The sequence below is a fragment of the Mesorhizobium sp. M1A.T.Ca.IN.004.03.1.1 genome (assembly GCF_003997555.1).
In the GTDB taxonomy this organism is placed as follows: Bacteria; Pseudomonadota; Alphaproteobacteria; order Rhizobiales; family Rhizobiaceae; genus Mesorhizobium.
On the sequence record NZ_RZTV01000004.1, the window covers coordinates 112122 to 168711 of the forward strand.

A 56590-nucleotide genomic window follows, 5' to 3' on the forward strand; every position below is an offset into this window, starting at 1 on the left:
ACCGCCGTGGTGGAGGGGGAACCACGGCGGTCTTTACTCGAAACGTTGCGGCAGCCCGGAGAGGGGGGATAGGCTGCCGCAGTTGCCCGGGATAGGCGGGGGACGGGCCTTACTCCGGACTTCGGCGAAAATTGCCGATGACAGCTATTTGGGTCTGTGAAAATGGCGATTCAAGGGCACGAAGATTACACTTTTGTAACATGCCCGTGAGCGGCTGAATTTTGTCAGAGACCTGTCTGTCAGGGGTGTTGCCGGAACCGGCCGTTTGCGCAGCCTTTGGCATGGACCGCGAAGCTTGGCCGCGCTATCCCTGCCGGCATGAAAAAAGGCGATCATCTCTTTCTTGTCGACGGCTCCGGCTACATTTTCCGCGCCTACCACGCGCTGCCGCCGCTCAACCGCAAATCCGACGGCCTGCCCACCAGCGCCGTGCTCGGCTTCTGCAACATGGTATGGAAGCTGATGCAGGACGCCCGCAACACGAACGTGGGCATCGTGCCGACCCATTTTGCCGTCATCTTCGACTATTCGGCGAAGACCTTTCGCAGCGATCTTTATCCCGAATACAAGGCCAACCGCTCGGCGCCGCCGGAAGACCTGATCCCGCAATTCGGCCTGATCCGCCAGGCGACCGTGGCCTTCAACCTGCCCTGCATCGAGATGGAAGGCTTCGAGGCTGACGACATCATCGCCACCTATTGCCGCCTAGCCTGCGAGGTCGGCGCCGACACCACCATCATCTCCTCCGACAAGGACCTGATGCAATTGGTCGGCCCGACGGTCGGCATGTACGACCCGATGAAGGATCGCCAGATCGGCATTCCCGAGGTGATCGAGAAATGGGGCGTGCCACCGGAAAAGATGATCGACCTGCAGGCGCTGACCGGCGACTCCGTCGACAACGTGCCCGGCGTGCCCGGCATCGGCCCGAAGACCGCGGCGCAACTTCTGGAGCAGTTCGGAGACCTTGACGGCCTGCTGGCGCGCGCCGGCGAGATCAAGCAGGAAAAGCGGCGCGAATCGATCATCGCCAATGCCGACAAGGCGCGCATCTCGCGCGAGCTGGTGACGTTGAAGAACGACGTGCCGCTCAAGGAGGGGCTGGACGACCTTGTGCTGCATGCCCCGGACGGGCCGAAGCTGATCGGCTTCCTGAAGACGATGGAGTTCACCACGCTGACACGCCGCGTCGCGGAAGCGACTGCAACCGAGATCGGCGACGTCCAGGCTTCCAGTGTCACCATCGAGCGCGCCGACACCGCACATGGTCCCGATGTCGGCGCCGGCACGCCGACAGCCTCAAGACCGGCGGCGACGCCGAACGGCGCCGCGAAGCCTGCAGCACCGGTCAGGCCCCAGGATGCCCCACCGCAGGGCGATACGCCTTCCCTGCTCTCCGCGCTGCGGCTGGAGCAGGCGACGGCGCGCAAGATCGATCCCGCGGCCTATGTCGCCATTCGCGATACGGCCGCGCTGAAGGCCTGGATCACCGAAGCGAGGGAAGCCGGCATCCTTGCCTTCGACGCCGAGACCTCTTCGTCCGATCCGATGCAGGCCGACTTGATCGGCCTGTCCATGGCGATCGCGCCGGGCCGCGCCGCCTACGTGCCGCTCGCCCACACGAGCGGCAATGGCGACCTGCTTGGCGGCGGCATGCTGGCGGACCAGGTCCCGGTCCGCGACGCGCTGGCTCTGCTCAAGCCCCTGCTCGAGGACGGGTCGGTCCTCAAGATCGTCCAGGACATGAAATACGACATTGTCGTGATGAGCCGGCATGGTATCGAGGTCGGCCCGTTCGACGACACGATGCTGATCTCCTACGTGCTCGACGCCGGCACATCCGGCGGGCATGACCTCGCCTCGCTGTCGGAGAAGTGGCTCGGCCATGCGCCAGGCACGAAGAAGGAGCTTGCCGGCTCGGGCAAGGGCGCGGTCGGCTTCGACCAGGTCGACATCGAGCGGGCGACCGCCTATGCCGGCGAGCAGGCCGATCTGGCGCTGCGGCTGTGGCAATTGCTGAAGCCGCGGCTCGCCGCCAAGGGTCTCGTCTCCGTCTATGAAAGGCTGGAGCGGCCGCTTGTGCCCGTGCTCGCCCGCATGGAGCAGCGCGGCATTTCGGTCGATCGCCAGATTCTCTCCAGACTGTCGGGTGAGCTGGCGCAAGGCGCCGCCCGCGCCGAGGAAGAGATCTATGGCATCGTCGGCGAGCGCATCAACATCGGCTCGCCGAAGCAGCTCGGCGACATATTGTTCGGCAAGATGGGGCTGCCGGGCGGCTCCAAGACCAAGACCGGCCAGTGGTCGACCTCGGCGCAGCTGCTGGAAGACCTCGCCGCCGAAGGCCACGAGCTGCCGCGCAAGATCGTCGACTGGCGCCAGCTCACCAAGCTGAAATCGACCTATACCGACGCCTTGCCCGGCTTCATCAATGCCGGCACCAACCGCGTCCACACTTCCTATGCGCTGGCCGCGACGACGACCGGTCGTCTGTCATCCTCCGATCCCAACCTGCAGAACATCCCGGTGCGCACCGCCGAAGGCCGCAAGATCAGGACCGCCTTCATCGCCGAAAAGGGCCACAAGCTGGTCTCGGCCGACTACAGCCAGATTGAATTGCGCGTGCTGGCCCATGTCGCCGAAATCCCGCAGCTCAAGCGGGCTTTTGCGGACGGCGCCGATATCCACGCCATCACCGCGTCCGAAATGTTCAACGTGCCGGTCGCAGGCATGCCTTCGGAAGTGCGGCGGCGTGCCAAGGCGATCAATTTCGGCATCATCTACGGCATCTCGGCCTTCGGTCTGGCGAACCAGCTGTCGATCCCGCGCGAGGAGGCGAGCGCCTACATCAAGCGCTATTTCGAGCGCTTCCCGGGCATCCGCGACTATATCGAGGAAACCAAGGCCTATGCGCGCGAATACGGCTTCGTCGAAACGATCTTCGGCCGCCGCATCCACTATCCGGAGATAAGGTCCTCCAACCCGTCGGTTCGCGCCTTCAACGAACGCGCTTCGATCAATGCGAGGCTCCAGGGCACTGCGGCCGACATCATCCGCCGCGCCATGGTGCACATGGAAGAGGCGCTGGAGAAGGCGAAGCTGTCGGCCCGCATGCTCTTGCAGGTGCATGACGAGCTGATCTTCGAGACGGTGGAAGCGGAAGTCGAAGCGACAATTCCGGTGGTGCGCCGCGTGATGGAGAACGCGCCGATGCCGGCGGTCTCGATGTCGGTGCCGCTGCATGTCGATGCGCGGGCCGCCGACAACTGGGACGAGGCGCACTGATACCTTCGTCATCCTCGGGCTTGACCGGAGGATGAGGACTCGAGGGGCTAAGCCGCCTCAGCTCTACACTTCGCGCAAACCCCGCGAAACTCGATCACCGCCTTCTTGGCGGCGAAGCCGGTCGAGCGCACCCATTCGTCCAGCCGGTGGTCGACATCATGGTCGGACATCTCGGTTACCTGGCCGCAGCTGTCGCAGATGGCGAATGCGGTCATCGAATGACTGTGGTCGTGCGGCTCGGCGCAGGCGACGAAGGAGTTCAAGCTTTCGAGCCGGTGCACGAAGCCCGACTTCACCAGCGTGTCCAGCGCGCGGTAGACCTGCAGCGGCGCCCGGAACCCGCGCTCGCGCAGTTGGTCGAGCAGCATATAAGCGCTCAGCGGCCCGCTGGCGGCTTCGAGCTTCTCAAGCACGCACAGCTGGTTCTTGGTCAGCGCATCCCTTGCCGTCATCTTGTCTCCGGTCGTCGCGTCGTTCGCGTGCCGACTGCGCACGCGAACGGCCTTTGGTCCATGAGATAGCGACGAACGCGCATCTTTGCCACTGTTTCCGCAGCTGGCGGCCCGGCGCGGGCTACTTGCGCGGCGGTCCCTTGCGCTCGGCGGATGCCGCCCAAAGATTGATGTCGGCCTCGCGCGCATAGGTGTCGATCTCGGCAAGCTCGGCGTCGCTGAAGTCGAGCGCCTTGAGAGCGCCGACGCAATCCTCGACCTGTTCCGGCCGGCTGGCGCCGATCAGCGCCGTCGTCACGCGTCCCTTGCGCAGCACCCAGGCCAGCGCCATCTGCGCCAGCGTCTGGCCGCGCCGGCCGGCGATGGCATTCAATGCCTTGATGTTGGTGACCGACTTATCGTTGATGAAGGCCGGACGCAGCGACTTGCCCTGGGATGCGCGGCTGCCTTCCGGGATGCCGCCGAGATATTTATCGGTCAGCATGCCCTGCGCCAGCGGCGAGAACACGATCGAGCCGATGCCGAGCCCTTCCAGCGTATCGAGCAGCCCGTCTTCCTCGACCCAGCGGTTGAGCATGGAATAGCTCGGCTGGTGGATCAGGCAGGGCGTGCCGAGCCGCCGCAGGATGTCGGCCGCCTCGCGGGTGCGCTGCGAATTGTAGGAGGAGATGCCGGCATAGAGCGCCTTGCCCGAGCGCACCGCTTGGTCGAGCGCGCTCATCGTTTCTTCCAGCGGCGTCTCGGGATCGAAACGGTGGGAATAGAAGATATCGACGTAATCGAGCCCCATCCGCGTGAGGCTCTGGTCGAGGCTCGCCAGCACATATTTGCGGCTGCCCCATTCGCCGTAGGGGCCGGCCCACATCTCGTAGCCGGCCTTGGTCGAGATGATCAGCTCGTCACGATAGGCGGCGAAATCGGTGCGCAGGATCTCGCCAAAGGCGGTCTCGGCCGAGCCGGGCGGCGGGCCGTAATTGTTAGCGAGATCGAAATGCGTGATGCCGAGGTCGAAGGCTCTGCGCACGATCGCCTGCTTGGTCTTGTGCGGCGTGTCATTGCCGAAATTGTGCCACAGCCCGAGCGAGATGGCCGGCAGCTTGAGGCCGGACCGACCGCACCGGTTGTAGATCATCTTCTCGTAGCGATTCTCGGCGGCGACATAGGGCATAGGGAATCCTTGGGAAGGCGGCCGGGATCGCCGCTAAGTGACTTGAATCGATGCTCGCCCCGCACCTTTACCCTCTCCCCGCCGAAACGGGGAGAGGGGTTGCCACCTACTTTTTCTTCGCCAGCAGCGCCTTCGCTTCCTTGATGCCGAGCGCCGCCGGCCGCTCGCAGGTCGTCTGCATGGCGACGAACTTGCCGCTTTCGCCGGAGCGCAGGACGCCGGTCATGACATCGACGGCATGCAGCGCCAGCTCCATCGAGCAGCGGTGCGGCCGCCCTTCGCCGATCGCGATCGCCATATCGGCAAGACCTGCCGTGCGGTAGTTGGCCATCATGCCTTGGCTGTGCATCTCATTGGGCACGCCGAACGGATGATCCCACTTGGGAAGCTTCTTCACCGGCTTGGTCGCATCGGTGAAGCGGACTTCGCCGCCGAAGAAATTCGGGTCCGGCACGAAGACGGTGCCCGCCTCGCCGTAGAGCTCCATCGGCGCATGGCCGTGGCTCCAGACGTCCCACGAGGTGTTGAGCGTCACCACCGCGCCATTCGCGAATTCCAGCAGCGCATGGATGGTGGTCGGCGTGTTGACCGGGATTTTTTCGCCCGCGCGCGGTTTGGAGCTGATGGTGCGCTCCTTGGCCGGCGTCGCCGCGAAAGCCGCGACCTGCTTCACCGGCCCGATCAGCTGGATCAGGTTGGTGACATAGTACGGGCCGATGTCGAGCACCGGACCGGCGCCCGGCTGGAAGAAGAAGTCGGGATTGGGGTGCCAGTGTTCCATGCCATGGCCCATCACATGGCAGGTGCCGCTGGTGATCTTGCCAAGCTTGCCGCTGTCGATCAGATCGCGCGCCAGCTGATGCGCGCCGCCGAAGAACGTGTCGGGCGCCGAGCCGATGCGCAGTCCCTTCTTCTCCGCACGCTTCTTCAGATCCAGCCCTTCCTTGACCGACAGCACGAAGGGCTTTTCCGAATAGACGTGCTTGCCGGCGTCGAGCACCGCCTTCGACACGTCATAGTGCACGGCCGGAATGGTGAGGTTGACGACGATGTCGACGTCGTCATCTTTGAGAAGGTCGTTGACCGTCTCGGCGCGGAGCTTGAACTCCTTCGCCCGCATCTTCGCCGCGTCCATGTTGATGTCCGCGCAGGCGCGCATCTCGATGCCGCGGAAGAGCGGCGCCAGCGAGAAATACGCCTTCGAGATGTTGCCGCAGCCGACGACGCCTACGCCAAGTTTGTTTGCCATGATGGTATGTCCTAGTAATTCTTGACGGATTCGATCGAGCGACGGGCGAAGCGCTCGATGTCGTTGGGGTTGTCCTGCTCCATGACGAAGTACTTCGTCGCGCTTTTCGCGCGCAGCGCCTTGATCAGGCCCGCCCAGTCGATGGTGCCGTGACCGACATCCGACCAGCCGTCCTCGTCCAGCCCCTCCCCCGGCTTCGCCATGTCTTTGACGTGGACGGCACTGATGCGCTTGCCGTGCCTTTCGATCCAGGGCAGCGGATCGGCGCCGCCGCGCACCACCCAGGCAACGTCCATCTCCCAGCCGATGTCGGGCGCAGCCGACAGGATGTGGTCCTGCGGCAGCGAGCCGTCGGCGAGCGGCTTGAACTCGAAATCATGGTTGTGCCAGGCAAAGCCGTAGCCGGCCTTCTTCGCGGTGTCGCCCACCTTGGCGAGTCGCTCGCCGAAGCCGCGCCAGCCGGCGGCATCGCCCGGCCGCGCATCGGGCATGAGGTAGGGGCAGATGAGCAGCGAGATGCCGAGCGCATCGGCAATTCTGCGCACGCCGTCGAAATCCTTCTCCAGCGCATCGATCGAGAAATGCCCGGTCGGCATGGCGAGCCCGTTCTTATCGAGCTCGGCACGGAAAGCCTTGGGATCGTCATAGACGCCGCCGAAACCTTCGACTTCTTTGTAGCCCAGTTCGCCGAGCATTTTCAGCACGCCGTCCCATGGCTGGAAGTTGCGGGCACTGTAAAGTTGGAATGACCAGTTCATCTGTCTGTCCGTTCTGTTGATGGTTCCGGGAGGTTGTGGTCTGGGAGGTTAGAGCCTGCTGTCGGTCTCGGCGTCGAACAGCGAGGCGCGCGCCGGATCGAAGCCGATGCGTATCGCATCGCCGTTGCGCAGCGTCTTGTCGGCTTCGACGCGGAAGGAGAGGATCTGGCCGCCGAGCTTCGTCCACACCAGCGTGTCGGAGCCCATCGGATCGACAATCTCGACAGTTGACTCGGCGGTGAACGGCATGGCCCTCGCCGCTTCGCCAAAAGCGATATGCTCCGGTCGGATGCCGAACACGCAGGGCTTGGCGGCGCGCCCGCCTTCGTTGTCGAACTGATAACGGCCGAGCGGCACCGAAACACCGTCGGCCTTGAACACCGGCGCGTCGCTTGCTTCCAGGTGCCCCTTGATAAAATTCATCGCCGGCGAGCCGAGGAAGCCGGCGACGAAGCGGTTGACCGGGCGATTGTAGATCGTCTGGGGCGTATCGAGCTGCTGGATGACGCCGCCCTTCATCACCGCGATACGGTCGGCCAGCGTCATCGCCTCGATCTGGTCGTGGGTGACGTAGATCATCGTGTTCTGCAGCCTGCGGTGCAAAAGCTTGATCTCGACGCGCAATTCCGACCGCAGCTTGGCGTCGAGGTTGGAGAGCGGCTCGTCGAACAGGAAGACGTCGACGTCGCGCACCAGTGCCCGCCCGATCGCCACGCGCTGCCGCTGGCCTCCGGAAAGCGCCGACGGCTTCCTCTGCAACAGCGGCTCGATCTGCAGGATCTCCGCCGCGCGCGCGATGCGTTTGGCGATCTCGTCCTTGGGCACGCCGGCGACGCGCAGGCCGAAGGAAAGGTTCTTCTCCACCGTCATCTGCGGGTAGAGGGCGTAGGACTGGAACACCATGCCGATGCCGCGATCCTTCGGCTCCTCCCAGGTAACATTCTTGCCCTTGATGAAGATGCGGCCCTCGGAGATGTCGAGCAGGCCGGCGATGCAGTTGAGCAAGGTCGACTTGCCGCAGCCGGATGGCCCGAGCAGCACGATGAACTCGCCCTCGGCGACGTCGAGATTGAGCGTCTTCAGCACCGACATGACGCCGAAATTCAGCGACAGGTCCTGGATCGAAACGCTGGGATTGGCGATCGCTGCTGCCATCATCATCCTTTCACCGCGCCGGCGGCGATGCCGCGCACGAAGAGCTTGCCGGAAACGAAGTAGACGATGAGCGGCACAAGGCCGGTCAGGATGGTCGCGGCCATGTTGACGTTGTACTCCTTCACGCCCTGTACCGAGTTGACGATGTTGTTGAGCTGCACCGTCATCGGATAGGTGTCGGGGCGGGTGTAGACGACGCCGAACAGGAAGTCGTTCCATATGCCGGTCACCTGCAGGATGATGGCGACGACGAAGATCGGCAGCGACATCGGCAGCATGATGCGCAGGTAGATGCCCCAGAAACCGGCGCCGTCGACGCGCGCCGCGCGGAACAGTTCCTCCGGCATGGACGTGAAATAGTTGCGGAACAGGAGCGTCAGGATCGGCATGCCGAAGATCGAATGCACGATCACGAGGCCGGTCAGCGTGCCGTAGATGCCGATCTCGCGCAGGATGATGACGATCGGGTAGATCATCACCTGATAGGGAATGAAGGCGCCGACGATCAGGATGATGAAGAAGGTGTCGGCGCCCTTGAAGCGCCAGTTGGCCAAGGCATAGCCGTTGACCGAAGCGATCGCGATCGACAGCAGCACCGACGGCACGGTGATGCGCACCGAGTTCCAGAAGCCGCGCGACAGCCCGTCGCAATTGAGCCCGGTGCAGGCCTGCGACCACGCCTTGACCCAAGGCTCGAAGGTGATCTCCAGCGGCGGCGAGAAGATGTTGCCGAGGCGGATTTCCGGCATGCCCTTCAGCGATGTGACGATCATCACGTAGAGGGGCAGCAGGTAATAGAGCGCCACGACGATCAGCGTGCCGTAGAGGAAGATGTTGCGGCGCGAGAGCACGTGCCGCGGCTTCGTTCCGCTCGGCCCCGATACATCGCGCGACGCGGCTTCGCGCCGAAGAGCGTCACCGGAGACGGAGGCAGCAGCTTCAGCCATGCTTCTTGCCTCCGAATTCGAGATAGGCCCATGGCACGATGACGATCACCACCGAGAGCAGCATCATGGTCGAGGCGGCAAAGCCCTGGCCGAGATTCTGGGCGAAGAACATGTAGTCGTAGACGTATTTCGCCGGCACTTCGGAAGCGATGCCCGGACCGCCGCTGGTCTGCGCCACCACAAGGTCGTAGACCTTGACGATGCCGGCGGCGATGATCACCAAGGTGGTGATAAAGACCGGCCGCATCATCGGAATGATGATGAAGACATAGGTCTTCCACATCGGTATGCCGTCAACCCGTGCGGCCTTCCAGATGTCCTCGTCGATGCCGCGCAGGCCGGCGAGCATCAGGCACATGATCAGTCCCGTGCCTTGCCAGAGCGCCGCGATCGAAATGCCGTAGATGACGATGCTGGAATTGTAGAGCGGATCGAAGCTGAAGCTCGTCCAGCCGAGGTCTCGCACGACGCGCTGGATGCCGAAATCGGGATTGAGCAGCCACTGCCAGACCAGCCCGGTGACGATGAAAGAAAGGGCGAAAGGGTAGAGGAAGATCGTGCGGAACGTGTCCTCGAAGCGGATCTTCTGATCGAGCAATGCCGCGAGGATGAAGCCGATCACCAGCGAGAACACCAGCGAGATCACGCCGTAGATCAAAAGGTTCTCGATCGACACCAGCCAGCGCGGCGTCGCCCATAGCCGGTAATATTGGTCGAGGCCGACGAAATTCAGCCGCGGCAAGAGCTTCGAATTGGTGAAGGAATAGAGCACCGTCCAGGCCGTGCCGCCGACGAAGACGACCAGCGCGGTCAGGATCATCGGGATCGATGCGACCTTGGCGTTGAGGTTGCGTAAAAGCTGGTTGGGGCGTTCGCTGTTGCTCATCTCGGCAGCCGGGCTGGGACAATGAGGGCATCACGCTCCCGACCCCGGATAGGCGGGGGCCGGGAGCTGGCGGGGGCGCCGTTGATCAGTCTGCCGACGCGATGATGTCGGCGAAGCGCTTCTGCGCCTCTTCGAGCGTCATGTCGGGCTTGGCGAAGAATTCGGAGAACAGATCCTCCTTCTGCTTCTGGCTGTCCTGCGACAAGAGCTGGTCGGTCCACGGGATCACCGCGCCTTTCGCGAGTATGGCGAGGCCCTTCTTCATGCAGTCGTTCGCCGTGTTGAGGTCGACGTCGCCGCGCACCGGAAGCGAGCCCTTCTTGAGATTGAAGGCGACCTGGGTCTTCGGGTCGAGCAGCGTCTCGGCCAGAACTTCCTGAGCCTTGGCCTTGTCGGCATCCTTGAGCAGCGGGAAGTAGAACGCGTCGCCGCCCGTGGCGATGACGTCGTTCAGGCCGAGACCGGGCAGGCAGGTGTAGTCTTTGCCGGCGGTCTTGCCGGCGACCTGGAACTCGCCCTGCGCCCAGTCGCCCATGATCTGGCCGCCGGCCTTGCCGGTGATAACCAGATTGGTCGCCTGGTTCCAGTCCTGCACATTGGTGTTCTTGGCCATCTTACGGGCGTCGTCGGCGGCCTTGAACACCTTGGCGATTTCGGGACCGCCTGCGAATTTGGCGTCCTTGTCCCTGTAGACCTTGAGGAAGGCGTCGGTGCCGCCGACGGCGGCAAGCAGCACGTCGAAGGCGCCGGACGCCTGCCAGGGCTGCCCGCCGACGGCGAGCGGGATGATGCCGGCTTTTTCCAGCGCCGGCGCAGCCGCCACGAATTCATTCCAGTCCTTCGGCATCGGCACGCCGGCCTTCTGGAAGGCTTCGTTCGACAGCCATAGCCACTGCCAGGAATGGATGTTGACCGGCACGCAATAGATCTTGCCGCCGATGGTGCACGAGTCGAGCAGGCTCTTCGGCCGCACGATTTCCGTCCACTTTTCCTTGGTTGCGAGATCGGTGAGGTCGCGCATCAGCCCGGCCTGGACGAGCTCCTCCGCCTGCCGGCCGTGGTTGAACTGGGTGGCGCCCATCGGATCGCCGCCGGTGATGCGGCTGATCATGATCGGCCGCGCTGTGCCGCCGGAACCGGCGATGGCGCCGTCGACCCAGTGATTGCCGGTCGCGTCGAACGCCTTGGCAAGTTCGGCCACTGCCGCCGCCTCGCCGCCCGAAGTCCACCAATGCGTGACTTCGAGATCGGTCGCGGCCGCCGGTCCGGCGAAGTTCAGCGCGGCCGTCGCGGCGAACGCGGCGGTCAGGAATTTGTATCGCATTTCGGTTCCTCCCAGAATCTGAAACGTTACAGATTTTCGATACGGCAAATGGCCCTTATAGGCAACCCCTCGAATGGAAACGGCATGAGATTTCTTCGGGGCACGAACAAAATCCTCTCCAAAGGGCCTGTCGGAGAGTCGCTGGTGCGGCCAATTGATGCAAAAAGCAGAGGTAAATCGAGATTTCCTTATGATTCCAGCAACTTTCAGCCCACCCCTGTGGCGCTGACCACAACGAGTGCGACCTGCCCGATGATCACGGGCGTTGGCAATCTGTAACGTTTCAGTATATTGCACCGTGTCATGGACTGAAAGCCGCGCAAATGGATGGGCGCGATTGCCGGCCGGCTTCGCGGCTGCTATGCGCCTGATGGGCGGGACGAATGGACAGACGAGCAACCGAGAAGGACGACGACACGTCGGCTAAGGGACGGCCGACGCTGAAGACGCTTGCCTTCATGACCGGGCTCGGCGTCACCACCGTCTCGCGCGCGCTGAAGGACGCCCCGGAGATCGGCGCCGAGACCAGGCGGCGCGTGCAGCTCGTCGCCAAGCAGATCGGCTATCGCCCGAACCGCGCCGGCGTGAGGCTGAGGACGGGCAAGACCAACGTCATCAGCCTGGTGCTCAACACTGAGCACGAGCTGATGAGCTTCGTCTCGGACATCATCTACGGCGTCACCGAGGTGATCGCCGACACGCCCTATCACCTGATCGTCACGCCCTATTCGCGCTCGCAGGACCCGCTGGATCCGGTGCGCTATCTGGTGGAGACGGGCTCCGCCGACGGCGTCATCATTTCACGCACGCAGCCCAACGACCCGCGCGCCCGCTATATGCTGGAACGCGGCATCCCATTTGCCACGCATGGCCGCACCGACATGGGGCTGGTGCATCCCTATCACGACTTCGACAACTATGCTTTCGCCGGCGAGGCGGTGCGCCATCTCGCCGGCATGGGCCGGCGCCGGCTGGCTCTGGTGACGCCGCCGGTCGGCCTCACCTATTACGACCACACGGTGAACGGTTTTGCCGATGCGCTGAGCGAAGTCGGCGCCAGCGAGGTGCCGTTCAACACCGTCTCCATCGACCACACGATCGAGCAGATCAGGATGCGAACTGCGCAGCTCATGCGCCGCGAGAGCCGTCCGGACGGCATCGTCAGCAGCGCCGCCGCCGCCACGCTCGCCGTTGTTGCAGGCATCGAGGACGCCGGCCTGAAACTCGGCCGCGATGTCGACGTGGTGTCGAAACAGTCCTCGGAAGTGCTGCATTTGTTCCGGCGCGAACTGCTGGTCGTGAACGAGAATTTCCGGCTCGCCGGCTCCGAGCTTGCCCGCGCTGTGCTCGGCTGGATCGGCGGCAAGGAACCTGGCTCACTGCAATCGCTGAGCAAACCGAGCGAGGTCCTGCCCTATCGGGGTTGACTGGCGCGAGTTGAGAGTCAGGTCAGGCCGAGTCGGCGGCTTCCGAGAACTGGAAGCGTCCTTGAGTAGGACCGGGAGCGCAGGAAGCCGCCCTTTGCACGCTGGCCTAACCTGACTCTAGGCGGCGCCGCTTCCCCACGGCCCATGGAACGCCCCCTGCTCGCCGATGCGCTCGAAGCCGTGCGCGCCGAAGAAATCGCGCTGCGCCTGGATCAGGTTCGAGGTGCCGCGGCCCTGGCGATAGCTGTCGAAATAGGCGAGCGCCGAGGACAGCGCCGGCACCGGCGAGCCGGCTTCGGAGGCCCGCGCGACGATGCGCCTGAGCGACGGATGCGCCTCCTTCATCATGGCGATGAAGGCCGGCGCCATCAGGAGATTGGTCGAGGCGCCGCCTGAGCCGAAGGCCTCCGCCATTGTGTCCAGCATCTGCGAGCGGATGATGCAGCCGGCACGCCATATGTTGGCGATGGTCGGCATCGGCAGGCTCCAGTTGAATTCCTTTGAGGCGCCGCTCATCACAGCAAAACCTTGCGCGTAAGCCGCGATCTTGCCGGCGAACAGCGCCAGCTCGAGATCCTTCAGCAGCGCCGCCTTGTCGCCGGAAATCTTCTCGACGCCGATATTGCCGTAGGCCTTTTCCGCCGCCTGCCGTTCGTCCTTGATCGACGACAGCACGCGCGCCGCGACGGCAGCCTCGATGGCCGTCGCCGGAATGCCGAGCTGCTGCGCTTCGATGATCGACCATTTGCCGGTGCCCTTCTGGCCGGCGCGATCGAGGATGATGTCGACCACCGGCCTGCCGGTCTTGGGATCGTCGGCTGCGAGAACCTTGGCGGTGATCTCGATCAGGTAGGAGTTGAGCCTGCCCTTGTTCCAGCCGTCGAAGACCCTGCCGATCTCCTTCGGCTCCATGCCGAGACCGTCGCGCAGTATGCCGTAGATCTCGGCGATCATCTGCATGTCGGCATATTCGATGCCGTTGTGGATGGTCTTGACGAAATGTCCGGCGCCGTCGGTGCCGAGCCAGGCGGCGCAAGGCTCGTCCTTGAACTTGGCGGAAATCGCCGTCAGCACCCTCTCGACGCGCTTCCAGGAGTCTTCCGTGCCCCCGACCATGATTGACGGCCCGTGGCGCGCGCCCTCCTCGCCGCCCGAGACGCCCATGCCGATGAAGGTCAGGCCGGAGCCCGACAGCTCGGAGAAGCGCCGCATCGTGTCGCGGAAATTGGCATTGCCGGCATCGATGACGATGTCGTTGTCGGAGAGCACGCCGCGCAGCGCCGCGATCTGCTCGTCGACCGGCTTGCCGGCCAGCACCATGATGATGATCGGCCGAGGCGGCCGGATCGCTGCGGCGAGTTCCTCCAGGCTGTAGCAGGGCACAACCATGTCCTTCAGCGGACCGGCGTTTTCGACGAAGGCGCCGGTGCGCGACGGCGTGCGGTTGAAGACGGCGATGCGGTGCCCGTGCTCGGCGATGTTGAGCGCCAGGTTGGAGCCCATCGTGCCAAGGCCGATCAGGCCGATTTCGGCTTTTTCCATCGTTTCTTCCCTGCTTTCGAACTTTTGTTGAAGCCGCGTTTTGGACGGATGATTGACGGGCCTTCGCGACGGCGTCAACCGCCTCGCCGAATTGTGTCGCGGCCCAGGTCAGTCGGCTCTGATATCAATTGGCGCTTCAATCTTCACCATCTCGAAATCGGAAACCAGGATGTCGAGCCGAGCGTTCCAGCGGCCGGGCAGCGGGATGACGAGATTCTCGACGCGCCAGGTGCCGTCGCCGCGTTTCGTCCCCGGCCGCTTGATCGGCTCGATGCCGGAATCCGGCTTCGACAGCACCAAGGTCACCTGCTTGGCATCCATCGGGCCGAAATCGCCGGTCATGATCACCATCGAGGCGGCAACCTGGCCGGCATGGCCGGGCGTGATGCTGAGATCGGCCATCCCCTGCAGGGTGTGGATGTGGATCGAGGCCGGCCGCGCTGCGGCGATCGCCAGCGCGCGTGGCGGCGGCGTGAAGCGCCAGCCGGCGGCGACGCCGAAGATGGCAAGCACGATCAGCGTCTCGATGCCGATCGAACGCGCCAGCCGCCGCTGCACTTCCGTGTCGCCCGTTTCGGCAGGCGCGGTCAGCGTCCATCGGTTGACGGAGGCAAGGGTGAACAGGAACAAAAGCAGGGCCAGTTTCAGCAGCAGCAGGCGGCCATAGGCGGTGTTGATCAGCGCTGCCGGTTCGCGCACTTGGATGATCGCCAGCACGATGCCGCTTATCGCAAGCACGGCAACCACGGGCAGGATCGCGCGCGAAAACCGGCGCAAGAAGATTTTGGCCTTCGCCGGCTGACAACGCAACGCAAGGCCGAGCGGTGCGAGCGCGCCGCTCCAGAAGGCGATGGCTGTGCCATGCAGGAAAACCAGCGGCCGCGTCAGCCATTGCGGCTCGGCGGCACTGGCGTGGCCGCTTGCCGCAAGCGCCGTGCCCACACCGACGAGCCCGGCGAGCGCAAGCAGCTTGCCAAGAGCGCGCGGTCCGGCGAGGGACAGCAAGGCAAGGCCGAGTGCAATCAGGGCGGCAAGCACCGTCCAGCCGAAGCTGGTGGCAAGCGCGGTCTCCCACACGATGGGCGCCGCAAACCGGGCGAGCGGCGCGCCGAGCGCGTCCAACCCCTGAAATCCGAGCGAGAACGGGGCGGCGGCCAGTCCGCACAGAAGAGCGCCGATAACGAAACCCTGGCCGCAGCGACAGTCTCCAGCGAGCCAGGCGAGCGCGAAGGCGCCGCCGGCGCCGAGGAACAGCCCGGCATAGAGAAGGAGCTTACCCATCCAGATTGCCGTGCGCAGCGACAAATCGACGGCTTCGCCCGCTACCGGCGCAGCACTTGGCGCGCCGACGGAAAACAGCGCCGAGCCGCCGACCGGATGGCCGTCCTCCGAAATCACCCGCCAGCTCAGCACATGCGTGCCGGATTCGAGCCTTTCCGGATTATCGATCTCGACGGTCTGATCGTTGAGCCGGAAGGAGGTCAGCGAAAGTTGCGTGCCGTCCGGCCGCACCAGAGTGAGCACCAGGGGCGAAACCGGCTCGCTGAAGGTCAGCGAGAACCGCGCGGGACTCTGCGACAGCACCGCACCATCGGGCGGATCGGTCGCGACCAAAGCCGCATGCGCGAGGGCGCGGCCGGGAAGCACCAGCAGCAGCACGAGTACGAAAGCCGCGAACAGGCCGCTGGCGACTGGCCCGATGCGCATGCCCGTCAGGCGGATTGGGAAAGTTGCTGCTGCGTTCATGCGGTCTTTCGAGAAGGGACGGCGCGCCCGAATGGGACGCGCCATCGAGAGATCATTTCTTCGGCAGCAATTTGATGCCGGGCGCCGGATTTTCCAGTGCATCCTCATCCTGTCCCGCCGCCGGAATCTCGATCCAGCGATCGGCGGCATCGCCGCATTCCTGGACCACCGGGAAATAGAGCATCTGGCCGGCCGGAAGATCGGCGGCGAGCGAAGCACGGAAAATGAACTCGTCATAGAATTCGTCCGGCAGGTTGCCGCCGCTCCAGTCGACTTCCTTGACGCCGGTGGTCAGCGTCTCGCCATAGAGCTGGTAGGATTTCTCGTATCGGCCTTTCTTGGTCTGCAGCGTCCAGCCGGGCTTTGGCATCGGCTTGACCGAAATGACGCCTTCCGGAATCTGCACGCGCACCGCGGTCGTCGCCTTGCCCTCACAGCCATGCGGCACGCGCAGGACGGCCTTATAGGTCGAGCCGACGGCCGCTTCCTGGGTTTCGAGCGTGATGTGCGCAAGCGTGGCGTTTGTCCCGAGCGCCAGAACCGCGCCCACCGCCAAAAGATACTTCTTCATGAATTGTCCCTCTAATTTCGAAATGATCACTCGGCGTGATCGTCCATGCCGCCCATCTCGCCCATGCCCTCGACGGCGAACTCAACTTTGACGCTGCCGGCCTTCTCGAAGGTCAGCGTGGCCGGAAATTTCTCGCCCTGCTTGGGCTGTCGCCTCAGGCCGATGAACATCAGGTGATAGCCACCCGGCTTCAGTGCGACCTTGCCGCCGGCCGGGATCACGAGCCCGCCGCTCACCGGCCGCATAGTCATGACGCCGTCCTTGACACTCATCTCATGCAATTCGGCCTTGTCGGAGATGTCGGAGGAAATCGACAGCAGCCGGTCGGGCGAGCCGCCCTTGTTGGTGACGGTGAAATAGCCGCCGGCCACCTTGGCGCCGGGCGGCGTTGCGCGGGACCACGGGTGCCCGACTTCCAGGTCACCGGCCTTGAATTCATGCGCCTGGGCGCCGGGAACGCATGCGAACAGAAGAAGAGCGAACACGGCAAGGCCGAGCCGTTCGAAACCGCGCGGACGAGCTTGCGCTCGCGCGGCGGGAAGAAGATTGGACATGGTTGCTCCATGAGTATGAGATCGCGCCGTGATCCGGCCGCGAGCAGTCTGATCTTGGATGAATGCGCCTGCGAAAGGTTTCGCGGGTTTTTGTCAGACTGCGGCCGGCGGCGCGCGCGGATTGGCCGGAGAGCGGTCGCGGGCAAAATCGAGATGCCGAAAGGCGAAAGGCGGGAAAGCGACCGCGTCGAACACCAGCACCCTGACGGGCGCACGGGTATCCGGCGGCGGCAGATGCGCCGGCGAAACCAGGCTGCAGCCAGCCAAGCAGCAAGCCGGCATATGCTGCCGGTGCGGATCGCCGCCCGGAAGCTTGACCGCCCCGTCATGGGTGCAGATGACGTTGCCGAAGGCATCAAGCTGCGAAGGAGCGCCAAAGGCGAAGGCGCCAAGCGCCGACTGAAGCAACAGCAGCAGCGCCGCGACGAACGCGGCCGGCATGCTCCATCGTCTCAGCCGGATATCCAAATGACCTGCCTCTTTCCAGCAATTCCACCGAGCCTAGCATGGGGGCGGCGGCCGGAAAATCGTCAAAACCGGGCTGCGGCAACGCGGCGCGACGCGCCTGATCAGGCGGGCTGCACCTGCCGCCCTTCCGGAATTGAGCTCAACAGCGTCTGGCGCGCCGACTTCAGGTGCTTGCGGCAGGCGGCGTCCACCTTGGCGGGATCGCGCGATTTCAGCGCCGCGATATAGGCCAGATGCTCCTGGACTGCGACCTCGTTGCGCTCGCGTTCCTGCGCCTTGTTCCATTGGTAGTGGTAGTGGAAGATCATCGCGATCACATCGTAGAAATCGACGATGAAGCGGTTGTGCGAGGCGCGGTGGATCAGCCGGTGGAAGCGCTCATCGAGCTCGGAGAATTCGTTGAAGCGCGTCGCGATCTCGCTCGCCAGTTGGCGATGTTCGATCTCCAGCCGGTCGAGATCGGCCCAGACCGCGCTATCCTGCGGCAGCGCGACGAAGGCAGCCGCCGAACGCAGCTCGAACATCTCGCGGATCTCGGTCAGCTCAAGCGCGAAAGCGCGGGTGAAGCCCTTGAGCACCCAATGGCTGTTGCGCCGCTTCTCGATCAGGCCGAAGCGCGAGAAGCGGATCAGGAATTCGCGCACGCTGGTGGTGCCGACGCCGATCTCGCGCGCCAGCTCGAGCTCGTTGATCTGCATGCCCGCTTCCGCGCCGCCGGCGAGCAGCCGGCGCATGAAGGAGCGCTCGATGATCTCGGCCAGCGAGTCGGTCTCTTCCTCGGGGAAGAAATCTTCCGCCTTCGGCGCCCGCAGCACCGTTTTGTTGCGCTTGTTCCAGGCGATCAGCCCGGTTTCTTCCATGCGCGAAAGAATGCTGCGCACCGTGGTGCGGCTGACGCCGAGCAGCGTTCCGAGCTCGGGCTCGGACGGCAGGCTCCTGGTTTCGTCGAGCAGCCGCAGTCCGCGGTTGAAGGCGTCCTTGTAGACGTTGTTGCTCTTCGACATGCCCGTATCCCCAACGCTTGCGGCAGCCGGCCGGAAGCGCAATATGATCGGTGTTCCTAGCGCAAGCCTCCGAAATGCGGAACGAATTTCGCCGGCTTTATCTAACGGGCGGCCACGCACCCAAGGGCGCGGCGCGCGATGAAAAAACAATTGACGCAAAAATGTTTTTTCACGATAAAAGACATTATCCTCAAACGGGCGCATGTCAATCCGCCCACACTCCCAGGTTTACCCAGGACAGCCGCCCGTGAACGCCGCAAGCACCATTCTTCTTTCCCCCGCCGACAATGTCGCGGTCGCCAATGGCCGCATCGAGATCGGTGCGGCGCTGCCCGGCGGCGCGGTTGCGGTGGCGGCGATCGACCCTGGGCACAAGGTGGCGATCAAGCCGATCGCGGCGGGCGAAGCGGTGGTGAAATATGCGCAGGCGATCGGCCGCGCCACTCAAGCCATCGCGCCGGGCGAGCACGTCCACTCGCACAATCTGGTGTTCGAGAGTGGCCGCCTGCCGGTGGTGCCGCCGAGCGAGGCCGAGCACGCCACCGAAGCGGACCGCAAGCGCACCTTCATGGGCTATCGCCGCGCCGATGGTCGCGCCGGAACGCGCAACTTCATCGGCATCATCGCCAGCGTCAATTGCTCGTCCACCGTCTGCCATGCGATCGCCGACGAGGCCAATCGCACGCTTTTGCCGAAATATCCCGGCATCGACGGTTTCGTGCCCATCGTCCACGGCCAGGGCTGCGGCATGAGCGCCACCGGCGACGGCATGATGGTGCTGCACCGCACGCTGGCCGGCTATGCTCGCCACCCGAATTTCGGCGGCGTGCTGATGGTCGGTTTGGGCTGCGAGGTCAACCAGCTCACCCTTTATGGCCAAAAGGGCGTCGCGGCGGGAAAGCGGCACTTCAACATCCAGGAGGCCGGCGGCTCGCGCAAATCCGTCGAGCGGGCGATGGGCGTGCTGGCCGAGATCGCCGAGGAGGTCGGCCAGTTGCAGCGCGAACCGATCCCGGTCAGCGAGATCGTCGTCGGCCTGCAATGCGGCGGCTCGGACGGCATGTCCGGCATCACCGCCAATCCGGCGCTGGGGGCGGCGGTCGATATTCTGGCCGGCTGCGGCGGCATCGGCATCCTGTCCGAGACGACCGAGATCTACGGCGCCGAGCATCTGCTTGCCTATCGCGCCGCCTCGCCCGAGATCGCAGCCAAGCTCGACGGCTTTGTGAAATGGTGGGAGGACCATACAGCCAAGCACGGCGCCTCGATCGACAACAATCCCTCGCCGGGCAACAAGCGCGGCGGCCTGACCACGATCCTGGAGAAATCGCTGGGTGCTGTTGCCAAGGGCGGTCAGACGCCGCTCAACGGCGTCTTCGGTTACGCCGAGAAGGTCAGCGGCAGCGGCTTGGTGTTCATGGACACGCCCGGCTACGATCCGGTCTCGGCCACCGGCCAGGTGGCCGGCGGCGCCAATGTCATCGTCTTCACCACCGGCCGCGGCTCCTGCTTCGGCTGCCGTCCGACGCCGTCGATCAAGGTCGCCACGAACTCGACCATGTACCACCAGATGGAAGAGGACATGGACGTCAATTGCGGTGTCATCGCTTCCGGCGAGAAGACGATCGCCGGCATGGGCCGCGAGATCTTCGAGCTGATCATCGAGACGGCGTCCGGACGCAAGACCAAGAGCGAGGCGTTCGGCTACGGCGACAACGAGTTCGTGCCCTGGCATCTCGGCGCGACGCTCTAAATAGTCGAAACGACCGCCGGTCGAACGGCAAAGGGAGGCTTTGATGAACAAACGCCGGATCGGCGCGACCGCGCTCGAAGTCACCGAAGTCAGCTTCGGCGGCGCCGCCATCGGCGGCCTTTATCGCGCCTGTCCGCGCGAGCCCGCAATGGAAACGCTGCAAGCGGCCTGGGACGGCGGGCTGCGTTACTTCGACACCGCGCCCTTCTACGGCTTCGGCCTGTCGGAGCGGCGCACAGGCGATTTCCTGCGTGAGAAGCCGCGCTCCTCCTATGTGCTCTCGACCAAGGTCGGCCGCCTGTTCCGGCCGGTGCCGGAGGACCAGGTTCCCGATCACTCCTATGTCGATCCGCTACCCTTCGCGCTCGACTACGACTATTCCTATGACGGCATCATGCGCTCAGTGGATTTTTCCTACGCGCGGCTCGGCCTCAACAAGATCGACATCCTGTTCGTCCACGACATCGGCGTCTACACGCATGGCGTCGAGAAGACGAAGCTGCATTTCCGTCAGCTGATGGACGGCGGGCTGAAGGCGCTGGAGGAGCTGAAATCGTCCGGCACGATTTCCGCCTACGGTCTTGGCGTCAACGAGGTCCAGATCTGCCTTGACGTGCTTCGCCGCGCGCCGCTCGACTGCATCCTGCTCGCCAGCCGCTATTCGCTGCTTGATCGCAGCGCCGAGGCCGACCTGCTGCCGCTTTGCCGCGAGCGGCGGACCTCGCTGATCATCGGCGGCGTCTTCAACTCGGGCATATTGGCGACGGGACCGGTGCATGGCGCGCATTTCGACTATCTGCCGGCGAGCAAGGATATTCTCGACCGCGTCAGCGCAATGGAGCGCATCGCCATCGGAGGTGGCTATCCGCTGGCCGCTGCCGCGTTCCAATTCCCTCTGCACGAGCCTGTCGTTGCCTCGGTGCTGACCGGCACCGCCAAGCCCGCTAATCTGACGCGCAATCTCGAACTGCTGGATGTCAAGGTAGCGGCGGCGGAATTTGCCAAATACGATCCTTATACGATCGTCCAGCAGCTTGGCTGAGATGCGGAGATCCAGCAGACCGATCAGCTGCCACGCCATCACGCAAACGGCATGAGACACCGCTTGCATCGATCAGGGCAATGCACTATCAAAATCGAGCAAATGTTTTTTATTGATAAAGTTCTGTTTGGCTTGCGCCTATCCAGATGGAGCTTCCGAACCTTCACCGGGCGATTTTAGGGAGGAACCTAATGAAATTCGTAACCAGCCTTCTCAACCGCCGCGCCTTCGTGGCTTTAGCCGCCGCCTCAATGCTCGCCGGTGCGATGCATTCGGCACCCGCCTCGGCGGCCGACGTGACCATCCCAATCATCGTCAAGGACACGACTTCGTTCTACTGGCAAATCGTGCTGGCCGGCGCCCGCAAGGCCGGCAAGGATCTCGGCATCAACGTGCCGGAGCTCGGCGCCCAGGCCGAAACCGACGTCAACGGTCAGATCTCGATCCTCGAGAACGCCGTCGCCGGCAATCCGGCCGCGATCGTGATCGCGCCGACCGAGGCCAAGGCGCTCGGCAAGCCGATCGACGAGGCGGCGACCAAGGTCAAGGTCATCGGCATCGACTCCAGCGCCGAATCCAAGGCCTTCACCTCCTTCCTCACCACCGACAACGTCCAGGGCGGCCGTGTCGCGGCTGACGGTCTCGCTGCCGCGATCGGCGCCGCCAATGGCGGCAAAGTCGAGGGCAAGGTTGCGCTGATCACCGCGCTGCCCGGCGCCGGCTCGCTCGAGCAGCGCGCGCAAGGGTTCAAGGAACAGCTCAAGGCGAAATATCCCGGCCTCGAACTGGTCGCCGACAAATATGCCGACGGTCAGGCCACCACCGGCCTCAACATCGCGACCGACCTGATCACCGCCAATCCGGACCTCAAGGGCATCTTCGCCTCGAACCTGATCATGGCGCAGGGCGTTGGCCAGGCGATCGCCGAGAACAACCTCGCCGGCAAGGTGGCGCTGATCGGTTTCGACAGCGACGAGAAGCTGATCAAGTTCCTCAACGACGGCGTCATCTCCGGCCTCGTCGTCCAGGATCCATACCGGATGGGCTACGACGGCATCAAGACCGCCTTAGCCGCCTCGAAGGGCGAGAAGGTCGAGGCCAATGTCGACACCGGCGCCAATCTCGTGACCAAGGACAACATGAAGGATCCGAAGATCGACGCGCTGCTCAACCCGAAGCTCAACTGATCTTCGCGACATTCGTTTCCGGGGCTTCGCCGCCCCGGAAACATCGCCGCGGACAGTTTGGAAATCCGCCGGCTTACTTTAGGCTCTGCCTTCTAGATGCGCGCCAGACGCATCGCTGCGTATCCAACGGTTGGATCAATCTGGGAGGATTGTTATGACGTCGACGGCGCAGGAACTGCACCCGCCCCCCACGCTGAAACCGGGCAGGACCATCCTCGAGTTGAAAGGCCTGGAAAAGCGCTATCCCGGCACGCATGCGCTGAAGCCGGTGGACCTTGCCTTCAAGTCGGGCGAGATCCACGCCATCGTCGGCGAGAACGGCGCCGGCAAATCGACGCTGATAAAGCTTTTAACCGGCGTCATGCCGCGCACCTCCGGCGAAGTCGTCTGGGAAGGTAAACCCGAGGCGCTGGCCACGCCGCACGAGGCGATGGCGCTCGGCATCAATGCCGTCCACCAGGAGGTCGTGCTTTGCCGCCACCTCACCGTCGCCGCCAACATGTTCCTCGGCGAGGAGAATTCCCGCTTCGGTCTGTTGCAGCAGCGCGCCATGGTGAAAGAAGCGCAGAAGATCATCGATGGGCTCGGCTTCGACCTGCCCGCGCATGTCATGCTGGGCGACCTCACCATCGGCCAGCAGCAGCTGATCGCCGCCGCCCGCGCCACGGTACGCGGGACAAAGTTCCTCATCTTCGACGAGCCGACCGCCTACCTCACCCGCAAGGAGGCCGACCAGCTGTTCAAGCTGATCCGCCGTCTGAAAGGCGAAGGCGTCACCATCATCTATATCAGCCACCGCATGGAGGAGGTGTTCGAGCTTGCCGACCGTGTTTCGGTGCTGCGCGACGGCACCCTCGTCGGCACGCGCAACATAGCCGAGACCAGCGAGCCGGAACTGGTCAAGCTGATGATCAACCGCTCGATCGAGCAGATCTACCACAAGCAGCATTTCACGCCGGGCGCGACGATCGTCGAGACTCGGAATCTCTCCGGCAAGGGTTTCGAGAACGTCTCGGTGACTGTCCGCGCGGGCGAGATCGTCGGACTTTACGGCTTGATCGGAGCCGGCCGCAGCGAGTTCGTCACCACGCTTTACGGCCGCCACAGGAAGTCGGCCGGTCAGATCCTGTGGCAAGGCAAGGAGGTGCAAGTCAACTCCGAGCATGACGCGATAAGGCTCGGCATGGCCCTCGCCCCCGAAAGCCGCCGCGACCAAGGCCTCTGCCTCAACCTGCCGGTCGGCACGAATCTGAACCTGCCGATCTACAAGCGCATCTCGAGCAATCTTCTGATCTCAGGCTCGCGCGAGAAGGCCGAGGCCGATCGCCAGATAGCCGATCTCAGGATCAAGACGCCGACCCGCCACGCGCTGGCCTCCAGCCTGTCGGGCGGCAACCAGCAGAAGATCGTCATCGGCAAATGGCTGGCGCATGGCGCCAAGCTGTTCATCTTCGACGAGCCGACGGTCGGCGTCGATGTCGGCACCAAGGCCGAGATTTACCGGCTGTTCTCGACGCTTCTGTCCAAGGGCGCCGGCATCATCCTGATCTCGTCCTACCTGCCGGAAGTCTACGAGCTCGCCGACACGCTGCATGTGTTCCGCCGCGGCAAGCTGGTCGCCACGCATGGCTTCCGCACCGCCAGCCATGAGGACATTTTGGGCCAAGCGCTGGCCGAGAAACAAGAAAAGACGGGAGGACAAAAATGAGCACCGAGGCGATCCCCGCCGAAAAGCCGAAGCGCAATTACAACGCCCTGTTCGGGCTGACGCTGCTCGGCTTGTTGCTTTTGATGTGGATCGTGCTGGCGGTCGCCACACCCTCCTTCGCCACGACGCTCAACATCACCAATCTTTTGCGTCAGGGTTCGCTGATCGCCATCCTCGCGGTCGGCCAGACCTTCGTCATCATCACCGGCGGCATCGACCTCTCGGTCGGTGCCGTGGTCGGCTTCACCACCGTCATTGTAGCGCTTCTGATCAATGCCGGCTGGCCGATCTGGGCGGCTGTGCTCATTACCTTGCTCGCCGGCGTCGCCATCGGCCTGTTCCACGGCTTCGGCATCGTCAAGATGGGCCTGCCGCCCTTCATCATCACCCTGGCCACGATGACGTCGCTGCGCGGCATCGGCCTCTTGATGACCAACGGCAATTCGATCTCGATCAACAGCGACCCTTTCCAGGCCTTCTCGCGCGGCTCGCTGCTCGGCATCCCCTATCTGTTCTGGATGGTGATCCTAGTCGCCATACCGTCCTACGTGTTCCTGCACCACACGCGCTGGGGCCGCTATTTATTCTCGGTCGGCTCCAATGCGGAGGCCGCGCGCCTTTCCGGCGTGAACGTGCCGCGCACCATCTTCATGGCCTATATCCTGTCCGGCCTGCTCGCGGCTTTCGTGGGTGTGCTGCTTGCCTCGCGCATCGGCATCGGCAACCCGACCCAGGGCGACACCTATGAGCTGCAGGCTATCGCCTCGTCGGTGATCGGCGGCACCTCGCTGTTCGGCGCCATCGGCTCGGTGCATGGACCGCTGATCGGCTCCTTCATTCTTTCGACGATCAACAACGGCGCCAACCTGCTCAACGTCAACACCTTCTGGCAGCGCGTCATCACCGGCCTGCTGATCATCGTCATCGTCTACTTCGACGGCCTGCGCCGTCGCGGCAAATAATCGTTCCTGAAATGACGCGCCGGCCCCGATCGAGCGGGGCCGACCCCCCTTAAACACTGGATCAGCGCATGAAAGCCGTCGTCTGCCGCTCGCCTGGCGACCTTGTTCTCGAAGACCGCGCCGAACCCGGCGCGCCGCCGCCCGGCTGGGCGCGCATCGCAGTCAGCCATGTCGGCATCTGCGGCACCGACTATCACATCTTCGAAGGCAAGCACCCGTTCCTCGCCTATCCGCGCATCATGGGCCACGAGGTCTCGGGCACGGTCGTCGAGCGAGGTGAAGGCGTCGAGCTTGCCATCGGCGAGCCGGTGATCATCAACCCCTATCTCGCCTGCGGCAAATGCGTTGCCTGCCGGCACGGCAAGCCGAACTGCTGCGTGCAGATCGAGGTGCTTGGCGTCCATCGCGACGGCGCCATGTGCGACGAGATCCTGGTGCCGGCGCAAAACCTTTATCCGGCAAATGGCCTATCGCTGGCCGATGCCGCCGCCGTCGAATTCCTGGCCATCGGCGCACACGCCGTGCGGCGCTCGCTGAGTGCGCCCGGCCAGCGCACGCTGGTCATCGGCGCCGGTCCGATCGGCCTTGGCACGGCACTGTTCGCCCGCATTGCCGGCCTCGATGTCAGCCTGCTCGACATGAGCACCGAACGGCTCGGTTTCGCCGAAAGCGAGCTCGGCTTTGCCGCGCTCGACGGCTCGAAAGCACAGGCAGCCGATCTGGTGCGGCAGGCGTCCGGCGGCGAAGGCTTCGACCTTGTGTTCGACGCCACCGGCAACACGCAGTCGGTGCAGTCCGCCTTCACCCATGTCGCGCATGGCGGAGCGCTTGTTTTGGTCAGCGTCGTCAAGGACGACATCACCTTCTCCGATCCCGAGTTTCACAAGCGCGAGATGACGCTGGTCGGCAGCCGTAATGCGCTCAGAGCAGACTTCGACCATGTCGCCGCCTCGATCCGCAACGGCGCCGTGCCGCTGGAGAAACTCGTCACCCACCGCACGACCCTTGCCGATACGCCGCGCGATCTAGCGCGCTGGGCGCACGAAAAATCCGGGTTGATCAAAGCGGTTATCGAGGTCGGATAGGGAGGCCCGACCCGCCCGTCGATGACGACCTCAGGGGTTGTCGCCCTTGATGACGACGTCGAAGGCTAGTCGGAGGCGACTGGCGTCCATGAGCGGTTGTTGCGCCATGCGCTGGCCAAGTCCGGCGTGCCGTTCTCGCCGCACAACCCGGCACACACCCACCACTATGCGAAGTCGACAAGACGGCGCGCCAAGACCGATCGTCTCGATGCCGCACAAACCTCGCAGCCCGCTCAGGGTCCAAGAACTGGCCATCATCGCCGTTGCAAGGAAGCTCCTGGTCGTCCTCAATGCCATCATTCGAGACAAAACAGCCTTCGCATGAACACAGTGATGCCGTTCCCTAAGCCGTAGAATGCAGCCGGTGCAGAATTGCATCGTGGCGGAGCGTCGACGTCACGGAATGGGTCCTCGGGTCTCGGCGTCCGCTTCGCTCCCGCTCCGCCCGTGGATGACGAATGGAGAGGGCGTTTAAGCGGCAGCCTTCCACCCATCTCTGATATGCCGATACCCTTCGCGATAAACTGCCTCCGGGCTCTCTGCGAAATCCCGCCACACCTTGGTCGCAGCCGCCAGATCCTTCAGTGATCGGCCGAACGACTCGATCGTAAGCCAATCGTCATAGCCGCTCTTGCGGATCGCCGCGAAAGTTTCCTTCCAGGGGACGTGGCCGCGCCCCGGCACGCCGCGGTCGTTCTCCGAAATATGGATATGGACGACATTTTTGCGGTTGCGCGTATAGGCGCCGATCGGATCGGCCTCCTCGATATTGGCGTGAAAAGTGTCGTACATCGCCTTGATGTGCGGCCGGTCGATCGCGTCGACATGCTCGGACAGGTCGTCCATCGTGTTGACCAGATAGCACTCGAAGCGGTTCAGCGCCTCAAGCCCGATGGTGACGCCCCTCTTGCCGGCATGATCGCCAATGGCCCGCTGCGAGGTGACTGAGCGCTTCTTCTCGGCCGCTGTCGGCCCGCTGCCGGAAAAGGCGCCAAGCGTAGAATGCAGCGGCCCGCTCAGCCTGTCCGCGCCGAGCGCCGCGCTGCAGTCGATCGCCCATTTCATGTATTCGATGCCGGCCCTGCGCGTTGCAGCGTCGGGCGAGATCAGGTTCATCGCCGGGTCGCCCATCGCCGAGACCGCGGTGCGCTCCAGTCCGATGCGATCGAGCATCTCGCCGAGCTTCTTGTAGTCATCCGGTTCGCCCGCGAAGACCGGTATCTCGACGCCGTCGAAGCCGGTTGCCTTGATGTCCTTCAGCAGCGCCTCGTGCTTTTTCGAGACGCTCGTCGTCCACAAGAACATGCACATGCCGATTTTCATCGACACCCCTCCTCTGCGGCCAACCACTTGCGCTAGCGGGTCACAATCCCCCTCATCCGGCCCGTGCCGTCGCCGAGCCCGCCTTTATAGCCTCGTCCACGCCCCGTTCTTCTTCGACGACTTCACGCACGCCTCGATGAAGGCCATGCCTTCGACGCCGTCCGCGATCGTCGGGAAGGCGACATCCTTGGCAAGCTTGCCGCCCTTTTTTCGGGCCGCGCGGATGGCGCGGGCCGCTTCCTGGTAGATATTGGCGAAGCCTTCGAGATAGCCCTCCGGATGGCCGGAGGGCACGCGGCTGACGCGCGCCGCTACCGGCATCGCACCGGCGCCCGCCCGGGTCAGCAACTGCTTCGGCTGGCCGAAGGGCGTGTACCAGAGATAGTTCGGGTCGGCCTGCACCCATTCGAGCCCGCCCTTCGAGCCGTAGATGCGCAGCTTCAGCCCGTTCTCGTGGCCGGGCGCCACCTGGCTCGCCCAGATCATGCCCTTGGCCGGATGCTCGTTGCCGACCGGCTTGAAGCGCAACAGCACATTGACGTTGTCGTCGAGCTGGCGTCCCGGCACGAAGGCGTCGAGATCGGCCGAAAGCGAATCGAGCTCCAGCCCCGAGACGAAGCGGGCGAGGTTGTAGGCGTGCGTGCCGATGTCGCCGAGCGCGCCGCCGGCGCCGGCCTGCTTGGGGTCGGAGCGCCATGAGGCCTGCTTCTGGCCGGTCGCGGCGAGGTCTTCGGTCAGCCAGTCCTGCGGATATTCCGACTGCACGATGCGGATGTCGCCGAGCATGCCCTTGGCCACCATCTCGCGCGCCTGCCGCACCATCGGATAGGCTGTGTAGTTGTGGGTGAGCACGAACACCTTTCCAGCCTTCTCGACCAGTGCGGCAAGCTTCTTCGCCTCGGCGAGCGAGGTCGCGAGCGGCTTGTCGCAGATGACGTGGATACCCGCCTCGAGGAAGGCTTTGGCCGCCGGCACATGCACATTGTTGGGCGTGACGATCGCCACTGCCTCGATGCCGTCCGGGCGTTTGGCTTCGGCCTTGGCCATCTCGGCATAGGAGCCGTAGCTGCGTGACGGATCGAGCCCGAGTTCTTCGGCCGAGGCCTTCGCGCGCGCCGGGTCCGACGACAGCGCGCCGGCCACCAGCACGAAGTCGTTGTCCATGCGCGCCGCAATCCGGTGCACCGCGCCGATGAAAGCGCCCTGCCCGCCGCCGACCATGCCGTAGCGGATCGGGCCGCCTCCCGTTTCCGATTTCGATGCGCCGACCATGCTTTCGTTCTCCCTCATGTTGGTTAGCTCCCCCTTGAGGGGAGGTCGATCCGCACAGCGGATCGGGTGGGGTCGCCGGGCGTGGATCTCGGCATGAAACCGACCCAGCCCGGCCCTTTGGGCCACTCTCCCCTCGAGGGGGAGGATAAAGGTGCTAAATCCCCATCATCGCGCGCAGCAGCTTCTTGTCGCTGGTGCCGCCGGCGAAATCATCAAAGGCCCTTTCGGTGACCCGGATGATATGATGCTGGATGAAGGGTGCGCCTTCGGCCGCGCCGTCCTCGGGATGCTTGAGGCAGCATTCCCATTCGAGCACCGCCCAGGAATCGTAGTTGTACTGGGTGAGCTTGGAGAAGATGCCGCTGAAATCGACCTGCCCGTCGCCGAGGGAACGGAAACGCCCGGCCCGGTTCACCCAGCCCTGATAGCCCGAATAGACGCCTTGCCGCCCCGTCGGGTTGAACTCGGCATCCTTGACGTGGAAGGCCTTGATCCGCTCGTGGTAGATGTCGATGAACTCGAGATAGTCGAGCTGCTGCAACAGGAAGTGCGACGGGTCGTAATTGATGTTGCAACGCTTGTGGCCGCCGACCGCGTCGAGGAACATCTCGAAGGTCGCGCCGTCGAACACGTCCTCGCCTGGATGGATTTCGTAGCCGATATCGACGCCGTTCTCATCATAGACGTCGAGGATCGGCTCCCAGCGCTTGCCAAGCTCGGCAAACGCTTCCTCGATCAGCCCAGGCGGCCGCTGTGGCCACGGATAGAGGTACGGGAAGGCGAGCGCGCCGCTGAAGCTTACCGACGCCTGGAGGCCGAGATTCTTCGATGCTTTGGCGCCGAATTCCATCTGCTCGACCGCCCATTTCTGCCGGGCCTTCGGATTGTTGTGCACCTCGGGTGGCGCAAACCCGTCGAACTGCGCGTCGTAAGCCGGATGCACCGCCACCAACTGCCCCTGCAGGTGCGTCGACAGTTCGGTAATCTCGACGCCGGCTTCAGTGCAGATGCCCTTGACCTCGTCGCAATAGGTTTTCGATGACGCCGCCTTTTTCAGATCGAACAGGCGTCCGTCCCAGGTCGGGATCTGTACGCCCTTGTAGCCGAGCCCGGCCGCCCATTTGGTGATCGAAGCCAGCGAATTGAACGGCGCGGCGTCGCCCGCGAACTGCGCCAGAAACAGGCCGGGACCCTTCATCGTCGTCGGCATCGGCATCCTCCCTCTCTCGTTTTCATGGACCAAGCATAGCGCCGATTGAAGCGAGGGCTAGCCTCTTCGACCGTTCGTCTCGGCGCCGACAAGCAGCGGCATTCTGGTATTACCAAATACGGCTGTTTGGTCAAGCGGCCAGAAACAGCTGGAATGCGATCCGCACGATTGCCGAAAGGTATCTTAATCTATTCAAATCAAAGCATTGACTGATGAGTTGAGCCCAATAGGTGGTCTCCTTGCCGTTACTGTGAATTTGCTGTAGAGGTTCTGTCAGGCCCAATTGGTCGAACCAGTTTCGAGAAAAAACACTGGAACGCCGTGGGGAGGAGATCATGCGACGGGCTCGGTGGAGAACGTCGCGAAAAACGTGACAGGCGAATTCTGGGAAGGACAGACCATGCATCTTTCGACGCACAACTGGATGCGGGCGGAGCCGCTGGAGGTGACGCTGAAGCGCATCAAGAAGTTCGGCTACGAGTCGATCGAGATTTCCGGTGAGCCCGAGCAGTACAAAACCAAGGAAACGCGCGCGCTCCTGAAGGAGCACGGCATACGTTGCTGGGGTTCGGTGACGCTGATGCTGGGCGAACGCAACCTTGCCGCCAAGAACCAGGGCCAGCGCGAGCGATCGGTACAATATGTCAAAGACGTGCTGACCATGGTGAGCGAGCTTGACGGCGAGATCATCACGCTGGTTCCCGCCACCGTCGGCAAGGTGGTGCCCGACGGCACGGAGGCGGAAGAGTGGGGCTGGGTGGTGGACGCCACGCGCGAATGCTTCGCGCATGCCAAGAAGGTCGGCGTCAAGATCGCCGTCGAGCCGCTCAACCGCTTCGAGACCTACCTCTTCAATCGTGGTGCCCAGGCGCTCGCGCTCGCGGATGCGGTGAGCCCGGAATGCGGCGTCTGCCTCGACGCCTACCACATCCATATGGAGGAATTTAACGTCTATGACGCCATCCGCCAGGTCGGCAAGCGCCTCTACGACTTCCATGTCGCCGACAACAACCGCTTCGCCGCGGGTCTCGGCCAGATCGACTGGCCGAAGATCGTCGGCACGCTGAAGGAGATCGGCTATGACGGCGCGCTGACCAACGAGTTCGTCGCGCCGGTCGACCGCACGCCGGCCGCCCCCTATCCGGAGATGGTGGAGCGCAACCCGGTCGACATCTCGCCCGAGCAGCTCAAATTCATCCAGGATCACGGCTCCAGCGTGCTCACCGAGAAGTTCTACACCGATCAGATGCGCATCACCGCCGAAACGCTGCTGCCGCTGATCAAGTAGACGGTCCGATTTGGAGCTTAGCCCTACCGTCCTGGCCGGGCGGCGGGCCGGGGATCAAGATGCGTATAAAAAGCGTCCAGGCCTGGTGGGTTCGTATACCGATCGAAGTCGCAAAGCAGCATCGCAGCGACTTCGGTCAGGTGACGACGTTCGACGCCGCCATCCTGCGCGTCGAGACCGACGACGGCCTGGTCGGCTGGGGCGAGGGCAAGAACGCCGCCGGCAGCGCCGGCAGCTATGGCGCGCTGGTCCACATGCTGAACCACGAGATTGCGCCGCAGCTCATCGGCCTCGATCCGGCCGATATCGGCATCATCTGGGAGATGCTCTACAACGGCGTGCGACACCACACGGCGGCCCATGCCGGCCATGCCATGCCCCAGTTGGCGCGGCGCGGCATGAGCGTGGCGGCGATCAGCGCGGTCGACATCGCGCTTTGGGACATCCTCGGCAAGTCGCTGGGGCAGCCGGTCTGGCGGCTGCTCGGCGGCCGCAAGGTCGAGCGCATGCAAGCCTATGCCTCGGGCGGCTGGGCGCCAGCCGATACCATCGGCGACCAGCTCAGATCCTATATCGCCAAAGGCGGCTTCAAGGCGCTGAAGATGCGCATCGGCGCCATGGACGGCGCCCCGCATATCTCGGCCGCGCGCGTCCGAGCCGCCAGGGAAGCGATCGGCCCTGATGTCGAGCTGATGGTGGACGCGCACGGCACCTACACCGTCGCCGAGGCCAAGCGCTTCATCAGCCTCACCGCCGATCTCGATCTGGCCTGGTTCGAGGAGCCGGTGATCGCCGACGACAAGCCCGGCATGGCCGAGGTGCGCGCGTCCGGTTTGACCCCGATCGCCACCGGCGAGAGCGAGGCGACCCGCTATGCCTTTCGCGATCTGGCCGTGCTGAAATCGGCCGACATCTTCCAGCCTGATCCCGCCTTCTGCGGCGGCATCAGCGAGGCAATGAAGATCGGCACCATCGCCAGCGCCTTTAACCTGCGCTTCGCGCCGCATCTGTGGGCCGGCGCGCCCTGCTTCTTCGCCGGACTGCATGTCTGCGCGGCTTCCCCCGCGACCTTCATCGTCGAGTATTCGCTGGGCGCCAATCCGATGATCCACGATCTCGTCGAGGAGACTGTCGAAGCAAAGGACGGTATGATAGCGATCCCTGAAAAGCCCGGATTGGGTTTCACCGTTTCGGAGCGATTCCTGGAGGCCCACGCGCTACGCATTTGACGATGAAAGAAAAGAACCTTCTTGCGGAACTCGCCGCCTATCTGTTCTCCAACTCGGACAAGGAGTCGGGCCGCACACCGTCGGAGCGCGAGCTGGCGGAGCATTTCGCCGTCAGCCGCGGCCAGATCCGCGAGGCCCTTGCCATCCTCGAAGCGATGCGCATCGTCGAGCGCCGCGCCAAGTCCGGCATCTATATCGATACCAAACAGGCGAGCGTGGAAGCGTTAGCGCTTTTCGCCCGCGCGGGCCTGCCGCTCGATCCGGTGCAGATCTACGAGACCGTCGAGCTGCGCAAGATCCACGAGATCAAGGCGGCCGAGCTTGCCTGCTCACGCGCCACCGAGGAGAATTTCGAGCGGCTGCGCGAGATCCTGAAGGCTTCCGAGGAGCGCATCGCCGCCGGCGAAGGCCTCGCCAAGGAAGACCGCGAGTTCCACCTCGAAATCGTGCGAGCGACCAAGAACGGCGTCTTCCACAACATCTGCAGCGTCTATTACCTGATGGGCGAGCAGCGCCTGCCGATCTATTTCAACGATCTGGAGCGCAGCATGCGCTCGCATGCCGAACACATCCAGATCTACGAGGCGCTGTTGCGCCGCGACGGCAACCTCGCCCAGGCGCTGATGAGTGCGCACCTGCAAGGCGCCGAGAGCTACTGGAAGGGGATCATCGAAGGTCGCTGGACCGAGCCGAAGAGCGCGGCGCTCGAAAGGACCTGAGCTTCATGCGCAAGATCCTGTCGACGCACCCGCTACATCCGCGCGCGACAAGCATGCTGGCGGGAGCCGGCCGGCTGGTCGTCGCGTCCGCGCTCGATGCAAGAACGCTGGCTGCCGAGGCGAAAGACGCCGACATCGTCATCGTCCGAGCGCTGCTGCCGCCGGAGCTGTTCGCGGGCGCGTCCCTGTTGCGCGCCGCGATCCGCCATGGCGCGGGACTGGACATGATCCCGGTCGAGGCGGCCACCGCCGCCGGCGTGCTGGTGGCGAACGTGCCGGCCGTCAATGCCCGCTCGGTGGCCGAACATGTGGTGTTCACGGCGCTGGCGCTGCTCAGGCGCTTCCGCATCATGGATCGCGACCTGCGCGCCAAGGGCTGGCTCGCCGGGCGCGAGCACGCCAATTCAACCAGCGAGCTCGCCGGCAAGACGATCGGCATTGTCGGCCTCGGCGCCGTCGGCCAGGCCGTCGGCCACATCGCCGCGCACGGCTTCGACCTCAAGGTCGTGGCGACGACGCGCAGCCTGCGCCCGGCGCCCGAGCGCGTCGGTTTCCTGTCGATAGACGCGCTGGTCGAGCAGAGCGACATCATCGTGCTCTGCTGCCCGCTGACCGAGGAGACGCGCGGCCTGATCAGCCGCGAGCGCATCGCCCGCATGAAGCCCAATGCGCTGTTGATCAATGTCTCGCGCGGGCCGGTGGTCGATGACGAGGCGCTGATTGAAGCGCTGCGAAAAGGCCGTATCGGCGGTGCGGCGCTCGACGTCTTTGCGACCCAGCCGCTGCCGCCGAGCCATCCCTATTTCAGCTTCGACAACGTCATCATCACTCCGCATATGGCCGGCATCACCGAGGAATCGATGATGCGCATGGGCGTCGGCGCTGCGAACGAGGCCTTGCTGGTGCTTGCCGACAAGCTGCCGGTCAACCTGCGGAATCCGGAAGTGATCGAGCGTTACCGTCGGCGCTTTCCGGCCGACTGATTGCGCCGCTGCACCACCTCAACCGCTCAGCAAAGCCTCCACCGCGGCAGCAATTCCGAGCAGACGTCGGTCGTGCCCATGCCTCGCCACCAGCATCAGCCCGGCCGGCAGCTTGGTGCCCGGCATCGGCAGCGAGATTGCACAGAGATCGAACTGGTTGGCGACCTGCGTGTTGCGCAGGAGCAAGCCTTCCGTCCTGTCGCGTAGCGCTTCGTCGCCGGCCATCGCCACGATCGACGGCGCGACCATCGGCACGGTCGGCAGAGCAAGCGCGTCGACCGCTTGCAGCCGTTCCGTCATGGCCGCGACCAGTTCCGCCCGGCGACGGATTGTCCTGATATAGGCGGAAGCGGGAACCGTCCGCGCGCGCGACAAAGGCCCGCTGACATGTGGGTCGACGGGCACCGAGGCCCCGGTCGCCAGCCAGTCGGCATGCACCTCCGCACCCTCCATCGACGCGATCGAGGCGCGCATGGTCGCCGCGCGCATCCCGCCAATGAGGTCATCGATCGATAGATCGGCAACGCGCGCCCCTGCCCGCTCCATCTGGCTGGTGCACGCCTCAAAGGCCGCGGCGACGTCGGCTTGCGTGTCATCAAAGAGCCGGCCGCGCGGAACACCGATGCGCAGACCGGCGAGCGGGATCGGTTGAAGCGCCATCGGCTCCTCCCCCGCCATGATCGCGTCGGCAACCGCGCAATCACCGACGCTGCGGGCGAGCGGCCCGATCGAATCCAGTGTCGCCGACAACGGAAAGGCGCCGTCCAAAGGCACGCGCCGGGCCGTCGGCTTGAAGCCGACGACGCCGTTGAGCGAGGCCGGGATGCGAACCGAGCCGCCCGTGTCCGAGCCGATCGAGATCTGGCTGCTGCCTTCGCCCACCGCAACGCCGGCGCCCGATGAAGAACCGCCCGGGATCAGGCTGGCATCCGCCGCATTGCCCGGTGTGCCGTAGTGCAGGTTGTCGCCGATCGCGGTGAAGGCGAATTCGGTCATGTTGGTCTTGCCGAGGATCACTGCGCCCGCCTGGCGCAGCCGGCGCACGATCGCCGCGTCCTGCGCGGCGGGCTGAGCACCGGCGAGCATCGCCGAGCCTGCCCGGGTCGGCTCGCCGGCGACATCGAACAGATCCTTGATCGACACGACCACGCCATCGAGCGGCCCGAGGCAGACCCCGGCTCTTTGCCGCGCGTCGGCTGCATCCGCTGCGGCGAGCGCCGCCTGCGCATACTGCTTGACGTAGACCTTTTCGTCAGCCGCGCGATTGGCAAGACGTGACAGGATGATTTCGAGACGGTCGCGCACGGATTGCATGTCGATGTCGGACTCCGCAAGGATGCAACGTCTTTTAAGGCAGCCAATTTGGCTAGCGGATGGATAACCCGGCAAGGGTGCCTTTGCACCTGCCAGCGATAGGAAGAGACTGATGCTGTACAAAGGCAGTTGCCACTGCGGCAAGGTGGCTTTCGAGGTCGCAGGCGAGCTCGGCGGCGCGGTGCGCTGCAACTGCTCGATCTGCGCGCGCAAGGGGGCGCTGCTCTGGGCCGTGCCACACGCCAGCATGCGCCTGGTTGCCTGGGGCGACGACCTCGGCAAATACACCTTCGGCAAGGGCTCGATCGCGCATCGCTTCTGCCGGACCTGCGGCATCCATCCCTTCGCCGAGGATGTCAGTCAAGGCAGCGAGCGCAGCGCCTACATCAACATCAATTGCCTCGACGGCATCGATCTCGCCGCTATCGAGGTTTTCGAGTTCGACGGCCGCTCGGCTTAGCCCAGACTGCATCGCCCTGCCGACAAGCCGGCCGTACCGGCTGGCTTGTCGGCGTCCAAGGTTATTCAGCCTGTTTCGGCCCGACGGCGAAAGTCACCAGCGCTGCGAGCAGCGTTGCCATGGCACCGTAGCCGAATGCGCTGGCGACGCCGGCATGGTCGACCAGCAGGCCGCCGAAGACTGCGCCCAGCGCGATCGCCACCTGGAACGTCGCGACCATCAGGCCGCCGGCGCTCTCGGCCTGGTCGGGAGCGGCGCGCACCAGCCAAGTCTGCAGCCCGACCGGCACCGCGCCGAAGGCAAAGCCCCATGCCGCAACTGCGATTGCCGCAATCACCGGTGAAGCGCCGATGGTGAGCATGGCAAGCGCCGACAGCGCGATCAGCAGCGGCGCCAGTCCGACCGCAAGCTTCAGATTGCGCTCGGCCAGGAAAGCGCCGGCGAAATTGCCGAAGAAGCCGCCGATGCCATAGGCGAGCAGAACCAGCGAGATGGTCTCGATCGGCATGACCGGCACCGTCTCCAGGAATGGCCGCACATAGGTGAAGCCGGCAAACTGTCCCGAGGCGACGAGCAGCACGACCAGCAGGGCGATGCGGATCGTCCGCCGCTTCAGTACCTCGATCAGCGTGCGAAAGCTCGCCACGGCCGTCGGCGGCAGGCTGGGGATGGTGACAAGCTGTACGAGCAGCGTCAGCGCGCCGACGACCGCCGCGATCATGAAGGCCGTACGCCAGCCCCAGATGTCGCCGACATAGGCGCCGACCGGCGCCGCGGTGACGGTCGCCACCGATACGCCGGTCAGGATGATCGACATTGCGCGCGGCATCAGCCGCATCGGCACCAGTCGCATCGCCATGGCGGCCGACATCGACCAGAAGCCGCCGAGCGCGACGCCCAGCACCACGCGGGCCAGAAGCAGCATTGTGAGCGAGGAGGCGAAGGCGGCAAGCAGGTTGGAGACGATCAGAAGCAAGGTGAGCAGCCACATGACCAGCCTGCGGTCCAGCCGCTTGGTGACGATGGCCATCGTGGGTGCTGCGATCGCGCCGACGACGGCCGTCGCCGTCACGGCCTGGCCGGCGGCGCCTTCGCTGACGCCGAGATCCTGCGCCAGCCGCGTCAGCAGGCTAGCGGGCAGAAATTCGGCGGTCACCAAGCCAAACACGCCGAGCGCCAGCGAGACCACCGCGCCCCATACAGGCTCGCTTCGCTCCTCGGCTTCGGTTCTATCGAGAACAGCGGCATCGATGACGCCTGTGGCGGGTTCGGTCATGGGAAATCTCCGATCTGTTTTGCGGCGCCATTTGGAAGACCGCCAGTTCGGGATCCACCCGTTACAGGCCTGGCGCGCGACGCTGCAGTGCAACATAGGGAGTGACCGGCTGGAGTTTCCATGCTAGAAACGCCGGAATGAATTACAATTCGTCCAAAACCACATTCCCGGCGTCCGGCGATCCGCTGACCGACATGCTGCGCGGATTGCGGCTCGACGGCGTCGACTATGGCCGCTGCGTGCTGGGCGAACCGTGGGCCGTTTCCTTCCCCGCGCAGAAGGCGGCGCGGTTCCATTTCATCGGCCAACAGGGCTGCTGGCTGTTCTCACCGGCCAAGGAATGGATCGAGCTCTCTGTCGGCGACGCGCTCTTGATCCCGCGTGGCGATGAGCATGTGCTGGCGAGCGCGCCGGGCGTTCCGCCCGTGCCGATCGGCCGCTACACGATCGAGCCGGTCTGCGAGAACATCTATGACGTCTCCAACGGCTGCGACGGCTGCAAGACCTTGCTGTTTTGCGGCAGCATGCATTTCAATCTCGACGGCTCGCATCCGCTGCTCGACATGATGCCCGACCTGATGCAGGCGCATAAGCTGATGGCGAACGCGCCGGGCATCCAGCATCTGCTCGATGCGATGGCTGGCGAGGTGACGATGGACCGGGTCGGCTCGGGCGGCATTCTCGCCCGCCTGGCTGACGTGCTCGCCGCCACAATCATCCGCTCCTGGGTAGAGAACGGCTGCGGCGACGCGACCGGATGGATCGCCGCGGTGCGCAATCCTGACGTCGGCAAGGTGCTCGCCGCTATTCATCTGCAGCCCGACCGGGATTGGACGGTCGGGGCCCTGGCCCGATTGATGGGCGCGTCTCGCTCCGCCTTCGCGCAGCGCTTCGCCACCGTGGTCGGCGAGACGCCGGCCAAATATGTGCTGCGCGTGCGCATGCATCAGGCGCGGCAATGGCTCGCCCGCGACGGCATGCGGGTGTCTGTCGTGGCGGCGAAACTGGGCTACGATTCGGAAGCTTCCTTCAGCCGCGCCTTCAAGCGGGTGATGGGTGTCGCGCCGAGCCATCTGCGCAATGGCGGCGGCGAGCAATCCTGACAGCCGGCGTTCAGGACGCTACCACGCTGGAGGAATTGCCAAGTCTTTTGGACGACGCGTCATTCTTCACCGACAGGGATTGCCTAAGCTGAGCCGAGGAGGAACCGCTCATGGCTAATCAACTCGCAGCGCTTGCGCTCGCCGCGCTCACCATCTCTCCGGGGCAGGCATTCGGCCTTGAAGACAGCTATCTGACGGCCGACAAGATCCCTTATGTCGTCGAAGCGCCGGACCAGCCGCAGCGCCTCGGCCCGCTATGGGGCTCGCGGACCGAGGGCGCGGCCGGCACGCTGCTCAAAGTTCCCGGCAACTGGCGCGCGCCGGTCCACGCGCACACCGCCGACTATCGCGCCGTGGTCATCAAGGGGCTCTGGGCGCATTGGCAGATCCAAGGCGGCGAGGCGACCAAGGTCGAGCTGCCGCCGGGCTCCTACTGGACCCAGAAAGCCAACGAGATGCATGACGATGCCTGCCTGTCCGACACCGAATGCGTGATCCTGCTGATCAACGACACGCCCTACGAAACCTATCTGCCGAAGTAAGTGCAGGCCGATAGCAATCGGCCGGTCCGCCCGCTATCCGGCGTGCCGCAGGCTGACCCCGCTGCCCTTATCGAACAGCACCACCTTGTCCGCGTTCCAGGCAAAGCGGACCGGCTGCTCGATCTCGACCGCGGTTCTCGCCGGCACGGTGGCTCTCAGCATCGTGTCGCCGACCCTCAGCGTCACGATCTTCTCGACGCCGTGGTTCTCGACATCGTGGACCTTAGCCTCGACCGGCGCGCCGCCTTCCAGATAGACGTCCTCCGGACGGATGCCGAAGACGAGCGGGCGACCGTCGCTCGCGCCGCCCGTCTTTAGCCCCCTGGCCCCCCCGCCAACCGGCAATTCGAAACTCATCGGCGCCATCACCGCGCGGTCGTCGACCAGCGTGCCGTCGATGAGGTTCATCGGCGGCGAGCCGACGAAGCTTGCGACATAGGTATCGCGGGGATTGTTGTAGATCTCCTGCGGCGTGCCGGTCTGAACGATGCGGCCATGGTTCAGCACGCCGACCTTGTCGCCCATCGACATCGCTTCGATCTGGTCGTGGGTGACGAACAGGAAGGTGGCACCGAGCTGCATCTGCAGGTTCTTCAACTCCGTGCGCAGCGCCTCGCGTAGCTTGGCGTCGAGCGCCGACAGCGGCTCGTCCATCAGGAACACGCGTGGTTTGCGCACGATCGCGCGGCCGATCGAGACGCGCTGCATCTCGCCACCGGAGAGCCGGTCGGTCTTGCGGTCGAGCAGGTGCTCGATGCGCAGCGTGCGGGCGGCGCGCGCGACGCGGTCCTTGATCTCGGCATCCGGCAGCCGGCGGATCTTTGGCCTCAGCGGAAACTCGAGATTCTGCCGCACCGTGTAGCGCGGATAGAGCGAATATTGCTGCAGCACCAAGGCCACGTCGCGCTCGGCCGCGCTCCAGTCGGCGACGTCGACGCCGTCGATGAAGACCTGGCCCTCGGTCGGTTTCTCGAGGCCGGCGATCATCCGGAGCGTCGTCGTCTTGCCGGCGCCGGTTTCGCCCAAAAGCACGAAGAACTCGCCATCGGCGATATTGAGGTTGAGACCCGTCAGCGCGGTATGGCCGCCGAACTTCTTGGTGATGTTCTTCAGTTCGATATGGGCCATTACAGCCTTACTCCCAGCGACTTGCCGCTTGCCGTGTCGAAGAAATGCGCCTGCTCGGGGTCGATGCGGGCATGAACCTTCTCGCCCGGACCCGACACGTAGCCGGCCTTGGTGCGGGCGCGCAGCATCTTGGAGCCGACCTTGAGGTCGACAATGTCGAAGGAGCCGAGCGGCTCGATGATCTGCGCTTCGACCGGCACGTAGCCAGGAGCGGCATCATGCCGGACGAGAACGCCTTCCGGACGGATGCCGAGCGTCAAGCCACCATTGGAATGCCCGTTCAGCCTGGACAGGAGCTCGCGCGGGAACTCGAAACCCGCCGGCGCACCGCCGACGGTGACGGAGGCCGCGCCGGCCAGATCGGCGACGCTCGCCTCGGCGATGTTCATCACCGGGCTGCCGACGAATTGCGCCACGAACAGGTTTGCCGGATGCGAGTAGACCTCGTCCGGCGTGCCGACCTGCTGGATGAAGCCCTCATGCATGATGACGATGCGGTCGGCCAGACTCATCGCCTCGATCTGGTCGTGGGTGACATAGATCGTGGTCGATCCCTGCTTGATGTGCAGCCGCTTGATCTCGGCCCGCATTTCCTCGCGCAGCTTGGCGTCCAGGGCGCCGATCGGCTCATCCATCAGCATCGCCTTCGGCCGCCGCACCAGCGCGCGGCCGATCGCCACGCGTTGCATGTCGCCGCCCGAAAGCGCAGACGGTCGCTTGTCGAGCAGGTCGGTGATCCGCAACACCCTTGCGATCTCGCGCACCGAGGTGTCGACTTCACTGCTGCTCATCCGCGTGGCCCGCAACGGAAAGGCGATGTTCTCGAACACCGTCATATGCGGATAGAGCGAGAAGGACTGGAACACCATGGCGATGTCGCGGTCTGCAGCTTTCAGATGCTGCACCGCCTTGCCGTCGATCAGGATGTCGCCCTGATCGATCGTCTCGAGCCCGGCAATCGCGCGCAGCGTCGTCGTCTTGCCGCAGCCCGACTGTCCAAGCAGCACGATGAACTCGTTGTCGGCGATGGCGAGGTTCAGATTATGGATGACCTGGACCGCACCAAAGAATTTCTCGATGCCGCGAAGTTCGATCTGCGTCACTGCCCGGCCCCCTCATGCGTCACGGCGCCGGTTTCCTCTCTCTGCTCCGGTGCGATTTTCGACGTGATGTTGAAGCCGATCAGCCCGATCAGGATGATCGTCACCCCATAGGAATGCAGGCTGAGGCTCCATGGCTGGCAGAGCGCGACGATGCCGAGCACCATGAGGATCTGCGATGCCGGCAAAAGGTACTTCTCGTTGACGGCGCGAAAACTCATTTGCGGATCGCTCCGAAAGTCACGCCGCGAAGCAGGTGGTTGCGCAGCAGGAAGGTGAAGATCGCAACCGGCAGCAGGAACAGGAACGTGCCCGCCGCGATCGTGGTCCAGTCCGGCAGGCCGGAGCCGATCTGCGACGGGATGAAGGGCGGCGCCGTCTGGGCGCGCCGGTTGGTCATGATCAGCGCGAAAGCGTACTCGTTCCAGGCGGTGATGAAGCAGAACACGGCGGTGGCGGCGATGCCGGTTGCGGCCTCGGGCAGAACGATCTTGAAGAAGGCCTGCATGCGCGTATAGCCGTCGACAAGTGCTGCCTCCTCATACTCTTTCGGGATCTCATCCATGAAGCCCTTCATCAGCCAGACCGAGAAGGACAGGTTGAAGGCGACGTAGAGGATGATCAGGCCGATATGGGAGTCGTTGAGGCCAACTGCCCGGTACATCAGGAACATCGGGATGGCGACGACCACCGGCGGCAGCATGCGCGTCGACAGGATGAAGAACAGAAGGTCCGCCTCGCCGGCGATCTTGAAGCGCGAGAAGCCGTAGGCGGTGAAGGTTCCCATGCCGACGGCGAGAACGGTGCTGACCACCGCCACGATCAGGCTGTTCATGAACCGGTCGGGATATTGGGAAAGCTGCACGTCCTTGCCGACCTTCAGTACCCGCTCGCCGCCGTCGTAGATGCGCTTTTCCCACCAGGGCGCGGCTTCGTAGACTTGCGGGTCGACGGTCTTCTGCATCTGCACGCGCTTGGTGAAGAGCCGCACGAACGGCGTCACCTCGGGCTCGAACAGCACGGTTGGCGGCACGCTGACGGCAAGTTCCTTCGGCTTGAATGCCGTCGAGGCGATCCAGTAGATCGGCGCGAGGAAGACCAGCGTGGCGATCAGCACCGCGGCGATGGCGACACGGTTGAGCGCGACCTCGGAAGAAGTGCGGACGGCGGCCATCTCAGCGCTCCTTCACCTTGTTCAGATACTTCACGTAGAGGTTGGTGATGGCCAGCACCATGATCAGCACGATGTAGGCGAGCGCGCAGGATTTGCCGGTGTCCCACTGCTGGAAGGCCTGCTTGTAGAGCCGGATCGCGATCAGCTCGGCGGTCGGCTGAGTCGTCATCGTGTAGGCGATGTCGAAGGTCTTGAAGGCTTCCATGGTGCGGAAGATCAGCGCGATCAAAAGGATCGGCGAGACCAGCGGCAACGTGATGCGGGTGAAGGTGTACCACCAGCTGGCGCGGTCGATCGCGGCGGCTTCGTAGAGGTGCTGCGGCACCGCCGACAGGCCGGCGAGCGACAGCAGCATGACGAAGGGCGACCACATCCAGATGTCGGTGATCGCGACGGCGTAGAGCGCGCTGTCGGGATTGGAGAGCCAGGCGAAGTCACCGAGGCCGAAGACATAGTTGATCGGTCCCCAGGACGGGCTGTAGAGCAGCTGCCAGAACAGGCCGACGACCGCCGCCGACATCATCATCGGCAGCAACAGCAAGGTCGTGATCAGGCCCTTCATCGGAAAGCTGCGGTTGAGCAGAAGCGCGAGGCCGAAGCCTACGATCATCTGCCCGGCCACCGACACGATCACATATTTCGCGGTGATGACGAAGTTCGACCAGATGTGATCGTCGCTGAGCAGCTCGCGGTAATTCTGCAGGCCGACGAATTGCCAGGGCTCGCTGCGGTTCGCGGCGAAGTTGGTGAAGGAATAGCCGAGCGAATAGATCAGCGGAAAAATGTTGAAGACGATGAGGAAAACCAGCGTCGGGATGATGAACATGTTGCGGATGGTCAGATCCGACCAGCCTCGCGCGGCGGCCCTGGATGCTGGATCAAGATTGGTAAGGGCTACCGAAGCCAACGGTCGTTCTCCCTGAAAACAGGAATGCCGGAGGGGAAACCCTCCTCCGGCATTCTGACTGTAACGCCTACTTGTAGCGGTTGTATTTGGTGAACGTCGCCTTCCAGTCGGCGGCGGTCTTGTCGAGCGCTTCCTGGGCGGTGCCCTTGCCGCCGACCACGAACGGATAGATGTTCTGGTTCAGCTGATCGAGCACTTCGGCATATTCAGGCGTTGCCCAGAAGTCCTTGACCATGAACATCGTGTCGTAGAAGGCCTTGTTATACGGCGTAGCGTTCTGGAAGGCCTCCGACTTCAGCACGGCCTGGCTGCAGGTATAGCCGCCGAGCTCGGCCCACTTCTTCTGGGTCTCGTCCTTGATGAACCACTCAAGGAATTTCATCGCCTCGTCCTTGTTCTTCGAGTACGAGACGACGGAGATGCCCTGGCCGCCGAGAGCGGCGAAGCGCTTGCCGTCCGGACCGGCCGGGTTGGCGAAGAAGCCGGTCACGTCGGCATAGGGGTTGGTGGCTTTGTTCACCAGCGGCGGGAAGAAGGCGAAGAAGTTCATGCTCATCGCGGCGAGCCCGCCGGTGATGGCTTGGTTGTCCTCCACGAAGAACGTCTTGCCCCAGCCGGGAGGCGTGAACTTGTAGAGTTCCTTGTACATTTCGAGGCCGGCGACGGCCTCCTTGGAATTGGTGATGCCGTCGACCTTGTAGGTCGCGTAGTCGCCGAGATCGCCGCCATAGCTGAAGATCGCGCTTTCGACGCCCATCGCCATCGCGTCATACGAGTTGTCGGTGTAGATCGCGACGCCGTAGCGCTTCTGGTCCGGACGATGGAAGAACTCGGCGATGTCGCGCAGCTGCGCATAGGTCTTCGGAACATCGAGGTCGTAGCCGTACTTCGCCTTGAAGGCTTCCTTCTCCTTCGGGTCCTCGAACCAGTCCTTGCGGTAAGACCAGCCGATCGCATCGCCTTCCAGCGGGATCGCCCAGTACTTGCCGGAACCGCCCGGGTACTCGGCATAATATTTGATGGTCGCGGGCGCCATCACATCGCCAAGCTTATGCTTGTTGAAGAAGTCGGTCAGATCCACATAGTGGCCCTGCGTCGAGCCGGCGCCCAGCCATTGCGAGTCGCCGACCACCATGTCGTAGGCGTCGCCATGCGCGTTGAACTCGGTGAAGGCCTTGGTCTGGAAATCAGGCCACGGCGTGGTCTGCACCGTGACTTTCACGCCCGTCTCGGCCGTGTAGTCGTTGACGAGTTCCTGCAGATAGTTCGCCGGATCCCATTCCGCCCAGAAGATGGTGAGTTCCTTGTCTTGCGCGCGGACGGATGTCCCGCAGGCAAGCGCCAGCCCGATACCAGCGATCACGCTGGTCACTATCTTGCGCATAGTTTTCCTCCCTTGTGCGCCTTCTACCTTGTCATGCGGGCCGGCATAGCGGTCGGCCCTGGCAGTTCCTCCCGTGACGGCATTTTCCGGTTTCGGGCCTCCTCGCCCGACCGGAAAAATCGATCGCAACCTTCACCTTCGCTCCGCTTTACGCGTCCTGATCTGGTATTACCAATTCAAGAGGGACGTCAAGTTCTTTCTTGTGCAGCCCAAAACGGCTCCACAAGCCGCTCAAAGCGATATCCCTCTGTTTTCTATAATTTTTCGTACTCCTTGATATGCGGAGACCTTGTCTCCAGCGGTGTATTGCACTCATTGTTGTTGACATCCTCTCCAATCTGGTCGAACCAGATTCAGGACATGTCTATTTCAGCTGATGCCGAACCTCCAGTCGCCTTCGCTCCTGATTCCGCCACCGCCGCGCGCACCAGCGCGCCCGCCGCCCACTCGGCGACCGCCATCATGTCACGGCTGTCCAGCCCCCACATATCCTTCAGCACGATCAGCACCTCGACACCGAACATCATCGACAGCGCCTGGGCAAGACGCTTGAACTGGCGCGGCTTGAGCTGACCCTTGAGCGGAGCGATCGCGTCCTTCAGGAGGTCGATCCGATGGCCGCGCTTGAAAGCCGGTTCGGCGCCTAGCGTTCCAGCCTGCCGTCTCGCCCACTGATCGAGCGAAAGCTTGAGCGCCGCCTTGAACGTCGCCTCGAAAGCCTCGATGCGCGGCATGGCGGAGGCGAAGAGTTCGGCAACCCGCTGTTCCGGATCTTTCGAATTCGATTTCCAGGTCAGGATCGGTCCGAGCCCCTCGTCGACGACCGCCTGCACCAGCGCGGCCTGGCTCGGAAAGTAGCGATAGGCGGTCGCGCGCGACACTTCCGCAGCCTCTGCAACCTCGCTGACCGAAGGCGTCACGCCGGACTGCATCAGCCGCGTCGCCGTTTCCAGCATCAGCCGCCTGGTACGGGCGCGGGCACCCTTCCCGGCTCTCAGCTGCTCGGCGTCATCGGAAGCGGCTTGTTGACGTGAGACATCCATATCAATACGATACGCGCGTCTCAAAAAATTGCAATGGCCGGACCAAGCGCCAGGCCCGAAGCGGCAGGCCGCACCGCCGAGCAGGCCGGCTAACCGAGGAGACGACGGGGAAAGGCGAATGAAGCGTATCTATGTGGTCGGCACCGCCGACACCAAGGGTGAGGAGCTTGCCTTCCTGGCCGACGCCGTCGCCGTCGGCGGCGGCTCGGTCGTCCGCGTCGATATCGGCACACGCGGCGCGACCGTCCCGGTGGATGTCGCGGCAAGCGAGGTCGCCGCGCATCATCCCGATGGAGCCGGCGCCGTGCTCGGCACTGACGACCGCGGACTCGCCGTTGCCGGCATGGGTGTCGCCTTTATCCGCTTCATCCAATCGCGCCACGACGTCGCCGGCGTGATCGGCATTGGCGGCGGCGGCGGCACATCGATTGTCACCGCCGGCATGCGCGCCCTACCGCTCGGTCTACCGAAGATCATGGTCTCGACGCTGGCCTCCGGCGATACCGCGCCTTACGTCGATGTCTCCGACATCGTCATGATGCCGTCGGTAACCGACATGGCCGGCCTCAATCGTCTGTCGCGCGTCGTCCTGCACAACGCCGCCCAGGCGATCGCCGGCATGGCGGCGAGGCCGGCCCCGTCAACTGCCGGCAAGCCGGCGCTCGGCTTGACCATGTTTGGCGTCACCACGCCCTGTGTCACGGCAATGGTCGAGCGCTTGCGCGCCGACTATGACTGCATGGTCTTCCATGCGACCGGCACAGGTGGCCGCTCGATGGAGAAGCTTGCCGATAGCGGCCTGCTCGCCGGCGTCCTTGATATCACCACAACCGAGGTCTGCGATTTGCTGTTCGACGGCGTGCTGCCGGCGACGGAGGATCGCTTCGGCGCCATTGCTCGCACGAAACTGCCCTATGTCGGCTCGGTCGGCGCGCTCGACATGGTGAACTTCTGGGCGCCGCCGACTATCCCCGACAAATATCGCGGGCGGCTGTTCTATGAGCATAATCCGAATGTCACGCTGATGCGCACTACCGCCGAGGAGAGCCGCCGGATCGGCGAATGGATCGGCGGCCGCCTCGCCCGTTGCGACGGCCCGGTGCGCTTCCTGATCCCGGAAAAAGGCGTGTCGGCGCTCGATGTCGAAGGCGGCGCCTTCTTCGATCCGCAAGCCGATGCGGCGCTGTTCGAAGCCATCGAGCACACCATCAAGCCGACCGGGAACCGTATCGTGACGCGCCTGCCGCTGCACATCAACGATCCTGCATTCGCCAAGGCCGCGGCCGAGGCTTTCCTCGACATCGCCAAGAAGTGAGATCCGACAAACATGGCCGCCATCCCGCGCAAAACCATACTGGAAAGGTTCCGCAAGATGATCGCCGATGGCGTTCCAATCGTCGGCGGCGGTGCCGGTACCGGCCTGTCGGCCAAGGCCGAGGAAGCCGGCGGCATCGATCTCATCATCATCTACAATTCCGGCCGTTACCGCATGGCCGGGCGCGGCTCGGCCGCCGGCCTGCTCGCCTATGGCAATGCCAACGAGATCGTCAAGGAAATGGCCTATGAGGTGCTGCCGGTGGTAAAGAAGACGCCGGTGCTGGCCGGCGTCAACGGAACCGACCCCTTCGTCATCATGCCGCTGTTTCTCGCCGAACTGAAGACGATGGGCTTTTCCGGCGTGCAGAATTTTCCGACCGTCGGCCTCTTCGACGGCACCATGCGGCAGAGTTTCGAGGAGACCGGCATGGGTTTTGGCCTCGAGGTCGACATGATCGCCGAGGCGCACAAGCTCGACCTGCTCACCACGCCTTACGTCTTCAACCCCGACGAGGCGCGCGCCATGACCAAGGCGGGCGCCGACGTGGTCGTAGCCCATATGGGCGTGACCACAGGCGGCTCGATCGGCGCGACCTCGGCGAAGTCGCTGGATGCCTGCGTCGAGGAGATCGACGCCATTGCCGACGCCGCGCGCTCGGTGCGCAAGGACGTCATCCTGCTTTGCCATGGCGGGCCGATCTCCATGCCCCATGACGCGCGCTACATACTCGAGCGCTGCGAAGGACTGCACGGCTTCTACGGCGCAAGCTCGATGGAACGGCTGCCGGCCGAGGCGGCGATCGCCAGGCAGACGGCGGATTTCAAGGCAGCGGCAATCGGCAAAGCGAAAATGCCATCAACTAGCAAGGGATGAGGCAATGGCCGACAAGAGCAAGGTGTTCGTTTATCCGAAGGAGGTCAGCGCCTTCGGCTTCGACTGGGGCAAGCTGGCCCTCACGGTCGCGCCGGAAGTGAACGGCGCGGAGCGCTTCTCCGGCGGCGTCGTCGACCTGCCGCCCGGCAAGGGGCACACCCGCCACAACCACCCGGGCGCGGAGGAGATCATCTTCGTGATTTCCGGCCATGGCGAACAGATGGTAGAGGACGAGAAGGGCAATCCGGTGGTCGCCAAGGTCGGTCCCGGCTGCACCGTCTATGTGCCGGAAAGCCGCTTCCACTCGACGCTCAACACGGGCGATCAGCCGATGCAGCTTTTCGTCGTCTATTCGCCGGCCGGCCCCGAGCTAGCGCTGCGTGACCTGCCGGATTTCAAGCTGCTGCCGCGAGAGGCAAGCAATTGATGGCAAATCGCTTGCGGGCGTTATTCGCCCACCGGTTTGCTTCGCAATCACCTCTCCAGGTATGTACGGGGGCTACAGCAAACAGGTGTGCGGAGACATCGCGAACAGTCTCGCGCGAGTTGACGCGAATAGCACCTCCAGGCTAAGCCCAGAATGCATCCCAGGCGTAGAGGTCGTAGAAGTGTTCCCGGCCATCGACTACCTTGCCGGCCCTGATGTCGAAGACGATGCAACAGAGCACATCAAGCTGTTTGCCGTTGCGTTCCCCGGTATTGCGATGGACGCCGACCACACGTCCGTCCTCACTTTCCATGACATGCAGAAGATTCGCCCTGAAGGTGCCAAGGGTTTGCCCGCCATAACGGCCGAACTGGGCAAAAGTCGCCTCACGGCCTTTGTAGTCCCCGGCGATCGGATTCCTTCCCGGGCTATGCCACGTGCATTTCTCGTCGATGATTTGCGCAAGCGTGTCCATGTCTCCGGAGTTGAAGGCGGCGTAACCCCGCCGAATGAGCTCGGAGTTCTGATTTCTTGATGTTACGTCTGCCATAACTTCCTCCTGCTACCGGCCCGACGTAATCGGTCTGGTAGGAGGCGCCGGGCCACAACTCAAGTCAGCAAGATACACCCAGGACGGCGGGCGCGCGCGACGAAGCTTGTTTCCCATCAATCCGCAGAAGCCGCCCCGAGGTTTGAACTCGGTCATTCGGAGTGATTGGTTTCCCGAGCGCGCTCTAGGAGACCCCGCCCCTGTTCCACCCACGCCCGCGATCGCCGAACATCGCATAGCCTGTGTCGGTCACCGCCACGGTATCCTCGAGCTTGATGAAGCCGCGCGTCGGGTGGAGCATGGTGGTCTCGACCGAAAGCACCATGTTCTTTTCCAGCGGCTTGGCCGCATAGGTGCCTTCATAGGTGACCGGATGGTTGGTCATCAAAAACGGCGCTTCATGCGTGATCAGCCCCATGCCGTGGGCGAAGAAATCCGTATAGGCCGCGACCTTGGAAGCCTTCAGCACGCTCTCGGCATGCGCGATCATGTCGCCGCCGAGCGTGCCGGCTTTGACCTTGGAGAACGCGGCCTGCTGCACCGACTCGACTTCGGACAGCAGATCCTCGAGCTCGGCATCCGGTTCGCCAAGAATACCCATGCGGCAGAGGTCGCCGATATAGCCGTGATAGTTGCCGCCGGAATCGATCGACAGCACCTCGCCCTGCTTCCACGTCTGGCTCGAGGCGGCACGGTTGTGGCTGGCACCCAGTGTCAGCAGACAATATTCGAAATGCGCGCCGCGATTGGTCTCCTCGCGCCGTAACTGCTCGATGATGTCGGTCTTGGTCGTGCCCTCGCGCGCCCAGGCGATCGTCGCCAGCATCGAATCGGTGATCAGTTCGGAGGCGATGCGCAGCTTCTCCAGTTCGGCCTCGGTCTTGACGGCGCGCATGCGCTCCAGCATGCCGGTGGCATCGATCAGCTTTGCATCCGGCAAGGCCTTGCGGATCAGCGAGTAAGCGTCCGAGGGCAGGAAAGCAGGCTCGATGCCGATGCGGGCAGCACCCTTGCCGATCTTCTGCAGATGCTCGACGGCAAGGTTGGCGGCGTCGAGCGTGCCCCAGCAGGCCGCATGCAATGTCGGTGTCCAGAACGGATGGTTGTCGTGCTCGCCGCCTTCCATCTTGTTGCCGATATAGGCCGCATGCTCCGGCCCGCCTTTTTCATAGAGGACGATCGGCAGGTAGCGGCTATGGCCGATGGCGTCCATCGCCGCGAAAAAGATGAACTTGTAGCCGCCGAGCAGATATTGCGTGTTGTGCTTGGAGGTGGCGAAAAGCACATCGATGCCGGCCTCCTCCATCAGCCGGTCCACCCGAGCCTGGTCGAACGGGATGCCGCTGGCCTCGGTTTTGCCCGGAGCGATGTTCATCTTTCCCTCCCTGATTTCCTCGGCCGCTCAAGCAGTCAAACATGATGAAACTGCCGTTTGCGGCCAAATCTGCACCATCTTGACCGTTTTGGTCCAGCCAGAATTGACAGCATCCGGCTGATCCCGCCCTCTCCTACTTGGCTTGAGGCCGCGTACGGCTTAGTCTGGTCCTACCAGATAGCCGCGACCGCAGCCCGAATATAACTGGTCCAGCGGACGAAAATTTCAGAGCCAAGCCAGCATGCGCCAAATCCGTCTCTGGCGAAACCTTTGCCAAGGGCCATAATCCCGCTGATTTTGAGGTTGCCCGCGCCGGTCGCGGGTGAAGAGGGGAGCTTGAGGATGTCCGGATTGCCGATTTCACGCCGCGGCCTGCTGGCCGGCTCGGCACTGCTTCTGGCCTCGACCGCCTTGCCGGCCATCGGCCGGGCGCAGACGCCGAAGAAGGGTGGCAGGTTGATCGTGGCCGCCGACTCCGAGCCGCGCAACCTCAATCCGGCTATTGTCGCTTCCAACGGCGTCTTCTTCATCTCCAGCAAGGTGGTCGAGGCGCTGGCCGAGGCCTCCTTCGACGGCAAGGACGGGCTTCAGCCGCGCCTTGCGCTTTCCTGGGAAGGCGCAGCCGACGGCCGGTCGGTGACCTTCAAGTTGCGCGACGGCGTCAAATGGCATGACGGCAAGCCCTTCACCTCCGCCGACGTCGCCTTCTCCGCGCTGCAGGTCTGGAAGCCTCTGCAGAATCTCGGCCGCACGGTGTTCAAGGACCTTGAAGCCGTCGACACGCCCGACAAGCTGACGGCCGTGTTCAAATTCGCCAAGCCGACGCCGTTCCAGCTGATCCGCAACGCGCTGCCGGCATTGAGCAGCGTCGTGCCGAAGCACGTCTATGAGGTGGGCAAGATCGAGGACAACCCGGCCAACAACGCTCCGGTCGGCACCGGCCCGTTCAAATTCGCCGAATACAAGGCCGGCCAGTACTATCGGCTTGCGCGGAACGATGCCTATTGGGACAAGGACGAGCCCTATCTCGACGAGATCGTCTACCAGGTGCTGCCCGACCGAACCTCTGCGGCTGCGGCGCTCGAGGCGGAAGAAATCCAGCTCGCCGCCTTCTCCGCCGTGCCGCTCGCCGACCTCGACCGCATCTCAAAGGTGCCGGGCCTGAAGGTCATCACCAAGGGCTATGAGGGGCTGACCTACCAGCTCGTCGTCGAGATCAACCATCGCCGCAAGGAACTGGCGGACCTGAAAGTGCGGCAGGCGATCGCGCATGCCATCGACAAGGATTTCGTCGTCAAGACAATTTTCCTCGGCTACGCCGCGACCGCAACCGGTCCGGTGCCGAAGAACGATCCGCAATTCTACACTGCTGACGTCCCGATCTACCCCTTCGACGTCGCCAAGGCCAACGAGCTGCTCGACGAGGCCGGCTACAAACGGGCCGACGACGGCAAGCGCTTTGCACTGAAGCTGCTGCCGGCGCCGTATTTCAATGAGACCAAGCAGTTCGGCGATTACCTGCGCCAGGCGCTGGCCCTAATCGGCATCGACGCCCAAATCGTCAACAACGACTCGGCCGCCCATATGAAAGCGGTCTATACCGACCACGCCTTCGACCTCGCCGTCGGCCCGCCGGTGTTCCGCGGCGACCCGGCGATCTCGACCACCATCCTGGTGCAGAGCGGCATCCCCGACGGCGTGCCCTTCTCCAACCAGGGCGGCTACAAGAACGCCGACCTGGATGCGCTGATCGCCAAAGCGTCAGAGACGCTCGACACATCCGCCCGCACCGAGCTCTACAAGGAATTCCAGAAAATGGTGGCGGCCGACCTGCCGCTGATCAACGTCGCCGAGTGGAGCTTCATTTCCGTCGCCCGCGACACTGTCGGCAACATCGCCAACAACCCGCGCTGGGCGGTATCGAACTGGGCGGACACCTTTTTGGCGGGTTGATCCGCACTTGCGGATTGCCTGCCTGGGTGCTGAGCTTTGAGAATGAGAGTTCCGTCGCGCCCCCCTCTGTCCTGCCGGACGCGGCATCCAAGGGTTGGCCCTGATATGGCGTCGCCATGACCCGAGCCCTCACCCTCCTGCGCCGCCGTCTCGTCGGCAGCGTCTTCGTGCTGCTGATCGTCGTCATCGGCAGCTTCCTGCTGCTCGAAGCTGCCCCCGGCGACGCGGTCGACGCCTATATCGTCTCGACCGGCGGCGATGCCGGCATGATCGAATTGCTGCGCCACCGCTGGGGCCTCGACCAGTCGGAACTGACCCGGCTCGCCAACTATCTCTGGGCGCTCTTGCACCTCGACCTTGGCCAGTCCGTCACGTTCTCGCGGCCGATCCGCGACGTCATCCTCGAACGCCTGCCGACCACGCTCATCCTGATGGGCAGCGCAACCGCGCTCTCCTTCGGCCTCGGCTCGGCGCTCGGCATCTATGCCGGCGCGCGTCCCGGAAGCTTTCGCGACCGCTTCCTGTCGATCGGCTCGCTGGCGCTCTACGCCGTGCCGGGGTTCTGGCTCGGCCTTGTGCTGATCGTCGTCTTTGCCGTCGACCTGCGCTGGCTGCCGATCGGCGGCATCGAGACCATCGCATCGGCCAAGACCGGGGTGGCGCGGGCCGGCGACATCGCCACCCATCTTGTGCTGCCGGTCTCGGCGCTCGGCTTCATCTATCTCGCGCTCTATCTGCGCATGATGCGCGCCGGCATGGCGGAAGCCTGGCGGCAGGATTTCGTGCTTGCCGCCCGTGCCAGGGGCTTGCCGCGCCGGCGCATCGTGCTTGCGCATGTCGCCCGCAACGCGCTGCTGCCGCTGGTCACCATGCTCGGCTTGCAATCGGCGCAGATGCTGGGCGGCAGCGTTGTCATCGAAAGCGTCTTTGCCGTCCCCGGCCTCGGCCGGCTGGCGCAGGAAGCCGTCGCCGGACGCGACACGCCGCTGCTGCTCGGCATCATTTTGGTGAGCGCCGTGCTCGTTATCGTCATCAACCTCCTGGTCGATCTCGCCTACGCCTTCCTCGATCCGCGCGTCGGTGCCGGCGAGGCGGTCGCATGAAGAGGCTGCATCGCTTTTTCCAGACGCCGGAAGCGATCGCCGGCGCACTCATCCTCGCCTTGCTCGTCGCGATCGCGCTGGCAGCGCCGCTGCTCTTTCCGGGCGACCCGCAAGCGATCGCCGGCCCGGCCTTGCTGCCGCCGTTGCAAAATTGGTCGCTGCCGCTCGGCACCGACCGGCTCGGCCGCGACGTGCTGGCCGAACTTTTCCACGGCGCGCGCACCTCGCTGGCGGTTGGACTAGCGGCGGCCGCAGCTGCGCTTCTGGTCGGCGCGGTGGTGGGCACGCTGGCCGGTTTCGCCGGCGGCTTGATCGACGAGGTGCTGATGCGCATCACCGACGCCTTCCAGACCGTGCCGAGTTTTTTGCTGGCGCTGGCGTTCGTCAGCATCGTCGGCCCCTCGCTTGGTGCGGTGATCGCGGCCATCGCGCTCGGCGCCTGGACCGGGCCGGCGCGGGTGGCGCGCGCGGAAGTGCTGTCGATCCGCGAGCGTGACTATGTCGCCGGCGCTCGCGTCATCGGCATGCATCCGCTGGAGATTGCCTTTCGCGAGGTGCTGCCCAATGCGCTGCCGCCGGTGCTGGCGCTTTCCTCGGTGATCGTCGCGGCCGCCATCCTCACCGAAGCAGCGCTTTCCTTCCTCGGCCTCGGTGATCCCAACCGCGTCACCTGGGGCGGCATGATCGCCGAAGGCCGCACTGTCTTGCGCACCGCGCCTTTTCTGTCGATCGTTCCCGGTATCGCGCTGGTGCTGACCGTTCTCGGCGTTTACCTCGCCGGCGAGGGCGTGGTGGAAAGCACCGCGGTACGCAGGAGCCTGTCGTGACTGCGCTGCTTTCGATCCGCGATCTGACCGTGCGATATCGGCGCGACGGCGTCGAGGTAACGGCGCTGAAGGGCATCAGCCTTGATGTGGAAGCCGGGGAACGCCTTGCGATCATCGGTGAGAGCGGCTCGGGCAAGAGCACGCTGGCGCTGGCGGTTGCGGGATTGTTGGCGGAAGCGGCCGAGGTTGGAGGTTCGATCGAGTGGCAGAAACCTCGATCGTCTCATTCCCTCACACCCCCCTCCGTCCAGTCGTCCGGCGGGATAGAGGGGGGTGCGCAGGATCGCCAGCCTCCGCATTTTCAGCCCATTGGTGGCCGCGACATCGGCTTCGTCTTCCAGGACCCCTCCTTCAGCCTCGACCCGGTGATGCCGGTCGGCAAGCAAATCGCCGAGGTCGCACGCACGCATCTCAACCTCAACTGGCGCGAGGCCTATGCCAAAGCCAAAACCCTGCTCGAGCGCGTCCGCCTGCCCGACTCCGAAGCCGTCTTGCGCGCCTATCCGCACCAGCTGTCCGGCGGCCAGAAGCAGCGCGTTGCAATCGCAGCGGCCATCGCCGCCGCCCCGAAACTGCTGATTGCCGACGAGGCGACCAGCGCGCTCGACACCATCGTCCAGGCCGAGATCGTTTCCCTGATCCGCGGGTTGGTCAACGAGGACGGCCTGACGCTCGCCTTCATCAGCCACGACATCGCGCTCGCCGCCACGCTCGCCGAACGCATCGCGGTGCTGCGTCATGGCGAGTTGGTCGAATTGGGCGACACGGACCAGATCCTTAACGCGCCGCGCCATGCCTATACCCGCACGCTGCTCGATGCCCATCTCGGTCTCGACGCCAGGCCGCTTCTTGACCGGCAAGGCGCCCCGGCATGACCGTGCTCGCCGTCTCCAATCTTTCCAAGCGCTATCGCCGCGGCGGCAAACCCTTTGCGGCCGTCGACGATGTCTCGTTTGAGATCGGCCCGGCTGAAACGCTGGCCCTCGCCGGTCCGTCCGGCAGTGGCAAGTCGACCGTTGCGCGGCTGGTGCTGCGCCTGCTCGAGCCCGACGCCGGGCGCATCCAATTCGAGGGCACAGACTTCCTTAACTTGTCGGGCGCCGCGTTGCGCGCCCGCCGTGCCCGCCTCCAGATGGTCTTCCAGGATCCGCTCGCCGCCTTTAACCAGCGCTCCACCGTGGCGCGTGCGCTGGACGACCCGTTGCGCATCCACGGCATCGCCTCGCGCTCGGAGCGCCCGCGCCGCATCGCAGCCCTCCTGGAGCGGGTCGGCCTCGATGCCGGCCTTGCCGCGCGCGCGATCCACGAGATTTCCGGCGGCCAGCGCCAGCGGGTAGCGATCGCCCGCGCCATCGCCACCCGACCGTCGCTGATCGTCCTCGACGAGGCGGTCTCGGCGCTCGACGTTTCGGTGCGCGGACAGATCCTGGACTTGCTGCTCGACCTGCAAAGACAGGAACGGATCGCCTATCTCTTCATTTCGCATGATCTCGGCGTAATCCGCGCCCTCGCGCATCGCATCGTTCTCCTCGATGCCGGCCGGGTCGCCGAGAGCGGCGACGCCCGCACCGTCATCGCCAGCCCGCAATCGGCGGTCGGCAAGGCGCTGGTGGCGGCAACCCCGAGGCTGAATAGGATCAAAACACCATGACCGACTCCGACGCAGCCATTGCCGAAAAACTGTCGCGCGAGCTCGACTCCGCCTTTCGCTACCGGGGCGATCTCTATCGCCTCTTCCTCGATGAGTTGACCGCCGAGCTTGGCGCCGAGAAGGCCGAAGCATTAATGATCCGCACCATCGAAAAGCGCGGCCGGGAAGTTGCAGCGGCCGCTTTCGCCGGTTTCGGCCCCAATGATGCGCTGGCGATCGGCGAGGCGTTCCTTTCCGTCAGCCCGGATGGCGGGCGCATGTATCCGACCGACGTCGAGCGCGGGCCGGACCGCATCGCTTTCAAGGTGAAGCGCTGCCCGCTGAAGGATGCCTGGATCGAGGCCGGCGTCGGCGAGGAAAAGCTTGCCACGCTCTGCCGCATCGCCGGCGCCTTCGACCGCGGACTGTTCGAAGCAACCGGCGTGCGCTTCGCCAACGTGACCTGGACGCCGGGCCACGGCTCCGGCTGCTGCCACATCGCGCTGACCAACCGCGACACCTAGCGAGCCGACGATTTGACTTTCGGCCGAAGACGTGCAGTTCCGCGCCGGATTCGTCGCCGGCACCGACGGGAAAGTCGGCGCTCAACGCCTGAGTCGATCGCGCATCGCATACCACAGCATGCCGAGCACATAGAGCGGCCCGCGCAGCGCCGTGCCGCCGGGGAACGGCAGCGGCGTCAGCGTCGAGAACAGGTCGAGCCGCGAGGCGTCGCCGGTGATCGCTTCCGCGAGCAGCTTGCCCGACAGCGTCGACAGGATGACGCCCTTGCCGGAATAGCCATGCGC

The 56590-nt window shown here is 64.2% G+C and carries 53 protein-coding genes (1 of these 53 running past the window's edge); 24 read left to right on the forward strand and 29 right to left on the reverse strand.

Features of this window, described 5'->3' with window-relative positions:
• Positions 1-318 precede the first annotated feature (318 nt).
• The gene (gene polA, locus EOD29_RS14485) at positions 319-3282 is read left to right on the forward strand and encodes a DNA polymerase I (protein ID WP_164763767.1); all 2964 of its coding nucleotides are present in this window, start codon (positions 319-321) and stop codon (positions 3280-3282) included.
• 47 nt (positions 3283-3329) lie between these two features.
• Here polA and EOD29_RS14490 read toward each other — a convergent pair whose 3' ends face one another.
• The 8 genes from EOD29_RS14490 to EOD29_RS14525 all read right to left on the reverse strand — a co-directional run bounded on the left by EOD29_RS14490 (position 3330) and on the right by EOD29_RS14525 (position 11221).
• Entirely contained in the window at positions 3330-3734 is a 405-nt protein-coding gene (locus EOD29_RS14490; RefSeq protein WP_059184736.1) for a Fur family transcriptional regulator, read from the reverse strand.
• A gap of 121 nt (positions 3735-3855) precedes the next feature.
• Positions 3856-4902, reverse strand: coding sequence for an L-glyceraldehyde 3-phosphate reductase (mgrA, locus tag EOD29_RS14495; protein WP_067318927.1), 1047 nt, complete (start codon positions 4900-4902; stop codon positions 3856-3858).
• 106 nt (positions 4903-5008) lie between these two features.
• Entirely contained in the window at positions 5009-6151 is a 1143-nt protein-coding gene (locus EOD29_RS14500) for a Gfo/Idh/MocA family oxidoreductase (RefSeq protein ID WP_127247057.1), read from the reverse strand.
• An 11-nt stretch (positions 6152-6162) separates the two neighbouring features.
• Entirely contained in the window at positions 6163-6909 is a 747-nt protein-coding gene (locus tag EOD29_RS14505; protein WP_067318931.1) for a sugar phosphate isomerase/epimerase, read from the reverse strand.
• A gap of 48 nt (positions 6910-6957) precedes the next feature.
• Entirely contained in the window at positions 6958-8067 is a 1110-nt protein-coding gene (locus EOD29_RS14510) for an ABC transporter ATP-binding protein (RefSeq protein WP_164763773.1), read from the reverse strand.
• Complete coding sequence (locus tag EOD29_RS14515) at positions 8067-9011, reverse strand: carbohydrate ABC transporter permease (protein WP_127247058.1); 945 nt, start codon at positions 9009-9011, stop codon at positions 8067-8069. Before EOD29_RS14515 ends, EOD29_RS14510 begins: the two co-directional genes overlap by 1 nt.
• The gene (locus EOD29_RS14520) at positions 9004-9897 is read right to left on the reverse strand and encodes a sugar ABC transporter permease (protein WP_067318934.1); all 894 of its coding nucleotides are present in this window, start codon (positions 9895-9897) and stop codon (positions 9004-9006) included. Before EOD29_RS14520 ends, EOD29_RS14515 begins: the two co-directional genes overlap by 8 nt.
• Before the next feature lie 85 nt (positions 9898-9982).
• Positions 9983-11221, reverse strand: coding sequence for an ABC transporter substrate-binding protein (locus tag EOD29_RS14525; protein WP_127247059.1), 1239 nt, complete (start codon positions 11219-11221; stop codon positions 9983-9985).
• A 383-nt stretch (positions 11222-11604) separates the two neighbouring features.
• Here EOD29_RS14525 and EOD29_RS14530 point away from each other — a divergent pair, with 383 nt between their 5' ends.
• The gene (locus tag EOD29_RS14530) at positions 11605-12648 is read left to right on the forward strand and encodes a LacI family transcriptional regulator (protein ID WP_127247060.1); all 1044 of its coding nucleotides are present in this window, start codon (positions 11605-11607) and stop codon (positions 12646-12648) included.
• 117 nt (positions 12649-12765) lie between these two features.
• On the opposite strand, the gene gndA is transcribed toward EOD29_RS14530, so the two are convergent.
• The 6 genes from gndA to EOD29_RS14560 form a co-directional block, all read right to left on the reverse strand.
• Positions 12766-14190 (reverse strand): NADP-dependent phosphogluconate dehydrogenase, encoded by a 1425-nt coding sequence (gene gndA, locus EOD29_RS14535; RefSeq protein WP_127247061.1) that lies wholly within the window; start codon positions 14188-14190, stop codon positions 12766-12768.
• Positions 14191-14298: 108 nt separating this feature from the next.
• Entirely contained in the window at positions 14299-15936 is a 1638-nt protein-coding gene (locus tag EOD29_RS14540; RefSeq protein WP_127247062.1) for a copper resistance CopC/CopD family protein, read from the reverse strand.
• 52 nt (positions 15937-15988) lie between these two features.
• Complete coding sequence (locus tag EOD29_RS14545; RefSeq protein ID WP_067318938.1) at positions 15989-16507, reverse strand: YcnI family protein; 519 nt, start codon at positions 16505-16507, stop codon at positions 15989-15991.
• Between the two features lie 26 nt (positions 16508-16533).
• Positions 16534-17061 carry a copper chaperone PCu(A)C gene (locus EOD29_RS14550; protein ID WP_127247063.1) on the reverse strand — a complete coding sequence of 176 codons (528 nt, stop codon included), beginning with the start codon at positions 17059-17061 and terminating at the stop codon, positions 16534-16536.
• Positions 17062-17154: 93 nt separating this feature from the next.
• Positions 17155-17502, reverse strand: a complete 348-nt coding sequence (locus EOD29_RS14555; protein WP_127247064.1) for a DUF2946 family protein — start codon at positions 17500-17502, stop codon at positions 17155-17157.
• 128 nt (positions 17503-17630) lie between these two features.
• On the reverse strand, positions 17631-18533 hold the full coding sequence (locus EOD29_RS14560; RefSeq protein ID WP_067318943.1) for a GntR family transcriptional regulator: 903 nt from the start codon (positions 18531-18533) through the stop codon (positions 17631-17633).
• A gap of 247 nt (positions 18534-18780) precedes the next feature.
• On the opposite strand from EOD29_RS14560, the gene EOD29_RS14565 reads away from it, so the two are divergent.
• The 6 genes from EOD29_RS14565 to EOD29_RS14590 all read left to right on the forward strand — a co-directional run bounded on the left by EOD29_RS14565 (position 18781) and on the right by EOD29_RS14590 (position 26270).
• On the forward strand, positions 18781-20286 hold the full coding sequence (locus EOD29_RS14565) for an altronate dehydratase family protein (protein ID WP_067004128.1): 1506 nt from the start codon (positions 18781-18783) through the stop codon (positions 20284-20286).
• 43 nt (positions 20287-20329) lie between these two features.
• Positions 20330-21328 carry an aldo/keto reductase gene (locus tag EOD29_RS14570; RefSeq protein WP_095800595.1) on the forward strand — a complete coding sequence of 333 codons (999 nt, stop codon included), beginning with the start codon at positions 20330-20332 and terminating at the stop codon, positions 21326-21328.
• 191 nt (positions 21329-21519) lie between these two features.
• On the forward strand, positions 21520-22515 hold the full coding sequence (locus EOD29_RS14575; RefSeq protein WP_067004132.1) for an ABC transporter substrate-binding protein: 996 nt from the start codon (positions 21520-21522) through the stop codon (positions 22513-22515).
• A gap of 154 nt (positions 22516-22669) precedes the next feature.
• Positions 22670-24223, forward strand: coding sequence for a sugar ABC transporter ATP-binding protein (locus EOD29_RS14580; protein ID WP_127247065.1), 1554 nt, complete (start codon positions 22670-22672; stop codon positions 24221-24223).
• Positions 24220-25185 (forward strand): ABC transporter permease, encoded by a 966-nt coding sequence (locus EOD29_RS14585; RefSeq protein ID WP_067004136.1) that lies wholly within the window; start codon positions 24220-24222, stop codon positions 25183-25185. Before EOD29_RS14580 ends, EOD29_RS14585 begins: the two co-directional genes overlap by 4 nt.
• 68 nt (positions 25186-25253) lie before the next feature.
• A complete protein-coding gene (locus EOD29_RS14590) occupies positions 25254-26270 on the forward strand; it encodes a zinc-binding alcohol dehydrogenase family protein (RefSeq protein WP_127240672.1) in 1017 nt (338 codons plus the stop codon).
• Between the two features lie 471 nt (positions 26271-26741).
• On the opposite strand, the gene EOD29_RS14600 is transcribed toward EOD29_RS14590, so the two are convergent.
• The 3 genes from EOD29_RS14600 to EOD29_RS14610 form a co-directional block, all read right to left on the reverse strand.
• Positions 26742-27593: a sugar phosphate isomerase/epimerase gene (locus EOD29_RS14600; protein ID WP_067318957.1), complete on the reverse strand. Its 852-nt coding sequence runs from the start codon at positions 27591-27593 to the stop codon at positions 26742-26744.
• Positions 27594-27677: 84 nt separating this feature from the next.
• Positions 27678-28865 (reverse strand): Gfo/Idh/MocA family oxidoreductase, encoded by a 1188-nt coding sequence (locus tag EOD29_RS14605; protein WP_067319629.1) that lies wholly within the window; start codon positions 28863-28865, stop codon positions 27678-27680.
• 154 nt (positions 28866-29019) lie between these two features.
• Positions 29020-30075 carry a sugar phosphate isomerase/epimerase gene (locus EOD29_RS14610; protein ID WP_127247067.1) on the reverse strand — a complete coding sequence of 352 codons (1056 nt, stop codon included), beginning with the start codon at positions 30073-30075 and terminating at the stop codon, positions 29020-29022.
• A gap of 400 nt (positions 30076-30475) precedes the next feature.
• Here EOD29_RS14610 and EOD29_RS14615 point away from each other — a divergent pair, with 400 nt between their 5' ends.
• From EOD29_RS14615 to EOD29_RS14630, 4 genes are read left to right on the forward strand one after another with little or no spacing between them, the layout of a single operon-like run.
• Positions 30476-31363 carry a sugar phosphate isomerase/epimerase gene (locus EOD29_RS14615; protein ID WP_066989944.1) on the forward strand — a complete coding sequence of 296 codons (888 nt, stop codon included), beginning with the start codon at positions 30476-30478 and terminating at the stop codon, positions 31361-31363.
• 59 nt (positions 31364-31422) lie between these two features.
• On the forward strand, positions 31423-32592 hold the full coding sequence (locus tag EOD29_RS14620) for a mandelate racemase/muconate lactonizing enzyme family protein (protein ID WP_127247068.1): 1170 nt from the start codon (positions 31423-31425) through the stop codon (positions 32590-32592).
• Between the two features lie 2 nt (positions 32593-32594).
• A complete protein-coding gene (locus tag EOD29_RS14625; RefSeq protein WP_127247069.1) occupies positions 32595-33311 on the forward strand; it encodes a FadR/GntR family transcriptional regulator in 717 nt (238 codons plus the stop codon).
• A gap of 5 nt (positions 33312-33316) precedes the next feature.
• Positions 33317-34294: a hydroxyacid dehydrogenase gene (locus EOD29_RS14630; protein WP_127247070.1), complete on the forward strand. Its 978-nt coding sequence runs from the start codon at positions 33317-33319 to the stop codon at positions 34292-34294.
• A gap of 18 nt (positions 34295-34312) precedes the next feature.
• Here EOD29_RS14630 and EOD29_RS14635 read toward each other — a convergent pair whose 3' ends face one another.
• Positions 34313-35608 (reverse strand): amidase, encoded by a 1296-nt coding sequence (locus EOD29_RS14635; protein WP_127247071.1) that lies wholly within the window; start codon positions 35606-35608, stop codon positions 34313-34315.
• Between the two features lie 112 nt (positions 35609-35720).
• On the opposite strand from EOD29_RS14635, the gene EOD29_RS14640 reads away from it, so the two are divergent.
• Positions 35721-36068 (forward strand): GFA family protein, encoded by a 348-nt coding sequence (locus EOD29_RS14640; RefSeq protein WP_095823532.1) that lies wholly within the window; start codon positions 35721-35723, stop codon positions 36066-36068.
• A gap of 61 nt (positions 36069-36129) precedes the next feature.
• Here the strand turns inward: EOD29_RS14640 and EOD29_RS14645 are convergent, their stop codons facing one another.
• Positions 36130-37344, reverse strand: coding sequence for an MFS transporter (locus EOD29_RS14645; protein ID WP_127247072.1), 1215 nt, complete (start codon positions 37342-37344; stop codon positions 36130-36132).
• A 137-nt stretch (positions 37345-37481) separates the two neighbouring features.
• On the opposite strand from EOD29_RS14645, the gene EOD29_RS14650 reads away from it, so the two are divergent.
• Both EOD29_RS14650 and EOD29_RS14655 read left to right on the forward strand, forming a co-directional pair.
• Complete coding sequence (locus EOD29_RS14650) at positions 37482-38447, forward strand: AraC family transcriptional regulator (protein WP_067318977.1); 966 nt, start codon at positions 37482-37484, stop codon at positions 38445-38447.
• Positions 38448-38557: 110 nt separating this feature from the next.
• Complete coding sequence (locus tag EOD29_RS14655; RefSeq protein ID WP_067318979.1) at positions 38558-38989, forward strand: DUF4437 domain-containing protein; 432 nt, start codon at positions 38558-38560, stop codon at positions 38987-38989.
• 33 nt (positions 38990-39022) lie between these two features.
• Here the strand turns inward: EOD29_RS14655 and EOD29_RS14660 are convergent, their stop codons facing one another.
• The 7 genes from EOD29_RS14660 to EOD29_RS14690 form a co-directional block, all read right to left on the reverse strand.
• Complete coding sequence (locus EOD29_RS14660) at positions 39023-40117, reverse strand: ABC transporter ATP-binding protein (protein ID WP_067318981.1); 1095 nt, start codon at positions 40115-40117, stop codon at positions 39023-39025.
• Entirely contained in the window at positions 40117-41220 is a 1104-nt protein-coding gene (locus tag EOD29_RS14665; protein ID WP_067318983.1) for an ABC transporter ATP-binding protein, read from the reverse strand. Before EOD29_RS14665 ends, EOD29_RS14660 begins: the two co-directional genes overlap by 1 nt.
• The gene (locus tag EOD29_RS14670; protein ID WP_066989971.1) at positions 41217-41438 is read right to left on the reverse strand and encodes a hypothetical protein; all 222 of its coding nucleotides are present in this window, start codon (positions 41436-41438) and stop codon (positions 41217-41219) included. The genes EOD29_RS14665 and EOD29_RS14670 overlap by 4 nt, the downstream gene beginning before the upstream one ends.
• On the reverse strand, positions 41435-42391 hold the full coding sequence (locus EOD29_RS14675; protein ID WP_066989974.1) for a carbohydrate ABC transporter permease: 957 nt from the start codon (positions 42389-42391) through the stop codon (positions 41435-41437). The genes EOD29_RS14670 and EOD29_RS14675 overlap by 4 nt, the downstream gene beginning before the upstream one ends.
• Position 42392: 1 nt before the next feature.
• Positions 42393-43298 carry a sugar ABC transporter permease gene (locus tag EOD29_RS14680; protein ID WP_095780122.1) on the reverse strand — a complete coding sequence of 302 codons (906 nt, stop codon included), beginning with the start codon at positions 43296-43298 and terminating at the stop codon, positions 42393-42395.
• Between the two features lie 67 nt (positions 43299-43365).
• A complete protein-coding gene (locus EOD29_RS14685; RefSeq protein ID WP_066989980.1) occupies positions 43366-44682 on the reverse strand; it encodes an extracellular solute-binding protein in 1317 nt (438 codons plus the stop codon).
• Between the two features lie 353 nt (positions 44683-45035).
• Entirely contained in the window at positions 45036-45725 is a 690-nt protein-coding gene (locus tag EOD29_RS14690; RefSeq protein ID WP_067318987.1) for a TetR/AcrR family transcriptional regulator, read from the reverse strand.
• Positions 45726-45843: 118 nt separating this feature from the next.
• On the opposite strand from EOD29_RS14690, the gene EOD29_RS14695 reads away from it, so the two are divergent.
• From EOD29_RS14695 to EOD29_RS14705, 3 genes are read left to right on the forward strand one after another with little or no spacing between them, the layout of a single operon-like run.
• Positions 45844-47040 carry a Tm-1-like ATP-binding domain-containing protein gene (locus EOD29_RS14695; RefSeq protein WP_127247073.1) on the forward strand — a complete coding sequence of 399 codons (1197 nt, stop codon included), beginning with the start codon at positions 45844-45846 and terminating at the stop codon, positions 47038-47040.
• Positions 47041-47052: 12 nt separating this feature from the next.
• Positions 47053-47916, forward strand: a complete 864-nt coding sequence (locus EOD29_RS14700; RefSeq protein ID WP_127216776.1) for a phosphoenolpyruvate hydrolase family protein — start codon at positions 47053-47055, stop codon at positions 47914-47916.
• Between the two features lie 4 nt (positions 47917-47920).
• The gene (locus tag EOD29_RS14705; RefSeq protein ID WP_067318993.1) at positions 47921-48343 is read left to right on the forward strand and encodes a cupin domain-containing protein; all 423 of its coding nucleotides are present in this window, start codon (positions 47921-47923) and stop codon (positions 48341-48343) included.
• 142 nt (positions 48344-48485) lie between these two features.
• Here EOD29_RS14705 and EOD29_RS14710 read toward each other — a convergent pair whose 3' ends face one another.
• Both EOD29_RS14710 and EOD29_RS14715 read right to left on the reverse strand, forming a co-directional pair.
• Positions 48486-48893, reverse strand: a complete 408-nt coding sequence (locus EOD29_RS14710) for a nuclear transport factor 2 family protein (protein ID WP_067318995.1) — start codon at positions 48891-48893, stop codon at positions 48486-48488.
• Positions 48894-49077: 184 nt separating this feature from the next.
• On the reverse strand, positions 49078-50268 hold the full coding sequence (locus tag EOD29_RS14715) for a Xaa-Pro peptidase family protein (RefSeq protein ID WP_127247074.1): 1191 nt from the start codon (positions 50266-50268) through the stop codon (positions 49078-49080).
• A gap of 342 nt (positions 50269-50610) precedes the next feature.
• On the opposite strand from EOD29_RS14715, the gene EOD29_RS14720 reads away from it, so the two are divergent.
• The 6 genes from EOD29_RS14720 to EOD29_RS14745 all read left to right on the forward strand — a co-directional run bounded on the left by EOD29_RS14720 (position 50611) and on the right by EOD29_RS14745 (position 56305).
• Complete coding sequence (locus EOD29_RS14720; RefSeq protein ID WP_095800612.1) at positions 50611-52221, forward strand: ABC transporter substrate-binding protein; 1611 nt, start codon at positions 50611-50613, stop codon at positions 52219-52221.
• Between the two features lie 116 nt (positions 52222-52337).
• Positions 52338-53324 carry an ABC transporter permease gene (locus EOD29_RS14725; protein WP_067319001.1) on the forward strand — a complete coding sequence of 329 codons (987 nt, stop codon included), beginning with the start codon at positions 52338-52340 and terminating at the stop codon, positions 53322-53324.
• Positions 53321-54151 (forward strand): ABC transporter permease, encoded by an 831-nt coding sequence (locus EOD29_RS14730; RefSeq protein WP_067319003.1) that lies wholly within the window; start codon positions 53321-53323, stop codon positions 54149-54151. Before EOD29_RS14725 ends, EOD29_RS14730 begins: the two co-directional genes overlap by 4 nt.
• Complete coding sequence (locus EOD29_RS14735; RefSeq protein WP_127217526.1) at positions 54148-55026, forward strand: ABC transporter ATP-binding protein; 879 nt, start codon at positions 54148-54150, stop codon at positions 55024-55026. The genes EOD29_RS14730 and EOD29_RS14735 overlap by 4 nt, the downstream gene beginning before the upstream one ends.
• Complete coding sequence (locus EOD29_RS14740; protein ID WP_127247075.1) at positions 55023-55802, forward strand: ATP-binding cassette domain-containing protein; 780 nt, start codon at positions 55023-55025, stop codon at positions 55800-55802. The genes EOD29_RS14735 and EOD29_RS14740 overlap by 4 nt, the downstream gene beginning before the upstream one ends.
• Entirely contained in the window at positions 55799-56305 is a 507-nt protein-coding gene (locus EOD29_RS14745) for an L-2-amino-thiazoline-4-carboxylic acid hydrolase (protein WP_127247076.1), read from the forward strand. Before EOD29_RS14740 ends, EOD29_RS14745 begins: the two co-directional genes overlap by 4 nt.
• Before the next feature lie 81 nt (positions 56306-56386).
• Here EOD29_RS14745 and EOD29_RS14750 read toward each other — a convergent pair whose 3' ends face one another.
• Positions 56387-56590, reverse strand: the end of a protein-coding gene (locus tag EOD29_RS14750) for an FAD-binding oxidoreductase (protein WP_164746883.1). Its footprint extends 1089 nt past the window's final position; 204 of the gene's 1293 nt are visible here — the last part of the coding sequence; the start codon falls outside the window, past its right edge; its stop codon occupies positions 56387-56389.

Bases quoted from the DNA above. Each gene is read 5' to 3' on its own strand.
- EOD29_RS14725 (WP_067319001.1), top strand. From the start codon at position 52,338: ATGACCCGAGCCCTCACCCTCCTGCGCCGCCGTCTCGTCGGCAGCGTC.
- EOD29_RS14545 (WP_067318938.1), bottom strand. From the start codon at position 16,507: ATGAAGAAGTATCTTTTGGCGGTGGGCGCGGTTCTGGCGCTCGGGACA.
- EOD29_RS14525 (WP_127247059.1), bottom strand. From the start codon at position 11,221: ATGCGATACAAATTCCTGACCGCCGCGTTCGCCGCGACGGCCGCGCTG.
- EOD29_RS14675 (WP_066989974.1), bottom strand. From the start codon at position 42,391: ATGGCCGCCGTCCGCACTTCTTCCGAGGTCGCGCTCAACCGTGTCGCC.
- EOD29_RS14540 (WP_127247062.1), bottom strand. From the start codon at position 15,936: ATGAACGCAGCAGCAACTTTCCCAATCCGCCTGACGGGCATGCGCATC.
- EOD29_RS14630 (WP_127247070.1), top strand. From the start codon at position 33,317: ATGCGCAAGATCCTGTCGACGCACCCGCTACATCCGCGCGCGACAAGC.
- EOD29_RS14530 (WP_127247060.1), top strand. From the start codon at position 11,605: ATGGACAGACGAGCAACCGAGAAGGACGACGACACGTCGGCTAAGGGA.
- EOD29_RS14695 (WP_127247073.1), top strand. From the start codon at position 45,844: ATGAAGCGTATCTATGTGGTCGGCACCGCCGACACCAAGGGTGAGGAG.
- EOD29_RS14515 (WP_127247058.1), bottom strand. From the start codon at position 9,011: ATGGCTGAAGCTGCTGCCTCCGTCTCCGGTGACGCTCTTCGGCGCGAA.
- EOD29_RS14590 (WP_127240672.1), top strand. From the start codon at position 25,254: ATGAAAGCCGTCGTCTGCCGCTCGCCTGGCGACCTTGTTCTCGAAGAC.
- EOD29_RS14600 (WP_067318957.1), bottom strand. From the start codon at position 27,593: ATGAAAATCGGCATGTGCATGTTCTTGTGGACGACGAGCGTCTCGAAA.
- EOD29_RS14610 (WP_127247067.1), bottom strand. From the start codon at position 30,075: ATGCCGACGACGATGAAGGGTCCCGGCCTGTTTCTGGCGCAGTTCGCG.
- EOD29_RS14685 (WP_066989980.1), bottom strand. From the start codon at position 44,682: ATGCGCAAGATAGTGACCAGCGTGATCGCTGGTATCGGGCTGGCGCTT.
- EOD29_RS14490 (WP_059184736.1), bottom strand. From the start codon at position 3,734: ATGACGGCAAGGGATGCGCTGACCAAGAACCAGCTGTGCGTGCTTGAG.
- EOD29_RS14500 (WP_127247057.1), bottom strand. From the start codon at position 6,151: ATGGCAAACAAACTTGGCGTAGGCGTCGTCGGCTGCGGCAACATCTCG.
- EOD29_RS14655 (WP_067318979.1), top strand. From the start codon at position 38,558: ATGGCTAATCAACTCGCAGCGCTTGCGCTCGCCGCGCTCACCATCTCT.
- EOD29_RS14605 (WP_067319629.1), bottom strand. From the start codon at position 28,865: ATGGTCGGCGCATCGAAATCGGAAACGGGAGGCGGCCCGATCCGCTAC.
- EOD29_RS14705 (WP_067318993.1), top strand. From the start codon at position 47,921: ATGGCCGACAAGAGCAAGGTGTTCGTTTATCCGAAGGAGGTCAGCGCC.
- EOD29_RS14690 (WP_067318987.1), bottom strand. From the start codon at position 45,725: ATGGATGTCTCACGTCAACAAGCCGCTTCCGATGACGCCGAGCAGCTG.
- EOD29_RS14555 (WP_127247064.1), bottom strand. From the start codon at position 17,502: ATGCCGGCCGCGTTCGTCGCGGCGCTGCTGCTGTTGCTTCAGTCGGCG.
- EOD29_RS14660 (WP_067318981.1), bottom strand. From the start codon at position 40,117: ATGGCCCATATCGAACTGAAGAACATCACCAAGAAGTTCGGCGGCCAT.
- EOD29_RS14730 (WP_067319003.1), top strand. From the start codon at position 53,321: ATGAAGAGGCTGCATCGCTTTTTCCAGACGCCGGAAGCGATCGCCGGC.
- EOD29_RS14710 (WP_067318995.1), bottom strand. From the start codon at position 48,893: ATGGCAGACGTAACATCAAGAAATCAGAACTCCGAGCTCATTCGGCGG.
- EOD29_RS14745 (WP_127247076.1), top strand. From the start codon at position 55,799: ATGACCGACTCCGACGCAGCCATTGCCGAAAAACTGTCGCGCGAGCTC.
- EOD29_RS14625 (WP_127247069.1), top strand. From the start codon at position 32,595: ATGAAAGAAAAGAACCTTCTTGCGGAACTCGCCGCCTATCTGTTCTCC.
- EOD29_RS14740 (WP_127247075.1), top strand. From the start codon at position 55,023: ATGACCGTGCTCGCCGTCTCCAATCTTTCCAAGCGCTATCGCCGCGGC.
- EOD29_RS14560 (WP_067318943.1), bottom strand. From the start codon at position 18,533: ATGTCGAAGAGCAACAACGTCTACAAGGACGCCTTCAACCGCGGACTG.
- EOD29_RS14520 (WP_067318934.1), bottom strand. From the start codon at position 9,897: ATGAGCAACAGCGAACGCCCCAACCAGCTTTTACGCAACCTCAACGCC.
- EOD29_RS14585 (WP_067004136.1), top strand. From the start codon at position 24,220: ATGAGCACCGAGGCGATCCCCGCCGAAAAGCCGAAGCGCAATTACAAC.
- EOD29_RS14700 (WP_127216776.1), top strand. From the start codon at position 47,053: ATGGCCGCCATCCCGCGCAAAACCATACTGGAAAGGTTCCGCAAGATG.
- EOD29_RS14580 (WP_127247065.1), top strand. From the start codon at position 22,670: ATGACGTCGACGGCGCAGGAACTGCACCCGCCCCCCACGCTGAAACCG.
- EOD29_RS14575 (WP_067004132.1), top strand. From the start codon at position 21,520: ATGAAATTCGTAACCAGCCTTCTCAACCGCCGCGCCTTCGTGGCTTTA.
- EOD29_RS14550 (WP_127247063.1), bottom strand. From the start codon at position 17,061: ATGTCCAATCTTCTTCCCGCCGCGCGAGCGCAAGCTCGTCCGCGCGGT.
- gndA (WP_127247061.1), bottom strand. From the start codon at position 14,190: ATGGAAAAAGCCGAAATCGGCCTGATCGGCCTTGGCACGATGGGCTCC.
- EOD29_RS14645 (WP_127247072.1), bottom strand. From the start codon at position 37,344: ATGACCGAACCCGCCACAGGCGTCATCGATGCCGCTGTTCTCGATAGA.
- EOD29_RS14615 (WP_066989944.1), top strand. From the start codon at position 30,476: ATGCATCTTTCGACGCACAACTGGATGCGGGCGGAGCCGCTGGAGGTG.
- mgrA (WP_067318927.1), bottom strand. From the start codon at position 4,902: ATGCCCTATGTCGCCGCCGAGAATCGCTACGAGAAGATGATCTACAAC.
- EOD29_RS14510 (WP_164763773.1), bottom strand. From the start codon at position 8,067: ATGATGGCAGCAGCGATCGCCAATCCCAGCGTTTCGATCCAGGACCTG.
- EOD29_RS14640 (WP_095823532.1), top strand. From the start codon at position 35,721: ATGCTGTACAAAGGCAGTTGCCACTGCGGCAAGGTGGCTTTCGAGGTC.
- polA (WP_164763767.1), top strand. From the start codon at position 319: ATGAAAAAAGGCGATCATCTCTTTCTTGTCGACGGCTCCGGCTACATT.
- EOD29_RS14715 (WP_127247074.1), bottom strand. From the start codon at position 50,268: ATGAACATCGCTCCGGGCAAAACCGAGGCCAGCGGCATCCCGTTCGAC.
- EOD29_RS14670 (WP_066989971.1), bottom strand. From the start codon at position 41,438: ATGAGTTTTCGCGCCGTCAACGAGAAGTACCTTTTGCCGGCATCGCAG.
- EOD29_RS14635 (WP_127247071.1), bottom strand. From the start codon at position 35,608: ATGCAATCCGTGCGCGACCGTCTCGAAATCATCCTGTCACGTCTTGCC.
- EOD29_RS14505 (WP_067318931.1), bottom strand. From the start codon at position 6,909: ATGAACTGGTCATTCCAACTTTACAGTGCCCGCAACTTCCAGCCATGG.
- EOD29_RS14650 (WP_067318977.1), top strand. From the start codon at position 37,482: ATGAATTACAATTCGTCCAAAACCACATTCCCGGCGTCCGGCGATCCG.
- EOD29_RS14720 (WP_095800612.1), top strand. From the start codon at position 50,611: ATGTCCGGATTGCCGATTTCACGCCGCGGCCTGCTGGCCGGCTCGGCA.
- EOD29_RS14620 (WP_127247068.1), top strand. From the start codon at position 31,423: ATGCGTATAAAAAGCGTCCAGGCCTGGTGGGTTCGTATACCGATCGAA.
- EOD29_RS14570 (WP_095800595.1), top strand. From the start codon at position 20,330: ATGAACAAACGCCGGATCGGCGCGACCGCGCTCGAAGTCACCGAAGTC.